The sequence below is a fragment of the Hymenobacter lutimineralis genome (assembly GCF_008271285.1).
GTDB classification, from domain to species: Bacteria; Bacteroidota; Bacteroidia; order Cytophagales; family Hymenobacteraceae; genus Hymenobacter; species Hymenobacter lutimineralis.
Map to the genome: position 1 here is coordinate 1 of NZ_VTHL01000017.1, position 57,205 is coordinate 57,205.

Genomic DNA, 57,205 nt, shown 5'->3' on the forward strand with positions numbered 1-57,205 from the left:
GGTGCCCCCACCCGTACCCGGACGACCCAAAGTGTGCGGTTCGACCAATTTCCATTCCCGTTCGCTTAATTCATGGCGGCGTAGCATGCCGCTAAGCTACGACCACTGTCCACACTCCCTAGGGTATCTAACCTGCGTGCTCGTTATTGTCGTCACTACCTACGCCCTGAACTGGTCTACGTTCAAGCAGGCAATGAAGCAGCAGTACCAGCAGGAGCTACAAAAGAAAAGCCGCAGCCCCAAGCCAACCGCAGCACCTCAGGTCCGGTAGCTGGGGTAGGCGGTGGATACCGCAGGCGCAAGCGTAGCGAACTTCGTGTCAGACGCATGTATCTGCTCAACCGGCAGGGGCGCCAGAGCCCAAAAAGCCCCGCCGCTGATATTCAGCGGCGGGGCTTTTTGGGAAAGTTAAGTGGCAATTATTGCCCCAGCACCATCGCGAAAATCAGCGGCGCGACGATGGTAGCGTCCGACTCGATGATGTACTTAGGCGTGTCCTGACCCAGCTTGCCCCAAGTGATTTTCTCGTTGGGCACAGCACCGGAGTAGGAGCCGTAGGACGTGGTAGAGTCCGAAATCTGGCAGAAGTAGCCCCACAGCGGCACCGAGGTGCGGCCAAGGTCCTGGTGCAGCATGGGCACCACGCAGATGGGGAAGTCGCCGGCAATGCCGCCGCCAATCTGGAAGAAGCCTACTTTGCTTTCCTCGGTAGCCTGCTGAGTGTACCAGTCGGCCAGGTAAATCATGTACTCGATGCCGGTGCGCACGGTGTGCACGTTCTGGATGTCGCCCGAGATGACGTGGCCGGCGAAGATGTTACCCAGCGTGGAGTCTTCCCAGCCGGGGCAGATGATGGGCAGGTTTTTTTCGGCCGCGGCCAGCATCCAGGAGTCCTTGGGGTCGATCTGGTAATACTGCTCCAACTCGCCCGACTTCAGAATCTGGTAGAAGAACTCGTGGGGGAAGTACCGCTCCCCGGCTTTGTCGGCCTGCTCCCAGAACTTAAGCACCGAGTGCTCCAGGCGGCGCATGGCTTCCTCTTCGGGAATACAGGTGTCCGTCACGCGGTTCATGTGGCGCTCCAGCAAGGCCTGCTCGTCGGCGGCGGTCAGGTCGCGGTAGTTCGGTACCCGCTCGTAGAAGTCGTGGGCTACCAGGTTGAAGATGTCCTCTTCCAGGTTGGCACCCGTGCAGCTGATGATTTGCACCTTGTCCTGGCGGATGAGTTCGGCCAGCTGGATGCCCATTTCGGCGGTGCTCATGGCGCCGGCCAGGGTAATCATCATCTTGCCGCCTTCGGCCAGGTGCTTGTTGTAGCCCTCGGCGGCATCAATCAAAGCAGCGGCGTTGAAGTGGCGGTAGTGGTGCTTGAGGAAGTTGGTTACGTTCATGGAATCGGGGGTTTCAGTAGTAGTGGTGGGTGTGCGGTGTACAATCAAATGACAGCCGGGAATCGTTCAATACGGGGTTGTTGAGGCGAAGATTCTGCAGCGCGTACCATGGCGGCTGGGTTGCGCACAATTAGCCGCCGGGTGAGGCCCTGGAGCTAGCTGGAGGGAAGTGAGTTGGCAGGGCCTAGTCGGGCCGCAGCGCTCTGCTTTAGGATGTATTCCAGCAGCTGCTCCGGGTTCAGGTCAACGCCGCTCAGGTTCACCGACACGGGCGTGAAGCCCAGGGCTTCGTTGGCGGCGGCCAGCTTGCGCTTCAGCGGCGGGAGGCGGCTCAGGTAGGCTTCTTCGTTGCGCAGGAGCAGGCAGATAAAGTACTCCTGGTTGATAGAGCGCACGTAGGCATCCGTGATGTCGGCCCAGGGAATGAGCCCCACACCTAGCGTACGGTCGAGGATACCCGTGTCGGTGATTTGCAGGCGGGGCCGCGTGTCGAGCAGTTGCCGGATGCCGATGACTACGCCGGTACCAAAGAACAGGATGGTGACCAGGCCCAGGGGCCAGTTGCCGGTTTTCACGATCAGCCAACTACCCATCACCACGAAGACGAGCCCGCCAAAGGTGAGCAGAGCGTACCGCTTGCGGGAGTTGTAGAAAATCAGATCCTCCGTCATCACCTCGGGGGCAGCTTACTCCGGCTGCTCAATCATCAGGTTGTGGTTGGTGTAGATACAGATGTCGGCGGCAATGTGGAGGGCTTCCTCCACCATCTGCCGGGCCGTGAGGTGGGGCGCGTGCTTCTTGAGGGCCAGGGCGGCGGCCTGCGCATACATGGCGCCCGAGCCGATGGCGGCTACGTCGGAGTCGGGCTCCAGCACGTCGCCGGAGCCGGCAATGATGAGCAGCTCGTCCTTGTCGCACACCACCATCATGGCTTCGAGCTTGCGCAGGTACTGGTCCTTGCGCCATTCTTTGGCCAGCTCAATGGCAGCCCGGCGCAGCTGCCCGCCGTAGCCGCCCAGCTTTTCCTCAAACTTATCGAGCAGCATAAAGGCATCGGCGGTGGAGCCGGCAAAGCCCGTCACCACCTTGCCCTCGTGGAGCTTGCGCACCTTGCGCACGTTGCTTTTGGCCACGTGCTTGTCCATGGTGGCCTGGCCGTCGGCGCCGAGGGCAATCTGCCCGTTGTGGCGCACACCGAGCACGGTAGTCGAGCGAATTCTCATGGCAACAATACGAAGAGGTAAAACAGTTTTTCGGCGGAAGAGGCGCAAAGCTACGGGAATCCGCTGGCAACGACCCAAACATGGTTATAAGAAGACCGTCATTCCGAGCATGTGGCTTGAAGCACCACATGTTCGGAATGACGTTTTGGTGTTGACTATTCAACCCTCTTACGTCTACTGCACCGCGTTGCGCGGATCGGGCTTGGCTTTGAGTTCGTAGTTGACGGGCGGCGTGGCGCCGGCTAGGTGCTCCACGAAGTAGTCCCAGCGGCGGCGCATCATGTAGTACGAGGCGGCACCGTAGCCGTGGCGGGCCTGCGGGAATACCACCAGGTCGTAGCTTTTGTTGGCTTTGGTGAGGGCATCCACCACCAGCCAGGTGTTGTAGGGCGGCACGTTGTCGTCCATCAGACCGTGAGCCAGCATCAGCTTGCCCTGGAGGTTTTTGGCGAAGGGGGCGTTGGCCTGGTTGTCGTAGTTGGTAGTGCCGTCGGGGTTGGTCTTGAGCAAACCGATGTAGCGCTCGGCCCAGTCGTCCTCGTAGTTGCGGTTTTCGTGGTTGCCGGATTCCGAAATGCCTACTTTAAAGAACTCGGGGTAGCGAAACATGGCTGCCGCCGTGGCGTAGCCGCCACCCGAGTGTCCCCAGATGCCAGCCCGCTCCAAGTCAATGTAGGGGTACTTCTGGGCCAGCTGGCGCATGCCGGACACCTGGTCAGACAGTGTGTTTTCGGCCATGTTGCCGTAGCAGGCATCGTGGTAGCTCTTGGAGCGCAGGGGGTTGCAGCTGCCTTCAATCACCACCACCACAAAGCCCAGCTCCGCCAGGGCCTGGTTGTCGTTGCGGGCCGAGCTGAACGACCAGCTGCCCACGCCCCCACCCTGCGGGCCGGGGTAGATGTAGTTGATGATGGGGTACTTCTTGCCGGGCTCCAGCGTGGTGGGCGTAAACATCAGCCCGTAGAGGTCGGTCTGCCCGTCGGCGGCTTTCACCGTGATGGGCGTGGGCGCTTTCCAGCCGGTAGCGGTAAGGCGGGAAACGTCGGTTTTCTCCAGGGTTGACAGCAGCTTGCCATCGATGGCACGTAGTACCGTCACGCCCGGCTTATCGGGCTGGGAATACGTGTCCACGAAGTAGCGGCCCGAGGGCGCGAAAGTTACCTGGTGGTTGCCGGGCTCGGGGGTGAGCAGCTTCAGGTTTTTGCCATCGAGCCCGACGCGGTAGAGGTACGTGAAGTAAGGGTTACCCGGCTCCCGGCCATCGGCCAGGAAGTACAGCTCGCGCCGCTTTTCATCTACCTGCACCAGCTGCGTAACCACGAAGTCGCCCTTGGTAATCTGCTGCTTGACCTTGCCGCTGGTGGCATCATACAAGTACAAGTGCCCCCAGTTGTCGCGCTCCGAGTACCAGATGACTTCTTTGCTCTTAGGCAGGTAGTGCCAGTTGATGGCGCCCTGCCCCGACTCGTACTGCGTGGCCACGGTTTCCGAAAACACGTCCCGCACCGCGCCGGTGGTGGCATCGGCAATGCGGAACTTTTCCTCCTTGTGGTCGCGGGAAGTCGAGACGAAGGCCAGCTCCCGGGTATCGGGGCTCCAGTCTACGTCGTCGAAGGTGCCGCTGCTGGCAATATCGTCGGAGAGGGAGCCGCGGTGCGGGTCGGGGGCCATCTGGAAGCGCACCACTTTCGGGCTGTTCACTTCAATCACCACCCGCTCGATAGTGGCAATGTCCTGGTCGCCGGGCAGGGGGTACTTCCACGCTTCCAGCTTCGGATGGCCCACGTTGGTAGTTACCAGGTACATGTCGCCCACGCGGCGCTGGTCCTGGCGGAAGGTGGCAATCTTGCGCGAGTCGGGCGACCAGCGCAGCACGGGCCGGTCGCTATGGGTCCAGCCGGCGTTGTCGGTGGCGTAGCCGTAGTCCTTGGCGCCATCGGTGGTAAGCTGGGTGAGCTGGTTGGTGCTAATGTTGCGCACCCACAGGTTGTCGTCCTTGATGAAAGCGGCCAGCTTGCCGTCGGGCGACTCAATTTCGTTGCCTTCATTGGCGTAAGGCGTGTTTGGAGCTGCATCGGGGCTCAGCTGGCCGCTGCCTACGCTGTATTTCCAGGTTTTGCCGTTGGCGGCGAAGGATATAGTCTTCGCATCGGACGAAAACGAGAGCGTGCGGAAAGGCAGCCGGTTGGCCTCGTACGTCTGGCCGCTGGCCTTCGACAGCGCCGCCGCCAGCCTGGCCTGGTCGAAAGCCGGCTGGCGGGTTTTACGGGCCGGATCTACCAGGATAAACTCGCTGCCCCGGGCCGTGAGCACGCGGTACCAGAACCGGTCGTTGTCCAGCCAGTTGAGCTGGCCGGCGCTGCCATCTACCAGCGCCTGGGTGTTGTAGCTCAGAAACCGCTCGGCCCGGGCATAAGCCTGGGAAGAGAGAGCGGGCCGCTGCTGGGCTGAGGCCGTCGAGACGCAAAAGGCGCCGACGGTAAGGGCCAGTAAATACTTGTGCATAGAAAGTAAAAAACGGGATTATCCGTCCGAAACAGACGGGGGCGGAAGGTAGCACCAATCCCCGAAATGCGCACCGCCGGCCCGTCATTCCCCAAATGCAACATACCGGACCAGCCCGGGCAACGCCCCGACCAATCCGGTATGGTCTATACATTAGGTTCAGCTTCGGCCTGTATCAGCCGTAAAAGCTAGAAACGGGCCTGCAGCTTGGCAAAGTAGAAACGGCCATTGGCGCCCATCTGCACCGGGTCCCAGGCCCCACCGGTTTCCGTGAGCTGGGGGTTGAACAGCGTGGGGTAGCGGTTGAACAGGTTGGTGCTGCCCACCGAGAACTGCAGGTGGTTGGTGAGGGCGTAGCTCAGCGTCAGATCGGTGGTCACCCGGGCGTCGTAGTTCATGTCATTTCCGTCCCAGTCAATGAGCTTCACCTTATCGAAGCGCACGAAGCGTAGCAGGGTGCTGAAGCGGCCCACCTGGTAGTCGAAGGTTAGGTTGATTTTGGATGGGGGCGCGGAGGCTTTCACAAAGGCCTGCTCGCGCTTGCCAAAGAACTCTTCGTCGCGTCCGGCCAGCTTGCCGGACGTACGCACCCGGTCAATGCGCAGGTTGTTTAAGTTGGCGGCCAGGCTGGAGTTCAGGCGGCTTTTGCCCAGCATCAGGCTATGACTCAGCACCACGTCGAGGCCCAGGGAGCGGGTATCAGCGGCGTTGGCAAAGAACTGAGCCTGGCCCACGTTCAGGGCCTGCAGGTCGGGGCCAATAACGGGGTCGTCGTCGCCGAACTGGCTGGTGAGCACCACGCGGTCCTTCACCTTGATGTAGTAGCCGTCCAGCGTCACGCTGAAGCCCGAGCCGAGGCGGCTAGTCAGGCCCACGTTGGCACTGTTGGAGGTTTCCTGCTTGAGGCTGGGAACACCCAGTTTTTGCGTCACGGCGCTGTTGTTGCGCGCCAGCAGCACTTCCACCGGATTGCCGTTAATGAAGTTGGTAAATGTGGAGTTGAAGTTGATCTGGGCCAGGGAAGGTGCCCGGAAACCGGAGTTGAACGTCCCGCGCAGCGTCAGAAACTCGGTTACGTTGTAGCGGGTGGCTACTTTGTAGTTGAGGGTGCTGCCAAAGTCGCTGTAGTTCTCAAAGCGCAGGGCACCCGCCAGCAGCCACTGCGGCGTCACGCTCAGCTCGGCATCGGCATATGCCCCGAAGTTGGTGCGGTCGGCCTCGATTTCGTCGCCGGGCTGAAAACCCGGGAAGCCCTGAGAGCCACCCGCCAGCTCCGAAGCGGGGTCATAGTTTTTATAGGAGCTTTCTTCCCCGGCAAAAAGCGAGTACCACTCCTTGCGCCATTCCAGCCCTGCGGCCAGGTTCAGCCCGTTCAGCACGCTGGTGTAGTTGCGCGTGGCGCTTAGGCCGACCACATCCTGGCGCAGTTGGAAGCCGCCCGCGTCGAACGAGGTGGGCGAGGCGGCGCCAAGGGTCGTGTTCAGCGTGTTGCGTACGCCGTAGTGAAAGCGGTTGGAGCCGTAGTTGTTGCTCAAATCCAACTCCCAGCCGCCCAGGTTCGTGCGCACCCCGGCCACTGCCGAGAAGTCATCGATGTCGCTGGTGATGATGGGGTCGAAGCCGTTGGGGTAGATGGCGGGTACGTTGCGGTCATCATCGGCGAAGCGCGTCCAGGCAAAAGCATCCCCCTTGCGCTTGTTATAGCCCCCGAACACGTAGGCGTGTGACTTATCACTAAGAGCAAATTTTGAGTTCAGGTACACCGACGCGTTGGAAACTTCCGGGTCGCCGTACTCGCGGCGGGCCAGGCCATCGGGGGCAGGCACGGCGGCCCGCTGGGTGTGCTCCCGCTTATTGTAATCGAGGGTGGCGTTGATAAAGCTGCCTTTTTCGCCGAAGCCCAGGCCGTAGTTCACGTTGGCGTTCAGGTTGCCCCCATCGAATTTCTCGTCGTCGCGGCGGTACTTGGCATCGTAGGCGCCGTAGTTTACGCTGGCCGTCAGTTCCTTCACCGAGCTTTTGAGCACAATGTTGATGACGCCGGCAATGGCATCGGAACCGTACTGAGCCGCGGCACCGTCGCGCAGAATCTCAATGCGCTCAATGCTGGCGGCGGGTATCACGTTCAGGTCGGTGCCGGTGTTGCCGCGGCCGCGCGAGCCGAACAGGTTCACGAGCGCCGACTGGTGCTGGCGCTTGCCATTCACCAGCACCAGCGTCTGGTCGGGGCCCAGGCCGCGCAGGGAAGCTGGGTCCACGTGGTCGGCCCCGTCGGAGCCAGTCTGGCGGTTGGAGTTGAAGGACGGCGCCACAAACTGCAGCAGTTGGTTCACGTCGAGCTGCCCGGTTTTGGTGGTCACCTCGCGCAGGTCAATCACATCCACCGGGGAAGGCGAATCGGTAACGGAACGGTTCTGGCTGCGCGAACCCACCACCTGCACGGCGCCCAGGCTAGTGGTCGACTCAGTTAGCTGCACGCTGAGCCCCGCGCCACCCGCCACTTCCTGCGGGGCGTAGCCGATGGAGCTGATTACCAAGCGCGGGGCACTGCTGCGGCTCTGAAGCGTGAAGCGTCCTTCGTTATCGGTGGCGGTACCGTTGTTGGTCCCCTTTTCCACGACGGTAGCGCCAATCACGGCGCGGCCGGCGGCATCCTGCACCCGGCCTGTTAAGGTTTGACTTTGGGCCCAGGCCGAGGCAGTGGTGAGGCACAAGGTCACGGCAAGTAAATTTTTCCGCATACACAAGATAGAAAAGTGAGTGACAGGAAGCAGCTGCAACTGCCTCTGCAACAAGTATAGGCCTTTTACAACCAATTAAAACTTTATTAAGACCCGGGCCCATGAAAAAGCCCCGGCCGAGCTAAGCTCAACCGGGGCTTTCAGGGCCAAACTGGCCAACTATTCTCAGATCAGCATGCGCATGGGGTCTTCCAACAGGCTTTTCAGCGTCTGTAGGAAGGCGGCCCCGGTAGCGCCGTCTACCACGCGGTGGTCGCAGCTCAGGGTCACCTTCATCACGTTGCCAATAGCCAGCTGCCCATCCTTCACCACGGCGGTTTGCTTGATGCCGCCCACAGCCAGGATGCAGGCATCCGGGGGGTTGATGATGGCCGTGAATTCCTCGATACCGAACATACCCAGGTTGGAGATGGTGAAGGTGCTTCCCTCCCACTCGCTCGGCTGCAGCTTCTTGGTCTTGGCTTTTTCGGCCAGGCTCTTCACTTCCGTGGCAATGGTCGACAGGCCTTTGCCGTCGGCGTTGCGCACTACAGGTACCAGCAGGCCTTCTTCCACGGCTACGGCCACGCCAATGTTGACGAGCTTGTTGACGCGGATTTTGTCGCCCAGCCAAGAGGAATTAACGGCGGGGTGCTGCTTGAGGGCCACGGCGGCAGCCTTAATGACCAGGTCGTTGAACGACAGCTTCACCGGCGACAGAGCGTTGAGCTGAGTGCGCACTTCCATGGCCCGGTCCATCAGGATTTCCATCGTCAGATAGAAATGCGGGGCCGTGAACAGGCTTTCCGAGAGACGACGGGCAATAACCTTGCGCATCTGCGACACGGGCGTGTCAGTATACGTGTCGGCGGCGGGGGCCACGGCCGGGGCCAGGCCACCAGTCGTAGCCGGGACGGGGGCAGCCTGCGGAGCTTCGGCAGCCGCCGGGGCAGCTTGTGGGGCGGGCTGAGCGGCAGCTGGAGCCGCAGCGGCCGGGGCGGTTTCCAGGTCGCGGGACACAATGCGGCCGTTTTCGCCGGAGCCTTTGATGGTAGCCAGGTCAATGCCTTTGTCTTTGGCAATGCTCTTCGCCAGCGGCGAGGCGAAGATGCGCCCACCAGCGGCCGGAGCAGCGGCAGCTTCCTCAGCGGCCGGAGCGGGGGCCGAGGTCGTGGCGGCGGCTGGAGCCGCTTCGGCTGCCACTGGGGCGGCGCTGCCACCACTCTGCCCGCCTAGCAGGGCCTGCACGTCGGCTCCTTCCTCGCCAATGATGGCCAGGATGCCATCTACGGGAATAGCTTCGCCCTCTTTGGGACCGATGTAAAGCAGGGTCCCATCTTCATAGTTGTCCAGCTCCATGGTCGCCTTGTCGGTTTCCACTTCCGCCAGCACGTCGCCGGATTTCACTTTGTCGCCGACTTTCTTCAGCCAGGCGGCAATAGTGCCTTCGGTCATCGTGTCGCTCATCTTCGGCATCCGAATAACGGTGGCCTTCTTGCCATTGGCAGCCGGCGCCGGCGCGGGTGCCGGGGCAGGTGTTGCCGCTGGGGCAGGCGCAGCAGCGGGTGCCGGGGCCGCAGGAGCGGGGGCGGCTTCCGCTTTCGGCGCTTCCGGGGCCGGAGCAGCGGGGGCCGGAGCAGCGCCGAGCAGGGCCGAAATATCTTCGCCTTCTTTGCCAACAATGGCCAGCAAGCCGTCTACGGGCACTGCTTCGCCCTGCTTGGGGCCAATATGCAAAAGGGTGCCGTCCTCATAGTTTTCCAGCTCCATGGTGGCCTTGTCGGTTTCAACTTCGGCCAGGATATCCCCGGATTTTACCTTATCCCCTACTTTCTTGAGCCACGAGGCAATGACCCCTTCGGTCATCGTATCGCTCATTTTGGGCATTTTTATGACTTCGGCCATCAGCGTCTTCAGTTGAGTTGAGGGTCAAAAATAGACCGGATTTTTGGGGGGCGCAAGCTATACCTATATCTCGTGGGCGGGCAGCCAGCGGCGAATTTTCGCCTTGGAATTTCCGCGGCCTGATTCTTCTAACGTAAGTTCCCGGCCCGCGGCCGTTGGGGCTACAGGCCCGGCTGCTGCAAGTGCCGCATATCCAGAAAGCTGCGCACTGTAAACAGGCTGCCGGTGTAGTGCAGCTTGTACAGGCACAGGTTGTGGTGCTCAAAAGAATCCATCTGACTGAGCGGATACCCCAGCAGCTGACATAGCAGCACGCGCATAGCACGCCCGTGCATGCACACCAGCACGGTTTCTTCCTCGGGGCGGGAAGTGAGCAGCTCAATAAAAGGGCGCTGCCGGGCGGCTACTTCGTCGGGGCTTTCGCCCCCGGCCATAGCCGTTGCCGTTTGGCCGGCGCGCCACTGCTGCAGCACGCTGTAGTATTCCTCGTCTTCCTCGGGCGTAATGCGGGTGCCCTCCCGGATGCCCCAGCTAATCTCGTTGATGCCCCCGTGCTGCTCATGCGGAAGGCCCAGATCCAGAAAACCCTGCACCGACTGGTGGGTGCGCTGCAGCTTCGACGTGTATACTTTATCGAAGGGAATGTGGCCGTAGGCGGCAAAAAACTGCGCAGCCTGCCGGCGACCGGCTTCGTTCAGGCTCGAATCTACCCCGCTGCCCTGCACGATGCCGCGCACGTTGAAATCGGTCTGCCCATGGCGAATGAGGTATATTTTTTTGACGCTCACTTTCCCGCTAGTTTTGCTGTTTCAGCCGTTAAAGTACGGCCTTTCCGGCTAGGGCGTCGTATCCAAACCCTACTTTTCTCCCTGCCTCAGCCCCCGGCGCCCACCAATGCAGCAAGCATTTTGCCGACTTATTGGTATTACATGTTCACGATAGTTTCGTAAGCCGCAGCCCATGCCTATGGGTTGCTGGCTTTTCATTTTCGTCTGTTCTATGACGCTCGAACAAATAAAGGATTGGGTAAGTAAGCGCCCTACGCTGGCCGATAACCTCGGCATTGAGCTGACTAATCTTACCCCCGAGTACCTGGAAGGCCGCATGCCCGTGGATGGCCGCACCCACCAGCCCATGGGCCTGCTGCACGGGGGCGCCTCGGTGGCCCTGGCCGAAACCCTGGGCAGCATTGGCGCCTTCAGCCGCCTGTCCGACCCTACCAAGCAAGCCTGCGTGGGCCTGGAAATCAATGCCAACCACCTGAAAGGCGTGCGCGATGGGCACGTGATTGGCCGCGCCGCGCCCCTGCACGTAGGCCGCAGCACCCAAGTCTGGGAAATCCGCATTACGCACGAGGAAACCGGGGCCTTGGTGTGCATCAGCCGCATTACGATGGCCGTCATCGACTTACCCGCTACGGCTCCCCGGGCATGAGCGGCCTGCAGCGGATTGCCTGGACGCCCGCGCTGCCCGTGGGCACCCGGCTACGGCATTTGGTAGCCCTGGCCCTGACGAGTGGCCGCCCCGTGGCGTTGTGGCGCCTGCCGGGGGCTGCGCATGCTCGTCTTTGCCTCAGCCTGAAGGTGGATGCCGCCTATGCGGGGCTGCCTCCGGCGCTGGAGCCTACGGCACCGGCGGGGTTTGCCTTTTTTCCCTTTCACGATTCCGACCACAATCCCCCGTTCTTTTTTCCCGCCGACCTGTTTTTTGACCTGGCCCAGCCAGACGAAATCCAGGTAAGTGCTGCCGCGGCTGCCCGCCTGCCCGAGCTGCGGCAGCGCTTTGCCAACTTACCAGCTACCCCCGATCTGCCCTGGCACGTAAGCCCTCAGCCAGCACCGGAGCCGGCTACGCGGGCCACCTACGAGGCCCTGGTGACGGCGGGTGTGGCCGCCATTGAAGCCGGTACCGTGCGCAAGGTGGTATCGAGCCGGGCCGTGCGCCAGCCTTTGCCAGCGGGATTTGATGTGCTGGCCGCCTTCGACGACTTGCAGACTCGCTATCCGAATGCCTTTGTGTCGCTGGTAAGCGCGCCGGGGGCCGGCACTTGGCTGGGGGCCACGCCCGAGGTGCTGGCAGAAATTGACGAAGACCGGGTGTTCCGGACCATGGCGCTGGCGGGCACTCAGCCCCTGCTGCCCGGCCTGATACCGGCCACGGCCAAGTGGGCGCAAAAGGATATTGAAGAGCATGCCCTGGTGGCCCGCTACATCGTCAACTGCTTTAAGCAGCTGCGCCTGCGCGAGTACGATGAGCGGGGCCCGCGCACAATAGTGGCCGGCCAGATGCTGCACCTGCGCACCGATTTCGCGGTGCACCTCACCCAGGTTCCTTTCCCTACGCTGGGCACGGATATGCTCCGCCTGCTGCACCCTACCCCGGCCGTGGGGGGGGTGCCCCGGCAGCCCGCCCTCGATTTTTTGCGCACCCACGAAGGCTACGACCGGGCCTACTACGCGGGCTTCCTGGGCCCCGTCAACCTGCCGGCCAGCGGCGTTACGCAGCTGTTCGTCAACCTACGCTGCCTACAGCTACGCCCCCAGGAGGCCATTCTGTACGCAGGCACCGGCCTTACCATCGACTCCGATCCGGCCCGCGAGTGGCAGGAAACTGAGCTGAAGCTCCGAACGGTGGGCGCCATTCTGCAGTAAACCCGTGCGTGATTTAGCAACTCGGTAAGTTGCCTTGCCATTTATCCTGGTGCTGTTGGCTCACCCGTAACCTCACTCCGTCATACTTCCTCTACCCGCTGATGCAAGCTGTTCATAATATCGCCGAAATCTGCGCGCGCCACGGCATCACCGACGTGGTCTTGTCGCCGGGTTCCCGGTGTGCCCCCCTCACCATTGCGTTTGCGCGTCACCCGGAAATTAAGGTCAGGACCGTGCCGGATGAACGGGCTGCCGCTTTCATTGGGCTTGGTCTGGCTCAGGCGCAAAAGCGGGCGGTGGCGCTGGTGTGTACCTCGGGCACCGCCGGCCTGAACTACGCGCCGGCGGTAGCAGAAGCCTATTTTCAGCAGATTCCGCTGGTGGTTTTCACCGCCGACCGCCCACCGGAATGGATTGATCAGCTCGATGGTCAAACCATCCGGCAGGCTGATTTGTACGGGGCCCACGCCAAAGGCTCGTTCCAGTTTCCCGCCGATACGTCCCATCCCGATGCCCTCTGGCACTCGGCCCGCCTTGTCTCGGAGGCCATCGGGTTGGCCGAGCAGTTTCCGGCGGGGCCAGTGCAGGTGAATGTGCCCCTGCGGGAGCCTTTCTACCCCAAGCCCGGCGAAGAGCTGCAGTTCACCGCCGTGAAGGTAGCGCGTGAGGTGCCCGGCCGGCCCCAACTGCCGGAGCCCGTGCTTCGGGAGCTGCAGGACGCCTTGCGAAGCACCACTCGGGTGCTGGTAGTGGCCGGCCAGCACCCGGCCGATACGGACCTGCTGCTGGCGCTGCGGCGGTTTGCCGCCGTCTGGCAGGTGCCCGTGGTGGGCGACGTTATTGCCAATCTGCACCTGCCCGCCGCCCCCGACTACGACCAGCGCCTGCGGCCCCTTGGGCGCCACGACGTATTTCTGGCCGTGCCGGAGCCGGGCCTGAAGGAAGCCCTGAAACCTGAGCTGCTCATCACCTTTGGCCAGTCGCTCATCTCCAAAGCCCTGAAGCTGTATTTGCGTAACGCCAAGCCTGCTCAGCACTGGCACATCCAGCCCAGCGGTGCGGTGGCCGACACGTTCCAGTCGCTGACCAAGGTACTGCGCGTGGAGCCCGTCGATTTCTTTACGGCCATGATGGCTGAAGAACCGGCGCCCACTGCCCCCACCGCCGGGGTGCCGGGTATGCTGGTGGCCCCGCCCGATGCTACCCGGGTGGCGCCGGCTCCGCACCCTGTGGGCCCGGCCCGGCTTACGTGGCCTGCGCCGGGCGGGCAGCTGACCGAAGCCGAGGCCCAGACCAAAGCAGCGTACCTGAAACCGTGGCTGGCGGCGGAAAACTGGGCCAGCCGGTTTCTGCCGGATTTCCTGGCCCAGCCCAACCCGCCCTTCAACGAATTCTTGGCCATCTACCAGGCACTGCAGGGTTTGCCCGATGGCACGGCCCTACACCTGGCCAACAGCATGGCCGTGCGCTACGCCAACATCTTGGGGCTGCCGGCCGGGCGCACGGTGGAGGTGTTTGCTAACCGGGGCACCAGCGGCATCGATGGGTGTACCAGCACGGCGGTGGGTGCGGCCCTGGCGCAGCCTCACCGGCCGGTGGTGCTGCTAACCGGCGACGTGGCTTTTTTCTACGACCGGAATGCTTTCTGGCACAACTACCCGGTGCCCAACCTGCGCGTCATCCTGCTGAACAACCACGCCGGGGGCATCTTCCGGCTGATTGACGGACCGCGCCAGCAACCGGAGCTGGAAGAATTTTTCGAGACGCGTCAACCGCTGACAGCTGCCAACACCGCCCGGGATTTTAACCTGCGCTACCTCACGGCCGACACCTTCACCAAACTTGAATCGGTTTTACCGGTTTTCTTTGCACCCGAACACGGCGCCACCCTGCTGGAAATTACCACCGACAGCAAGACCAACGCTGAGTTCTTTGAACAATACCGGGCCGCGGTCCGAACTTCTTTTTCCTAAACCACCCTGCGCCTTCTGCGAAAACTTCGGCGCCTTCTGCGGGCTCAATTCATACCAACGACCTAGCCCGAAGAGGATGCCAAAGAAAACGCCGGTGACGCCGAAACCAACGCATTTACCTATGACTTGGACTCCCATCAAGGAATTCCGCGAAATCCTCTTCACGCAGGCGGGCGGCATTGCCAAAATCAGCATCAACCGCCCGCAGGTGCATAACGCCTTCACGCCCCTCACGGTACAGGAGATGATTGAGGCCATGCACATCTGCCGCGACCGGACCGACATCGGGGTCATCATCCTTACGGGCGAGGGTGGCAAGGCCTTCTGCTCGGGCGGCGACCAGAGCGTGCGGGGCCACGGCGGCTACGTGGGCGAGGACACCGTGCCCCGCCTGAACGTGCTCGACCTGCAGAAGCTGATTCGCTCCATTCCCAAGCCCGTCATAGCCATGGTAGCCGGCTGGGCCATTGGCGGCGGCCACGTGCTCCACGTGGTCTGCGACCTGACCATTGCGGCCGACAATGCCCGCTTCGGCCAGACCGGCCCCAAAGTAGGCTCCTTCGACGGGGGCTTCGGCGCCTCGTACCTGGCGCGGGTGGTTGGCCAGAAAAAAGCCCGGGAAATCTGGTTTCTCTGCGACCAGTACGATGCCCAGGAAGCCCTCGATATGGGCCTGGTAAACAAGGTGGTGCCGCTCGATAAGCTGGAAGAAACGACGGTAGCCTGGTGCCACAAAATTCTGGAAAAGAGCCCCCTGGCTTTGCGCATGCTCAAATCTAGCTTTAATGCGGAACTGGACGGCCAGGCCGGCATTCAGGAGCTGGCGGGCAATGCCACCCTGCTGTACTACCTCTCGGAGGAAGCCAAAGAGGGCAAAAACGCCTTTATTGAGAAGCGCAAACCCGATTTCGATAAGTACCCGAAGTTTCCGTAAGCACGGCGGTACGCCCGCAAACTGTTAAAAGCGGCCCGCCCTTTGGTGCGGGCCGCTTTTTTAAGTGGCTTTCCCCAACGGTGCTTATCTTGCTTAACCTTCACCTGTTGCTTGCAATACCATGAAACTACTGCTACTCTTTGCGCTGATGGCCTTTGCCACCCTTGCCAATGCCCAGGCTCAAAAGGCGGCGTCGGCTACGGTGGCAGCAGCGCCCGACAAAGCCAAGCCTGTGCAGGTAGTAGAAGCCGCCTGCGGGCAATGCCGACTGGGCCTGCCAGGTAAAAGCTGCGACCTGGCTGTGCGCATCCAGGGCCAGGCCTATTTTGTGGATGGCACCGGTATCGACTCGCACGGCGACGCGCACGCGCAGGACGGGCTTTGCAACGCGGTGCGCCGGGCCGAGGTGCAGGGCGAGGTGGTAAATAACCGCTTTGTGGCTACGTATTTCAGACTGCTGCCGGAAGCTGGAAAAGGTCAGTAGCCTTGCCTAAGCCTTGCTATGGCAGGCTATTTCTGAAGGCCACGGCTCATTTCAGCTGAACAGGCCGCTGGCTGATAAGCTGCCGCAGCAGGGCCAAGATTCCCCCCATCCTCGACAGCATACCAAGTAAAATGCCGTTGCTGTGGCGGGATAAAGCTCCTATCCTGCGGTAGCCGCTCAGAATATCGACCCGTACGCCTCACAGCCAGCGCACCAGCCAAAGAAGTTGCGCAGCCGCTCGTGCTTGGCCTCCTTCTTCAGGCGTTTGCGCCGGGCTTTTTCCTCTGCTAACTGCCGCAGGCAGGCTACTTTCTGAGTTGGGGAAGCAAGCGGCAGAAAAAGAAACGTCTTAACCGCGGTGAAAGGAGCAACAACAGTGGGTTTCATGGCGCGCAAAGGCTAGTGACGTAGCTTAAGATACGGTTTTACTGGCCTGAATGCCAAGCAGCACCATATTTTCTGACCGGCTACCCCCGCCATTCGTATGCAAGTCTGGTTATAGTTGAAAACCTTTGCCGCTCACCTTGGCTCATTTCATGGCTGCTGACTCTTCCCTGCTTCCCGACTCGCTTTCCCTCAACGGCCGTACCTTCCACTACGCCGATATTCAGCAGTATCCGGCCCGGGCGCCCCAGGACCTGAATGGCTACGAAGCCCGCGTGCTGGACTTCTGCCGGCAGTGGCTGAATGGCGCCCAGGAGTTTGGCTTGCGTACCTCCGGCTCCACGGGCAAGCCCCAGCTCGTGACCATGAAGCGGCGGCAGCTGGAAGCTTCGGCCCGCCGCACCGGCGACTATTTCGCCCTGGGCCCGGGCGACCGGATGCTGGTGTGCCTGAACTGCGAGTTTGTGGGCGGGCTGATGATGCTGGTGCGTGGCTTCGAGCGGAACATGCACCTGACGATTGTGGAGCCCCACGCCGACCCTCTGGCCCTGGTGCCCGCCGCCGCTGATTTTGACTTTGCTTCTTTTGTGCCTTTGCAGCTGCGGGCCGTGCTGGATGCCGGCCACGCTCCGCGCCTCAACCGCCTGAAAGGCCTGCTGGTGGGCGGGGCCGCCGTGGAGCGTAGCCTCGAAAAAGACCTGCAGCAGCTGCGGGTGCCGGTGTACCTCACCTATGGCATGACGGAAACGGCCTCGCACATTGCCCTGCGGCGGCTAAACGGCCCCCAGCCCAGTTCCATCTACCAGGTGCTGCCGGGCATAACTGTGGGCCAAGATGCGCGCGGCTGCCTCACGGTGCGCGCCGATGTCACGCTGGATCAGCTTATCACCACCAACGACCGGGTGCAACTACTGGATGCGCACTCCTTTGAGTGGCTGGGCCGGGTTGATTTCGTGATTAACAGCGGTGGGGTAAAGGTGCAGGCCGAGAAAGTAGAGCAGGTATTGGAGGTGACGCTCACGGAGCTCAACCTGCCTCGCCGGGCCTTCGTGGCCGGCCGCCCCGACGCGCGCCTGGGCGAGCAGGTAACCGCATTTTTGGAAGGCAAACCCCTCACGCAAGCTCAGGAGCAACGAGTGCAGGCCCTCCTGGCTGAGCGCCTGGACAAGTACGAGCGGCCGCGGGCCTTTGTGTACGTGCCGCAGTTCCGAACCACGGCCTCCGGTAAGCTTGACCGCCTCACCACCGTCCGCTCCCTGGCCCCGGCGCCGCCAGCTGGCCGCTGAGGTTGTTTTCGGGGGGCGGATTGCGTTGCTTTGCGGTTAGCTAGTGGTCTGACTAGCCGATTGTTTCATTCCCTCCCCTATGTCCCGTTCGCTTTTTCCGGCTGCGGCCCTGCTGCTGGCCGCCCAGCTTAGCGGCTGCGCCAGCTCCACCCCGGCCACCGTAAGCTCTGCCACCCCACCCGCCGAAGCCACGGCCTCCACGATGGCTACCCCTGCCGCGGCTGCCCCGGCAGCCCCAGCCGCCGAGCCTTTTCAGGTAGTAAGCGAACAGTTTGCCGACCTGCGCATCCTGCGCTACGAAGTTCCCGGCTTTGAGGCCCTGGAACCCAAGCAGAAAGAGCTGCTGTACTACTTGTACGAGGCGGCCCTGAGTGGGCGCGACATCATCTACGACCAGAACTACAGCCAGAACCTGCGAGTGCGCCGCACCCTGGAGGCCCTCTGGGAGACCAACCAGGCCCGCCGCGCCGCTACCACCAATACCCAGCAGGTAGAGCAGGCCCAGCAGTTCAACACCTACGCCAAGCGCGTGTGGTTTTCCAACGGCATCCATCATCACTATTCCACCCGCAAGCTGCTGCCCGAGTTTACGCCGGCTTACTTCAAAGAGCTGGTGCTAAGTGCGCCGGAGCGCAGCCTGCCTTTACTACCCGGCGAAACGGTAGCGCAGTTTGTGGCCACCATGACGCCGGTGCTGTTCGACCCCAACGTAGCGGCCAAGCGCGTAAATCAGGAAGCGGGCAAAGATCTGCTCACAACTTCGGCCAACAACTACTACCAGGGCGTGACCCAGGCCGAAGCCGAAGCGTACTACGCCAAGAAAATCGATAAAAACGACCAGCGCCCTATTTCCTACGGCCTCAACTCGCGGTTGGTGAAAGATAAGCAGGGCAACATCGTGGAGCAGCCCTGGAAAGTGGGCGGCCTCTACGGTGAGTCCCTCACGCAGGTGGCGTTCTGGCTGAACAAGGCCCTGGACGTGGCCGAAACGCCCGAGCAGCGCGCCGCCCTCACCAAGCTCATTCAGTACTACAGCACCGGCGACCTGAAGCTCTGGGATGAATACAACATCGCCTGGGTCCACGACACGAACTCGGATACGGACGTGGTGAACGGCTTTATCGAGGTGTATGGCGACCCGCTGGGTTACCGTGCCGCCTACGAGTCGGTCGTGTCGTTCAAGGACGTGGAGGCTACCAAGCGCATCAAGACCATCGGCGACCAGGCACAGTGGTTCGAGAATCACTCCCCTATTAAAGCCGAGCACCGCAAGAAAAACGTGGTGGGCATCACGGCCAAGGTGATTACGACGGTAGTGGAATCGGGCGACGCGGCCCCCGCCACGCCCATCGGCATCAACCTGCCCAACGCCACCTGGATTCGCAAGGAGCACGGCTCGAAGTCGGTAAACCTGGGCAACATTGTGGAGGCCTACGACCGCGCTTCGGCCGGCGGCATGCTCGACGAGTTTGCCTTCGATGAAGCCGAGAAAAAGCGCGCCCGGCAGTACGGCGCCCTGGCCGGCAAGCTGCACACCGACATGCACGAGGTAATCGGGCACGCTTCGGGGCAGATCAACAAGGGTGTGGGTACCACCAAGGAAACGCTGAAAAACTACGCCTCCGCCATTGAAGAAGGCCGCGCCGACCTCGTCGCCCTCTACTACCTGATGGACGACAAGCTGGTGCAGCTGGGCGTGATGCCGAGCCTGGAAGTAGGCAAGGCAGAATACGACAGCTACATCCGTGGCGGCCTGATGACCCAGCTGGTGCGCCTGCAGCCCGGCGAAACCGTGGAGGAAGCCCACATGCGCAACCGCCAGATGGTAGCCAAATGGGTGTTTGAGAAAGGCAAGAAGGACAAGGTGATTGAGCAAGTCACGCGCGACGGCAAAACCTTCTTCCACATCAACGACTACCAGAAGCTGCGCAATCTGTTTGGGCAGCTGCTGCGCGAAACCCAGCGCATCACGAGCGAAGGCGACTTCAACGCAGCTAAAAACCTGATTGAAACCTACGGCGTGAAAGTAGATGCCGACTTGCACAAGCAGGTGCTGGCCCGCTATCAGAAGCTGGGCATTGCGCCCTACGCCGGCTTTATTCAGCCCAAGCTGGTGCCCGTGGAGCAGGAAGGCAAAATCATTGACGTAAAAGTGGAATATCCCACCGACTTTGCCCAGCAGATGCTGGAGTACGGCCGTAAGTATTCGTTCCTGCCGCATGTGAACTAGCGCGTTGCGCAGTAACTTGTTGAGGGGCCGGCTGGGGAAGGGAATGGGGCACGCAACGCCTACCTTTTCAGCCGGCTTCTTTTTTTCTCACCAGCCCCTTGCTCTCTTCCCATGAAACGTAATTTCCTCCTGATCTTTCTCCTGGCTCTTTGCTGCTGGGCTGGCCGCGCCCAAGCCCAAACCCTGGATGCCAAACGCTTCGAGTACTGCGAGCTGCTCACCACCGACAACCTGTTTGCGCCCGATGCCAAAGGCCGCGGGGGGGATATTTTCGTGGATTTCGGCTACGGATTCGAGAAGCTGGGCGGCGGGTCCCTGTCGCAGCGGGAAGCCGGCAAGCTGCAGGTATTTGCTACCCACGTAAGTGCCCTTACCTACATGGGCAAGCTGGGCTGGGAGGTCGTGCAGATGTACCAGCAGCCCAAGCCCAGTGCCAAAGACAATGCCCCCACCATCTTCGTGCTGCGCCGCCCGGCCCGGGGCAACTGAAGCTAATGTGATAATGTGGAGGAATGTGCTAATGTGCTCATGACGAGGCGAAGCGACGCAATCCGTTCTGTACAGCACCGACCCATTTTTCTACCAGAAAGCCCCTGACGTCCGTACGTACATCAGGGGCTTTTCACATCTCAGAGCTTGGTGCATTGCTTCTCCGTGCTTCCTCGCCACGATGCGTATCAATGGCACTTCAGCACATTTTCACATTCCTCCGCATCAGCACATTACCCACATTAATCTCAGAGTCCTTGCTGGGAAAACAGGCGCTGGCGGCCGCGCACAATCTTGTATAAGTCGCCGAGAAAAAGCTTCACGCGGCCGAAGAAGATAGGGCCGTTCAGCTCGCTTTCCAGCGCGTTATCTTGAAACAGCATCTGCCGGTAGCCCCCGCCCGCGCCCAGCCCTACCCATCGGAAAATGCGCACGTGCCCGGCCACCGAAGGCTCCAGGATGTAAATCAGCTGCTTGGGGGTGCGCTCCACCTGGCCATCGGGTTTTTCGTAGCGGGCGTAGTAGCGGCCTATACCCAGCTGGGTGGGGGTGCTCAGCTCCCAGCGCGGCGTGCCCACCACCACGTATTCGCCGTAGGCCGCTACGTAGCGAAAGCGCAGCTCGTCGCGGGTGCCGGGGGGCAGATAGGACGGCAGCGCCACGTCGGTCGGCACCCCGTCGGAGAGCAGGTAAATGCCCAGGCCGGTGCGCAGGCGCCCACGCCACTCTATTCCGGCTTTCAGGCCATTGATGCCTACAATACCGCCATTAAGCAAGGAATACCGCTGGTCGAACTGAAAGACAACGCGCCGGTGCGACTGGCGCACCCGGCTGGTATCGGGGGGAGTTTCGGCGGCCGCCGGTCCGGCTCCTCCTGCCCATAGTACCCAAAGCAAACTACTCCCAAGCAGCACTTTCATACGGAGCAAAGGTAAGCAGTAGTGCCTGAGGCATTGCAACGCCCCACCAACGCCTCGCCCGGGAGTTCTGCCGGTTTACCCCGGCCGGTTGCGGGTTCGCCCCGCTTGTGCTGGTAACCGGCCGGCTTACCTCCTAGCTTTATCTCATCATCTACGCAGCCCCCTGCCATGACTCTTACCCCAGAAATGCTGTTTTCGGCAGCCAACACCGCCGTGCTACCTGCCTGGTTGCTGCTCCTGGTTGCTCCCCAATGGGCAGTAACGCGCCGCCTCGTGCGCAGTGGTCTGTGGCCCCTGCTGCTCGCCGCTCTCTACGCCGCCCTGCTCATCGGGCACTATCTGGGGGCACACGCCACGGAAGGCAGCTTCAGCACCCTGAGCGGCGTGGCAGCGCTTTTTCAGGACCCTTGGGCCCTCACCGCAGGCTGGGTGCACTACCTCTGCTTTGATCTGTGCGTGGGCATCTGGGAAGTACAGGACGCTGAGCAACGCCAGCTGCCATGGTACGTGCGGGTGCCGTGTCTGCTGCTCACGTTTCTGGTCGGCCCCATTGGCTTTTTGCTGTACGCCGTTCTGCGCCGCGCTTTACCGACGGCTTTGCCCGCTGCTCAACCCTCCTAACTTCTTCTTGCTATGACAACGCCTGCCTTTCCGCTCAAGCTTTCTTCGTCCCACCTCCTCGCCTCTCCCGAAACCAACGGCATCCGGGGCTGGCTGCGCGTTCTGCATCGCGTAAACCCCGTGCTTTCCTGGACTGGCTGGTTGCAGCTGGCCCTGCTGGTGGTAGCCCTGCTGCTGCTGCCCTACGACACCCGCTTGGTTACGGGGGTGCCGGTGTGGCTGAAGCCGATTAAGTTCTGCTTGTCGGTGGCGGCTTTTGCGTGGACGCTGGCCTGGCTCCTGGCCGATTTGCCGGCCCTGGCCCAGCGCGCGGTGCGGCGCATCAGCTGGACGGTAGCCGGGTGTATGCTCATCGAAATTGCCTGCATCTTTACGCAAGCTGCCCGTGGCACCACCTCGCACTACAACGCCGCCACGCCCCTGGATGCGGGAATCTTCAGCCTGATGGGCGTGGCCATTATGGTAAATACAGTAGCCACCGCCGCTGCGGTGTACCTGGCCTGGCGGTACCGCCCGTATGGCCCGGCTGGCTATGTATGGGGCGTGCGCCTGGGCCTGCTGCTGTTCTTGGTAGGCAGCGTGGTGGGCGGAATGATGATCAGCCAGAACCAGCATACCGTGGGTGCCCCGGACGGCGGCCCGGGCCTGCCCGGCCTGGGCTGGAGCACCCGCGCCGGCGACCTGCGCATTGCGCACTTCCTGGGCATGCACGCCCTGCAGGTAGTACCCCTGCTGGGCTGGTGGCTCAGCCGCCGCCTCCCGCGCCGGGCCGCACTGCTCACTTGGCTGGGGGCATTGATTTATGCTGCTCTGGTCGCGCTGCTTTTCGCCCAGGCCCTGCAAGGCCAGCCGGTGGTGAAGTGGTAACTACCTGACGGATTACCTTGTCACGTGCCATTGAAGCGTAGCCGCCCTCTGAGCCCTGCTACAGCCTTTACCAGAAAGCCCCTGTCGTGCGCTGTACGACAGGGGCTTTCTATTTTAGAGGGCGTCGTACGATGCCCAGGACCGATTATTTCGCGCCGCGCACAACGACACGCACCTATTCCCTTATTTCCCCGCTTTACTACTTCAACTGGGAAAACTTGCGGCGGATGATGTCCTGCACAGGCAGGTTCTCAATCTTGCTTTCCAGCCAGGAAATGATATCCAGGTACAGGAAAGGCCGCCGCTCGAAGGGGTTTTCGGCAATGCGAATCAATTTGTCCTTCAGCTTAATGAAGGCCTCCTTCAACTGGGAAGGCGCCACGTCACCCAGGCCGCGCAGAAACTGGAAAATGGCTTCCTGCATCTGCTGCTGGTCGTTCATCTTGCCCAGGTAGCGGTACACCGACCGGATCTGGTACTCCAGGGACTCGTCGCGGCCGGCTTCGTAGTGGGCAATCAGGTTGAGGATGCGGGCAAAGCACTGAATATCCTCGCGCAGGCTGACTTCTTTAAGGTAAATAACCTTGTTCAGGTACTCAATGGCTTTGTCGGGCTGGCCGCTGCCGAAGTAGAGGCTGGCAATTTTGTAGTAGAACACCAGGCGCCGGTGGGAGTCCATCTGCAGGCGGAAGTTCTCGATGTTTTCAAGCAGGGACGGCACAATTTTCAGGCCTTCCGAGAACTCGCCCCGCATGAAGTACCCGTTGATGCGGTTGGTGTAGAGGTACAGGAACAGCAGCATCTCAATGTTGGGGCTGGTGCGCCGATCCGGGTCGGCGGCGTAGGCTTCCAGCTGCGCCAGCACTTGCTCAAACTTGCTATAGTACAGCATGTTGTGCGCCGTCACCAGCAGATTATGAATACCCTTGAGGTAGAGCATGGCCTGCTGCTCGCGCATCAGCTCGTTGTGCTCAAACAGGTCTACCCACTTCTGGGCATAGCGGAAGCACTGCCGGAAGTTCTGCGTGATGGTGTAGTACCACACGTGGGCCTGGTAGAAGTACAGCTGCTCAAAGAAGCCGGCCTGGCGGGGGGCCAGCGTCGGCAGCCCTTCCCGGAAGTAGGCCGTAATCTTCTCGTAATCCTGCTGGTTGCGCGTGTGCCCGATCTTGAGGTAGCGGCCATACATGCGCAACGCCAGGTTCGACAGCTCATGTTCCCGGGAAATATGGGCCACGGCTTCCGACGACTCATCGGAAAGCTCCCGGGCCCGACCACGCAGGCTCCGCGTGATGTACTGGCCCTCAATCAGCTTCTCAAAATCCAGCACCAGCAGCACAATGTGCGGCATTTCGGCCTGGCGGGCGGCGGTTTTCACTTTCTCCAGCATGCGCAGGCTCTGCTGGTACAGGCCCCGGTTGTAGAGGACGCGGGCGTAGTCCAGCTGCTCGTGGAGCTGAATATCGAGGTTGTGGCCCGCGTGGTACATGCGCAGGCTGGCCAGCAGCTGGCGGTACAAATTGGCCTTCAGGTTGGCTACTTGCACTTTTTTGATAGCCGGTACCTGGGCCAGCACCCGCTCCTCATCGTAGCGTTCCTGCCCGTCCAGGGCATCAAACAGCTGCAGGAACTTCAAGCCTTCGGCCGAGCCCTGACGGTTGGCAAACAAACGGAAATGACGCTTCTCGGTGCGGGTCAGGGACTTGATGAGCTGAAAAACCGGGTCCGTATTTTCGTTGGGCATTGTATTTACAAAAAAATCAACTTGTTGTTTTCCAGCCGCTTACCAAACAAAGCGCAAATAGTAGAAATAGTAGGTGACCGGAGAGAAAGTTTTAATTACCTGCTGTGACTGATGTACTTGCTTACATCCTAACAACGCAAAGATGACATGTCGGAGCACTTTTCCACTTCTTGGTCGGCACAATTTATTTCGCTGGTAGCGGCGGGCTGGCGCCCTTGCATGATGCCGGCCACATTGCTTAAACCCGGCTCGACGGGGTTTTACTCCGTCGAGCGAATAGAATCCCGCCAAGTACCCCGTCCGTCCTCCACCGTCGTCTTTCCTTTTCGCCTCACATGACCCTGCTTTTTTCCTCCGTCGGACTAGTCATTACGCTGCCGCTGCCAGGCTGAAAGGAACCGCGTTACCCGCCACGCCCGCAGCCTTTCGCAGCCTAGTGCTCTGAAAGGCTTTTTTATTCTTACTCCTCATTTTCTGCCCGCCTCCCGCATGTACTTCACCTCTGACACCGTTGCCTTCCTGGATGGCGAGTTTGTGCCGGCCGAGCAGGCCACGTGCGGCGTCTATGCCCAGTCGTTGCACTACGGCTATGCCGTGTTCGAAGGCATTCGGGCTTATCAGACGCCAGCCGGTACGCGCATTTTCAAGGCTGAGGAGCACTATGAGCGGCTACACTATTCCTGTAAAGCCGTGGGGCTGCCGCTGGCGTACTCGGTAGATGAGCTCACCCGCATCAGCTACGAAGTGCTGGAGCGCAACAACCTCACCGACGCCTACATTCGGCCCCTGGTGTATGCCGCCACGCCCAACATGAGTTTGAAAGCCGCGGCCTCCGGCAACCTGCTGATTGCGGTATGGGAATGGGGTAAGTACCTCGGCGACCAACTGCTGCGGCTCACCATTTCGCCCTACGAGCGGCCCAACCCCAAAGCCGTGCCCATTGAGGCCAAAGTCTCGGGTCACTACGTCAACTCCATCATCGCCAGCACCGAGGCCAAGGGCCGGGGCTACGACGAAGCCCTGCTGCTGGACATGCACGGCTACGTGGCCGAAGGCCCCGGCGCCAACTTCTTTTTCGAGCGCAACGGCGAGCTGTACACCGCACCTCAGGGTAGCATTCTGCGCGGCATCACCCGCAACACCATCATCGACCTGGCCCGCGAGGCCTGCATCACGGTGCACGAGCAGTTCTTCCGGCCCGAGGAGCTGCGTACCGCTTCCGCCGCCTTCATGACGGGTACCGCCGCCGAGGTTATTGGCGTGGCTTCAGTCGATGACGTGACCTTCTCCACCCCTTTCCAACAAACCATCGGTGGCCTGCTGGCCCGCCACTACCAGGCCCTGGTCACCGGGCAGCCCGTCAGAACTGAGAGCTTAGAAGTGAGAACCTAGACTTGTGGAACTACTCTCCGGCTTCTTCTCCTCATAGCCTACTCTAACCTCTTGGCTCTAAGCTCTGACCTCTAAGCTCTCAACTACATGACTCTGAATAAATACAGCCGCATCTACACCCAGGACGACAGCCTGCCGGCCTCCCAGGCCATGCTCATCGGCTCGGGGCTGTCGGATGAGGACTTGCGCAAGCCGTTCGTGGGCATTTGCTCCACAGGCTTCGAAGGCAACACCTGCAACATGCACCTCAATGGCCTGGCCGACCAGGTGAAGGCCGGCGTGCAGCAGCAGGGCCTGGTGGGGCTGCGCTTCAACACCATCGGCGTATCGGACGGCATCACCAACGGTACGGCCGGTATGCGCTACTCCCTGGTCTCGCGCGAAATCATTGCCGATTCCATTGAGGCCATGGCCGGGGCCCACAACTACGATGCCCTGGCCTGCGTGATGGGCTGCGACAAGAACATGCCTGGCGCCCTCATTGCCATGGCCCGCCTCAACCGGCCTTCGCTGATGGTGTACGGCGGCACCATCAAGGGCGGCACCTTCAAAGGGCAGCAGCTCAACATTGTTTCGTGTTTTGAGGCTTACGGCAAAAAACTGCAGGGGCAGATATCGGACGAGGATTACAAAGGCATTATCCACAACGCCTGCCCGGGTCCGGGGGCGTGTGGAGGCATGTACACGGCAAATACGATGGCGGCCGCTATTGAAACGCTGGGCATGAGTGTTCCGTTTTCCTCGTCCTCCCCGGCCGTAAGCGCCGAAAAGCAGCAGGAGTGCCACGACGCCGGCGGCTACCTGCGCCGCCTGCTGGAGCTGGACCTCAAGCCCCGCGACATTCTGGTGCGCGAGGCCTTCGAAAACGCCCTGGTGATGACCACCGTGCTGGGCGGTTCCACCAACGCCGTGCTTCACCTCATTGCTATTGCCCACGCCGCCGGCGTGCACCTGACGATGGAGGACTTCCAGGCCGTGAGCAACCGCGTGCCCGTGCTGGCCGACCTGAAACCCAGCGGCAAGTACCTGATGGAGGATTTATCGGCGCTGGGCGGGGTGCCGGCCGTGATGAAGACCATGCTCAATGCGGGCCTGCTCCACGGCGACCTGCTGACGGTGACGGGCCGGACGCTGGCCGAAAACCTGGCCGACGTGCAGCCCCTGGGTGCCGAGCAGGACTTGCTGCGCCCCTTGGATAACCCTATCAAAGCCGACGGCCACATTCAGATTCTGTACGGCAACCTGGCCACCAAAGGCGCGGTAGCCAAAATCACCGGCAAGGAAGGCCTGCGGTTTGAAGGCCCGGCCGTGGTGTTCAACTCCGAAGAAGAACTCAACGAAGGCATTACGCAGGGCAAGATTCAGCCCGGCCACGTCGTCGTGATTCGCTACGTGGGGCCCAAGGGCGGGCCCGGTATGCCCGAAATGCTCAAGCCCACCTCCGCCATCATCGGCGCGGGCCTGGGCGACAAGGTAGCCCTGATTACTGACGGGCGCTTTTCGGGCGGCACGCACGGCTTCGTTATCGGCCACGTGTGCCCGGAGGCCTACGACGGCGGCACCATTGCCCTGGTGGAAGACGGCGACTGGATTGTGCTGGATGCCGGCACCAACACCATTGATGTGCAGGTAGACGCGGCCCAGCTGGCCGTGCGCCGCCAGCAGTGGCAGCGGCCCCGGCCCAGCGTGCAACAGGGCGTGCTGCTGAAGTATATCCGCACCGTGAGCGACGCGAGCCGCGGCTGCATCACCGATTACGAGGAAGACCATGTACACGCAAGAGCAACCCCAGCCCGTGCCGACCTCGCCTGAGGCGGCCGTAGCCGCGGCAACGCCAGCTACCCGCACGCTTTCCGGCGCTGAGGCTACGCTGCACGCCCTGCTGGCCGAAGGCGTAGACACCATTTTCGGGTATCCGGGCGGCGCCATCATCCCGATCTACGATGCCCTCTACGACTTTAAGGAGCAGCTGAACCACGTGCTGGTGCGCCACGAGCAGGGCGGCATTCACGCGGCCCAGGGCTACGCGCGGTCTTCGGGCAAGGTGGGCGTGGTCTTCGCCACCAGCGGCCCCGGTGCCACCAACCTCGTCACCGGCCTAGCCGATGCCCTCATTGACAGCACCCCGCTGGTGTGCATTACGGGGCAGGTATTCGCGCACTTGCTGGGCACCGATGCCTTCCAGGAAACCGACATCATCAACATCACCACACCCATTACCAAGTGGAACCACCAGGTGACGGACGCCAGTGAAATCCCCGAGGTGCTGGCTAAGGCCTTCTACATTGCCCGCAGCGGCCGCCCCGGTCCGGTCCTTATCGACATCACCAAGAACGCCCAGATTCAGAAGGCCGACTTCGCGCCCTACCAGCCTTGTACCCACATCCGCAGCTACCGCCCCAAGCCCATTGTGCGGCCTGAGTACGTAGCGCAGGCGGCCGAGCTCATCAACCAGGCCAAGCGGCCCCTGGTGCTTTGGGGGCAGGGCGTACTGCTGGGCCAGGCGGAGCAGGAGTTCCGGCAGTTCATTGAGAAAAGCGGCATTCCGGCGGCTTGGACGATTCTGGGTGCTGGCGCCCTACCCACCGGCCACCCGCTCAACGTGGGCATGCTGGGCATGCACGGCAACTACGGCCCCAACGTGCTGACCAACGAGTGCGACGTGCTCATTGCCATTGGCATGCGCTTCGACGACCGGGTAACGGGCCGCCTCGACAAGTACGCCCGCCAGGCCCAGGTGATTCATCTCGACATCGACCCCACGGAAATCGACAAGAACGTGGCGGCTACCGTGCCGGTATGGGGCGACTGCAAGGAAACCCTGCCCTTGCTTACGCAGCTGGTGCAGGCCCGCACTTACCCCGAGTGGCGGCAGCGCTTCACGGAGCACAATGCCGAGGAAATTGCGGCCGTCATTCAGGACGAGCTGTTTCCGACCTCCGACGAGCTGACCATGGGCGAAGTGATTCAGCAGCTGAACGAGCTGACCCAGGGTGAGGCCATCATTGTGACGGATGTAGGCCAGCACCAGATGGTGGCCTGCCGGTACGCCAAGCTCAACCACACCCGCAGCAACATCACCAGCGGGGGCCTGGGCACTATGGGTTTTGCGCTGCCCGCCGCCATCGGGGCCAAGTATGGGGCGCCAGAGCGCACGGTAGTAGCCGTCATCGGCGACGGGGGCATCCAGATGACGATTCAGGAGCTGGGCACCATCATGCAGACGGGCGTGAACGTGAAGATTCTGCTGCTCAACAACCAGTTTCTGGGCATGGTGCGCCAGTGGCAGGAGCTGTTTCACGAGCGGCGCTACTCCTTCGTGGACATTGCCAGCCCCGACTACGTGACCGTGGCCCAGGGCTACAGCATTGCCGGCCGCCGCGTGGACGCCCGCCCCGAGCTGCAAAACGCCCTGCGCGAGATGCTGGAGCACCCCGGCTCCTTCCTGCTGGAGGTAATGGTGACCCGCGAAAACAACATCTTCCCCATGGTACCGCAGGGCTGCGGCGTGGGCGAAATACGGCTTAAGTAAATGTCGTTGCGAGCCGGTGGCGCATCAAGACACCGGCTCGCAACGACAACACAAGTTCCCCCTTATGCACCAGCAACCAATCGACCGGCGCGAGTACAACATCACGGCGTATACCGAGAACCAGGTGGGGCTGCTGAACCGCATTGCCATCATCTTCTCGCGGCGCAAAATCAACATCGAAAGCCTCAACACCTCCCCTTCCGAAATCGAAGGCATTCACCGCTTCAACATTGTGGTTGTGGAGACGGAGGAAGTGGTGCGCAAGATTGCCCGCCAGATTGAAAAGCAGGTGGAAGTGCTCAAGGTCTACTTCAACCCCAACGAAGACGTCATCTGGCAGGAAATGGCCCTCTACAAAGTGCCCACCGACGTCATTGCCGAGCGGGCCCTGGTGGAGCGGCTGCTGCGGGAGCACGGCGCCCGGGCCGTGGTCATTCGCAAGGACTACACGGTGTTTGAAACCACCGGCCACCGCGAAGAAACCGACAAGCTGCTGGCGGTACTCCAGCCCTACGGCCTCATCGAGTTTGTGCGCTCGGCCCGCATTGCCATCATCAAGGGCAGTGAAGGCTTCCACCACAAGCTGCGCGAGTTTGAGCGCATCGAGCCCGGCCATGAGGTCAGCGAAAACGACTACCTCAACAGCCGCGACAAGGTGTTTTCGATGTAGCACCAACGTCGCCAACAACCAACGAATCAATCACAATAAACCTTCAACCACTCAACCTCCAACCATCATGGCAACCATCAACTTCGGCGGCGTAGACGAGCACGTAGTTACCCGCGACGAATTTCCTTTGGAAAAAGCCCGCACGATTCTCAAGGATGAAACCATTGCCGTGATTGGCTACGGCGTGCAGGGCCCCGGCCAGGCGCTGAACCTGCGCGACAACGGCTTCAACGTCATCATCGGGCAGCGCCGCGACTCCGCCTCCTGGAGCAAGGCCGAAGCCGATGGCTGGGTGGAAGGTGAAACCTTGTTCGACATCGAAGAAGCAGCGGAGCGCGGTACCATCATTGCCAACCTGCTCTCCGACGCTGGCCAGATTGCGGTGTGGCCTACCCTGAAAGCCAAGCTCACGGCCGGAAAAACGCTGTACTTCTCCCACGGCTTCGGCATCACCTTCAACGACCAGACCGGCATCATCCCGCCCGCCGACGTGGACGTGGTGCTGGTAGCACCTAAGGGCAGCGGCACCAGCCTGCGTCGCCTGTTTGTGGCCGGCGGTGGGCTGAACTCCTCGTTTGCCGTGTACCAGGATGCCACCGGCCACGCCTACGAAAAGGCTATTGCTTTGGGCATCGGGGTGGGCTCGGGCTACCTGTTCGAAACCGACTTCAAGCGCGAAGTGTACTCCGACCTCACCGGCGAGCGGGGCGTGCTGATGGGCGCTCTGGCTGGCATCATCGAGGCTCAGTACCAGGTGCTGCGCCAGCGCGGCCACTCCCCTTCCGAAGCCTTCAACGAAACCGTGGAAGAACTCACCCAGAGCCTGGTGCCGCTGGTGGGCGAAAACGGCATGGATTGGATGTTCAGCAACTGCTCCGTAACGGCACAGCGCGGCGCCCTCGACTGGAAAGGCAAGTTCCGCGAGGCTACCCTACCCGTGCTCAACGAGCTGTACGACAGCGTAGCCTCGGGCCAGGAGGCCGCCCGCACCATCCAGCGTGGCTCCACGCCCGGCTACCGCCAGGAGCTGGAAGCCGAGCTGAAGGAAGTGCGCGACTCGGAGCTGTGGCAGACCGGAGCGACCGTGCGTGAGCTACGCTCCAAGGCTACCGAGAAAGTAGAAGAGTTGAGCTAAACTGAAAACAAACCAAGGAAGGCTGGCCGCAACGCCAGCCTTCCATTTTTCGCCGGCCCTATGCACTGGAATGCTGATACCTATACCCAAAAGCACGCTTTCGTCTCTCAATACGGCACCGGCCTGGTGGAAGTACTAGCCCCGCAGCCGGGCGAATGGGTGCTGGACCTGGGCTGCGGGGCCGGGGAGCTGGCGCAGGAAATAGCCAGCCGGGGCGCTAACGTGGTGGGCCTGGATGCCTCAGCCGACATGCTGATCAAGGCCCGCCAGCAGTTTCCGGCGCTAGACTTCCAACTGGCCGATGCCGCTTCGTTTCAGCTGCCGGAACGCTTCGACGCCGTGTTCTCCAATGCGGCGCTGCACTGGGTTCCGGCGGCGGCGGCCGTGGTGCGGCAGGTGTATCAGCACCTGAAGCCAGGTGGGCGCTTCGTAGCGGAGCTTGGCGGAAAGGGCAACGTAGGGCACATTGTGGAAGCCCTGCTCCGCCAGTTGCACCAGCACGGCTACCCCCAGGCCCGCGCCGACTGGTGGTACTTCCCCTCGGTAGCCGAGTACGCTACCCTGCTCGAACAGCAAGGCTTCCGGGTACGCCTGGCCCAGCACTACGACCGGGAAACGCCGCTTGCCGACCCCAAAACCGGCCTTCGGGACTGGATTGAACAGTTTGGGGACAATTTCTTTCGCGGTGTTCAGGATGAAGATCGGGCGGCCATCCTTACGGCTACCGAAGCTGAGCTGCGCCCCGTCCTATTCCGGGACGGCCAATGGCGGGCCGATTACAAGCGCCTGCGCATCGTGGCGGAGAAGCCCTAGACTTACCTGAAAAGCCGCCGGACTCTGGCGCAAAATGAGCCTATATGGAACAAGAAACCCTCACCGCCAGCCCCGTTGTGCAACTGGCCAACGTAGAGCGCGCCGCCCGCACCCTGGATGGCGTCATCTACAAAACCCTGCTGCAGCACAATCTGGGCCTTTCGGATGCTTACGGGGCCCAGGTGTACCTCAAGCGCGAAGACCTACAGGTGGTGCGCTCCTACAAAATCCGGGGGGCCTATAATAAGATTGCCGGGCTGAGTCGGGAACAGGTGACCCGCGACGTGGTCTGCGCTTCGGCCGGCAACCACGCCCAGGGCGTGGCCTATGCCTGCCAGCTGCTCGGAATTCGCGGCCACATCTTCATGCCCGCCCAAACGCCAGCCCAGAAGGTGAGCAAAGTGCGCCTGTTTGGCAAAGACCAAGTGGAAGTGGTACTGGTAGGGGCCACCTTCGACGACACGTACCAAGCCGCCAAGAACTTCTGCGACCAGCGCGGCAGCACCTTCGTGCACCCGTTCGACGACCTGGCCATAGTAGAAGGCCAGGCCACCGTGGGCCTGGAAATCCTGCGCGACGCTCCCGCTTCCATCGACTTTCTGTTTATGCCCATCGGCGGCGGGGGGCTAGCTTCGGGCGTAAGCAGCGTGTTCCGGCAGCTGAGCCCCCACACCCGCCTGATTGGCGTGCAGCCGCTGGGGGCCCCTTCCATGCAGCAGGCCATTGCCAACGGGCAGCGCCAAGCCCTGGAATCTATTGAGAGCTTCGTGGATGGCGCAGCCGTGAAGTGCCCCGGCGAGCTGACATTTCAGCTGTGCCAGGAGCTGCTGGATGAGGTGGCCCTGGTGCCCGAAGGCCAGGTGTGCGAGGACCTGCTGAAGATGTACAACGAGGAAGGCATTGTGCTGGAGCCCGCGGGTACGCTCAGCGTTTCGGCCCTGCACCAGTACGCCGACCAGATTCGGGGCAAAACGGTGGTGTGCGTGCTCAGCGGCTCCAACAACGACATCACCCGCATGGAGGAAATAAAGGAGCGGGCCATGCGCCACCAGGGCCGCAAGCATTACTTCCTGGTTACGTTCAACCAGAAGCCCGGGGCCCTGCGCCGCTTCGTCAACCACGTGCTCCGGGAAGGCGACGACATCATCCAGTTCCAGTACATTAAAAAGAATAACAAAGAAAAAGGGCCCGTTTTCATCGGTCTGGAAGTGCAGAACCCGCACGAGGTAGCGGGCATTCAGCAGCGCATGGCCGACGAAGGCTTCGGCTACGAGTACCTGAACGGCAAGCAGGACTTCCTGAGCCTGCTGGTGTAAAGCAAGTAGCTGCACTGATTTAAGATAAAATAGCAGCCTCACATACTCTGAACGAGGGCCGCTTGCTTATTTCAGGATTTGGCCGTTGTAGTTTAATTTATTTTCCTTATTTGATTATCAACAAGTTACAAACGCAACGTCAACTTTTAGAAATAGTAGGCGTGCTGATTAACCGTTTTCATAGCCCCCTGAAGTCCGTGTACTTGCGAGTAGCCTTTTCGCCGAAAGACCTTACCCTATGGCTACTCAGAAAATCCACATCTTCGATACGACCCTGCGCGACGGGGAGCAAGTGCCGGGCTGCAAGCTCAACCGGGACGAGAAACTGCTCATTGCCCGGCAGCTGGAGCTACTCGGCGTCGACGTGATTGAGGCGGGCTTTCCGGTTTCCAGCCCCGGCGACTTTGCCGCCGTGGCGGCCATTGCGGCCCAAACGCGCTACGCCACCGTCTGCGGCCTCTCGCGGGCCGTGGAACACGACATCGTGACGGCGGCAGAAGCCCTGAAATCAGCCAAATACCCGCGCATTCATACCGGCATCGGCACTTCCGAGTCCCACATCAAGTTCAAGCTCTGCACCACGCCCGACAAGATTATTGAGCGGGCTGTGGCAGCCGTGAAGCTGGCTAAGAGCTTTGTGGAAGACGTGGAGTTTTACGCCGAAGATGCCGGCCGCACCGACAACGAATTCCTGGCCCGCGTGTGTGAGGCCGTAATTCGGGCCGGCGCCACCGTGCTCAACATTCCTGATACCACCGGCTATTGCCTGCCCAGCGAGTACGGCGCCAAGATTAAGTACTTGACCGACAACGTGCGCGGCATCGAGCACGTGCGCCTTTCCACCCACTGCCACAACGATTTGGGCATGGCCACGGCCAACTCCATTTCGGGTGTGCTCAACGGTGCCCAGCAAGTGGAATGCACCATCAACGGAGTGGGTGAGCGGGCCGGCAATACCGCTTTGGAAGAAGCGGTGATGGTGCTCCGCCAGCACCCCTACCTCAACTTCGAAACCGGCATCAACACCAAGCTGCTCGCCGAAACCTCGGCCATGGTCTCGCACCTCATGAGCATGCCCGTGCAGCCCAACAAGGCTATTGTAGGGGCCAATGCGTTTTCGCACTCCAGCGGCATTCACCAGGATGGCGTGATTAAACACCGCGAGACCTACGAAATCATTGACCCGCGCGAGGTGGGCATGCCCGACTCGGCCATTGTGCTCACCGCCCGCTCCGGCCGCGCGGCCCTCGCCTACCGCCTCCAGAAAATCGGCTACGACTTCGACCGCACGGCCCTCAACAAAGCCTACGCCTCGTTTGTGGCCCTCGCCGACCGCCAGAAGGAAGTCGTGGACGAGGATTTGCACGTGATGGTCGAGCAGGAGAACCTCGTTACCGTCGGCTAACCCAACGCTGGACCGTCATGCCAACACACCCGGGCACGACGGTTTTTCTTTTTTTTCCGCTGAGCCCGAACGACGGATGCCCCAGGCTTCCGTTATCCCACCCTTCTCATGGCTAAGACCTTATTCGATAAAATCTGGGACGCCCACGTGGTGCGCGAAGTAGCCGGTGGCCTCACCGTGTTCTACATCGACCGGCACCTGATTCACGAAGTCACCAGCCCGCAGGCATTTGACGAGCTGACGGCCCGCGGCCTCACCCTGCGCCGCCCCGGCCAGATTGTGGCCACCGCCGACCACAACGTACCCACGCGCCACCAGGACCAGCCCATTCAGGACCCCTTGTCCCGCTCCCAGGTGGATAAGCTCACCGAGAACTGCGCCAAGTTTGGCGTGGAGCTCTACGGCCTCGGCCACCAGTACCAGGGCATTGTCCACGTCATCGGGCCGGAACTGGGCATCACCCAACCGGGCCTGACGATGGTGTGCGGCGACTCGCACACCTCCACGCACGGCGCGTTTGGCACCATTGCCTTCGGCATTGGCACCAGCCAGGTCACGCAGGTAATGGCTTCCCAGTGCCTGCTGCTCGACAAGCCCAAGCGCATGCGCATCACCCTGGATGGGGAGCTGCGCCCCGGCGTGTCGGCCAAGGACTTGATTCTGCACGTTATTTCCCAGCTGGGTACCGGCGGGGCCACCGGCTACTTTGTGGAGTACGCCGGCAGCGCCATCCGCGCCCTGAGCATGGAAGGCCGCATGACGGTGTGCAACATGAGCATTGAAATGGGGGCGCGTGGCGGCCTCATTGCCCCCGATGCCACCACCTTCCGCTACCTCGAAGGCCGCCGCTTTGCGCCCCAGGGTGAGAACTGGGACCGGGCCGTGGCCTACTGGCGGACGCTGTACTCCGACGACGACGCCCAGTTTGACGCCGAGCTGCAGTTCGACGCCGCGGCCATTCAGCCGATGATAACCTACGGCACCAACCCCGGCATGGGCATTCCGCTCAGTGCCAGCATTCCGGTGCTGACTGACGCGGGCGAAGCCGCCAGCTTCGACAAGTCGCTGCGGTACATGGGCTTTCAGGCGGGTGAGTCCTTGCTGGGCAAGGAAATCAACTACGTGTTCATCGGCAGCTGTACCAACTCCCGCATCGAGGATTTGCGCACAGTGGCGGCCTACGTGAAGGGCAAGCGCAAAGCCGCCCACGTGGAGGCCATCATCGTGCCCGGCTCCAAGCAGGTGGAGCTGCAGGCCATAGCCGAGGGCATTGACCAGGTGCTGGCCGAGGCAGGCTTTGAGCTGCGCGAACCGGGCTGCAGCGCCTGCCTGGCCATGAACGACGACAAGATTCCGGCCGGGGCCTACTGCGTGTCGACCTCCAACCGCAACTTCGAAGGCCGCCAGGGGCCCGGCGCCCGCACCCTGCTGGCCTCCCCGCTGGTGGCGGCTATTACCGCCGTGGAAGGTCGTTTGGTTGACATCACGCAGTACTTGAACTAACCCACCGCCCACCCCATGGAAAAGTTTCAGACCCTGCAATCCGGCGTGGTGCCGCTGCCCATCGAAAACGTGGATACGGACCAGATTATCCCGGCCCGCTTCCTGAAAGCAACGACCCGGGAAGGCTTCGGGGCCAACCTGTTTGCCGACTGGCGCTACGCCGCCAATGGCCAGCCCAAAGCCGATTTTGTGCTCAACGACCCGCGCTACCAGGGCCACCAGATTCTGCTGGCCGGCAAAAACTTCGGGTGCGGCTCCAGCCGGGAACACGCCGCCTGGGCGCTCTACGACGCCGGTTTTCGAGTGGTCATCAGCAGCTACTTCGCCGATATTTTCCGGGGCAATGCCCTGAACACGGGTCTGCTGCCCCTGCAGGTTTCGGATGAAGTGCTGCAGGCCCTGTTTGCCGCCGTGGCCGCCAACCCGCAACTGCCGCTTACGGTGGACCTGAGCGCCCAAACCCTCACGGTGCCCGGCCGCACGGAAGCCATTCCCTTCGAACTGGATGCCTACAAAAAAGAGTGCCTGCTGAACGGGTACGACGACATTGATTTTCTCATTAGCCAGGAGGCGGCCATTACGGCCTACGAACAACAACGGTCATGGATAGCGTAAGCAAACGAATTGTGGTGTTGCCCGGCGACGGTATCGGGCCGGAAGTGTGTAGCGAAGCGGTGCGCGTGCTGCGGGCCGTGGGTGACCGGTTCGGCCACGAGTTTACCTTCGACTACCAGCTGATGGGCGCCTGCGCCATCGACGCGGTGGGCACGCCGCTGCCGGACGTTACCCTGGAAGCCTGCCGCCGCGCCGACGCCGTCCTGCTCGGCGCCATCGGCGACCCGAAGTACGACAACGACCCCACCGCCAAAGTGCGCCCCGAGCAAGGTCTGCTGGGACTGCGCAAGTCGCTGGGGCTGTACGCCAACATTCGGCCCATCACGGCCTATGACCAGCTGCTGGAACACTCCCCGCTGAAAGCCGAGCGGATTCAGGGCACCGACATCCTCATTTTCCGGGAGCTGACCGGCGGTATCTACTTCGGGGAGAAAGGCCGCAGCGAGGACCGCGCCAGCGCCTACGACCACTGCACCTACCACCGCGACGAAATCCTGCGCATTGCGCACCTGGCCTTCAAAGCCGCCGAAACGCGCCGCCACAAGCTTACGCTGGTGGATAAGGCCAACGTGCTGGAAACCTCCCGCCTGTGGCGCGAAACGGTGCAGAGCATTGCGCCTCAGTACCCGAGCGTGGCCCTGGATTACCTGTTCGTGGACAACGCGGCCATGCAGATCATTCTGAACCCGCGCCAGTTCGACGTGATGCTGACGGAAAACATGTTCGGCGACATCATTTCCGACGAGGCTTCCGTCATTGCCGGGTCACTGGGCTTGCTGCCCTCCGCTTCCATCGGCGACGGTTCGGCCCTGTTTGAGCCCATCCACGGTTCTTATCCGCAGGCCAAGGGCAAGGGCATTGCCAACCCTATTGCTACCATTCTTTCGGCGGCCATGCTGCTGGACCACTTCAACCTGCCGGAAGAAGCCGACTGCGTGCGCGACGCCGTGCAGCACGCTCTCGATGAAGGTGTGGTAACGCCGGAGCTGAACCCAGCTGTGGTGCACACCACCGAGCAGGTGGGCAGTTTCATTGCCTACGCGGTACTGGACATTGCCGACTGTGAGTTGCACCGCAACAACATCCGGCTGGGCATGAGCACGATTATCTAAGTTGTGAGAGGGCGATTTAGTGCGTTACTAATTCGCCGCTTAAAAAGTACCTCAGGGGTGGGGTTAAAGCCCGAGTATCTGGTCGCCGGACCGGATGCTTGGGCTTTTTAGCGTTTGAGGGGCAGCAATCGGCCCCGGCGGTTTTGGCGGTTCACCGGGTGCGGGCGACGCTTCACCCGGTTTAGCCTCGGGCCGCGCAAGCAAAGTGCGGATGTTTGAAGCATCAAATCTGGCTTCTCAACCCGCACACTTCGTCTTATGAAAACGCTTCGCCCCAACTTCGCCTTCCTGATTCGCACCCTCTGCGGCCTGCTGCTCACCCTCGTGCTCCTGCAAACAGCCACCGCAGGCGGCCTCCCGAATGGCACGCCGGCATTTCAGACCTCGGATGGGGTGAAGCTCTTCGTAAAAGTAGCCGGCCAGGGGCTGCCCTGCCTGTTTGTGCACGGCGGCCCGGGCGCGGGCAGCCAGGCGGTGGAAGTGCTGGCCGGCGCACCGCTGGAAAAGCAGCTGCAGATGATTTACCTCGACCAGCGCGGCAGTGGCCGCTCGGCCAGCGACCCACAGAAAAACTACTCCCTGGAGCGCCAGGTGCAGGACATGGAAGAGCTGCGCCAGCAGTTGAAGCTGGAAAAATGGACGCTGATGGCTCACTCCTTCGGCGGTATCCTGGCCACGACCTACGCGCAGAAATACCCCGGCCGCGTGCACAGCCTGATTCTGGTCAACGCAATTCTGAATTTGCCGGCTTCGATGGAAAGCACCACGGCCTATGGCTACACCCTGCTGCCCGCCGCTACCCGCCCGCCGCTGGATGCCGCCGCGCCCCTCCCCCAGCGCTACTTCATGGTGACGGGGCTGCTCCAGCGCCAGGGCCTCTACAACCAGCTTCAATACGCCTCCGACTCCTCGGCCGCCCGGGTGAGCCGCACGATGAAAGGCCAGCCCGCCAACCACGATTTTGCCGCCAACATGTTCCAGAACCCCGGCAACTACCTGCTCGATTACACGCCCGCCACGGCCAGCCTTGCTATGCCGGTCCTGGTTCTCACCGGCCAGCAGGACTACGTAACCGGCCCTGAGCATTACAAGAGCTTCCGCTTCCCTCAGCAGCAAGTAGTGGTTTTGCCTGGGAAACACGTGCCCTTCCTCGATAACCCGCAGGAATTCAACCAGGCCGTGCAGCGCTTCGTGCGCCAGTTGCCCCGCAAAAGCTAAATCGAGGGCTGCGAATTTTTTCATTAAACGTCATGCTGAGCTTGTCGAAGCATCTCTACCTCTGGCTAACATAATCGTGAGAGCGAAGCGGTAGAGATGCTTCGACAAGCTCAGCATGACGTTCTGGAAATCATTTTCACTAGCCTATCAAAACAGTTCAGCCATCTGTTTGCGCCGCGAAAAAGCTACTTTTACCTTCCATGAACGACCGAAAGTTTTTGCTCTGGGGCATTCCCATTCTCGCGCTGCTGGTGCTGATTCCCCGGGGCGTGCTGTACATTCGGTCGGTGCCGGTTTTTTTCCTGAACTGGGGCATTTCGATGCTGTTCACCTGTGCCTTCTGGTTTACGGGAAGGGCGCTATGGCGGGCCTTGTTTCGGCGCTTTCCGCGGGTAGACCAGACCCGCAAGCGGCTCTGGCGGCTGGCCGTCATCAATACGGCTATTGCGGCGGCTGTCACGTTCATCCTCGACAGCGTGGCGGCCTGGGCCCAGGGCGGGCAGTTGGATAGCGCCACGTTCTGGCGGGAGTTTGGGCTGAATATGGTGCCTACCGTGGTCATTCAGCTGATTTATGAGAGTATGAACTTCTTTCAGCAGTGGGAAGAAAACGTGCGCCGGGCCGAGCAGCTCCAGAGTGCCGGCGTGCAAAGCCAACTCGAAGCCTTGCAAAGCCAACTCGACCCCCACTTCCTGTTCAACTCCCTCAACACCTTGTCGGCCCTCATTGAGCCCGACAACGAGCCGGCCCAGGACTTTGTGGAGCAGCTTTCCGACGTGTACCGCTACGTACTGCTGGCCCGCGACCGAACGACCGTGCCACTGAGTGAGGAGCTAGCCTTTGTGGATACCTACCTGGCCTTGCATAAGGCCCGCTTCCGCGACAACCTACACGTGACGATGGATGTGCCGCCTACCGCGCTGGCGCAGCACGTAGCTCCTTTGAGCGTGCAGCTGCTGGTGGAAAATGCCCTGAAGCATAACGTTGCTTCGCGGGAACATCCGCTGCAGCTCCGCCTCGCAGCCGACCCCGTAGCCGGCCTCTTCACCGTCGAAAACACCCTACGGCCGCGCACGGCGGGCCTGGCACCCGGCACGGGCACAGGCTTGCGCAACGTGCGTCACCGCTACGAGCTGCTCCACGCCCCGCACCCGGTGGACGTCACTTCCGAGGCAGGCATCTTCCGGGTGCGGCTGCCGCTATTAAGGTAGTAGCTTCCGCTGCTGGCTTAGCTGGCTAAGACCGCAGCATTCACCATTTCACTAGCGTACTATTTTATCGCCCCATGACCGTTTTGCTGCTCGAAGATGAGTACCCGGCCACCGAGCGGCTGCAGCGCCTGCTCCGCCAGGCTGCCCCCGAGGCGCAGGTGGCCGCCGTACTCGACAGCGTATCCGGCGCCGTGCAGTGGCTGGAAAGCAACCCCGCCCCCGACCTGATTCTCTCCGATATTCAGCTGGCCGATGGGCTGAGCCTGGAAATCTTCGACCAGCTCCTGGTGCGCAGCCCGGTTATCTTCACCACCGCCTACGACGCCTATGCCATTCGCGCTTTCAAAGCCAACAGCGTGGATTACCTGCTGAAACCCGTAAAGCTAGTCGAGCTTACAGCCGCCCTCACCAAGCTGCGCGACTGGCGCCTGGCCCTGCGCGAGTCAGCCGCTGCCGGAGCCCCTGAAAAGGCTGACGAGGCCTCCGCGCACCGCCTGGAGCGCCTGGCCGATTCTCTTCCGCGGCCCGACCGGCAGTTTAAAACTCGTTTTCTGGTGCGCAGCGGCGAGCAGCTATTGCCCCTACCCATATCCCAGGTGGCTTGGTTTCAGAGCCGCCACGAAACCACCACCCTCACCGCCACCGACGGGCGACGCTTCGTGGTGGATTATACCTTGGAGCAGTTGGAAAGCCTGCTCGACCCCAGCCAGTTCTTCCGCCTCAACCGGCAGTTCATTGCTCAGCTGCCGGCCGTGCAGCGCCTGCACCCGCACTTCAATGGCAAGCTGCTGCTGGACTTGCAGCCCGCTCCCACCGACGAAGTATTGGTAAGCCGGGAAAAAGCGGCGGCGGTGAAAAGCTGGCTGGAAGGGTAATCAGGCCAGACGAGCTTTTCCCCCTACCAAAGGAAAGGCCGCCCGGATGCCCCGGGTGCTAGCCAAGTCCCGAGTACTTCGCCGTCAGAAGCAGTGAGAGTCACCGCCGTCGGTTTTTGATGAATGTCTCTCTTGTTTTGGGGCAGCTACAACTCCCAAGCCAGGAGCAAGCCGGCAATTGTACCCAGAAGTGTACCGGCCAGCAGTTCAGAGGCCGTGTGGCGGCGTAGTACCAATCGGGAGGCAGCTACCAGCCCAGCGGCTACCAGCGCAAGCCAGCCCCAGCCAGGGTACAAGGTGAGCACTACGCAAGCCAGGAAGAAAGAAATGGCGGCGTGCAACGACACCTTCAGCCAAAAGTTGAGCGCAAAGCATACCAGTAGCAGTGCCCACACGGCAAGCAGCCCGTACCGAAAGGCCCCGCCCTGCTGCTGCCAGAATAGCCCTGCGGTGGCAGCACCCAGCAAGACCAGCAATACCGGATAAAAGCTGTGACGCTGCGTCCTTTGCGACACGTCGAAATTGGTGTAGCCACCGCGCCGCGTCTGCCACAGATTCCACACGCTGATGGGCCCTACTACCAGCAGCGCCACGCTACCTATTATCCAGGCCGAGCCAGACCCCGGCACGTGGTGTCGGGCTACAAGCACCGCAAATACCATGGTAGTAACGAGGGGATGGCCCAGAAAGGAAACGACTGCCGAAACCCGGTAAAGCAGCAAAAAGGAAACACCCATACGAAAAGGACTTACCACCCGCTACCGATCCAGCCAGGCCTTAAACGCCCCAACTTTCTCCCGGCTCACCAGCACGGTGTCGTTGTCGGGGGCAGCGGGCTTGAGGACGGTTTGCAGGCGGGAGTTGGTGTAGTGAATGATGTCGTGGATGGCCTCGGCGTGGGCAAGGTAGGCGCGGTTGAGGCGGAAGAACTCGGTGGGGTCAAGCATGCCTTCCAGTTGCTCCAAGGTGTAATCTACCACAAAGCGCCGGCCTTCCCGGGTGTGCAGCAAGGTCACTTTTTCCAGACTGGCGAAGTAGGCAATCTGCTCCACGGGAATGGCTTTCAGGTGCTCCCCTACCCGCACCACAAAGCGCGACTTGTACTCCTTGGCGGGCTGGGCCTGGCGCAGCACCTGGGCCAGCAGCGCGGCATCAAAAGCCGGGGCAGCAGCTTCACGCTGGCGGCGCAGCTTGTCCAGGGCGGCCGTCAGCTCCTCCGGGTCGATGGGCTTGAGCAGGTAGTCCACGCTGTTCACCTTGAAGGCGCGCAGGGCGTACTTGTCGTAGGCCGTGGTGAAGATAACCGGGCTCTGCACGTCCAGCCGCTCAAACAGCTCGAAGCTCAGTCCATCGGCCAGGTGGATATCCAGAAACAGCACATCGGGCGCAGGGCGCAGGGCGCGCAGCAGGGCCTCAGCCTCCGCTACCGACTCGGCCGTGCCAACCACCTCTACCGGCTGCGGCTGCTTGCGCAGCAGCTCCGTGAGGCGGCGGGCAGCCAGGGGTTCATCTTCAATAATGAGGGCGCGCACGGGTGTGTTCATAAGCGAAAGTAACGCGACGGAGGAATGCCAGCCTAAAAAAACTACTGCAGCTCCAGCAGCGGCAGCGTCACGCGGAACTCGGTTTCGGTTTGGGCTACCTGCACGGGCTGCTGGGTGAGGAAGGCGTAGCGCGCCGCCAGGTTCTGCAGCCCCAGGCCCGTGGATTCGCCCTCGGCCAGGCGGCGCGGGCGGCGCTGATTGCGCACCGTAAGCGTGCGGGAAGCCACGTCCAGCGTCACCTGAATTTGCAGCGGGTCGCGCTGGGAGGTGGCGTTGTGCTTGAGGGCATTTTCCAGCAGCAGCTGCACGGCCAGCGGGGGCACCAGCAGGGTTTCCGCCGTAGCGGCGGGCAAGCTTGGCATCTCCACCTGCACGCCTTCCCCCAGGCGGGTGCGCTGCAGAAACAGGTAGGCCTCTACGAAGCGCAGTTCCTCGGCCAGCGGCACCACTTCCTGCTCCTGGGCATCAAGCACGTAGCGGTATACCTGGCTGAGCTGGCGGATAAAGCGCGTGGCGCGGGCCGGGTCATTTTCCTCCACCAACGAGGTCAGCGCGTTCAGGGAGTTGAACAGAAAGTGTGGGTCGAGCTGGCGGCGCAGGGAGTCGGCCTGGGCCTGGGCATTTTCCTTTTGCAGCCGCTCCGTCTGGATGGCCGCCTCGCGCCAGCCCAGCAGAAACGAGCGGCTGTGCATGAACAGCGACACCACCACCGTAATCAGCAGGGGAATAATAAACTGCCGGATGGAGAGGTCGGAGAGTGGACGGTGGTGGTAAAAAACCAGAAAGCCACCCGACACCAGCAAAATGACCAGCAACGACATCACCAGGGAAAAGGCCAGCGTGATGAGAAACCGCCGGATGGGCTGGGCCGTCCAGTCGACGCGGCGGTTAAGCCACTCGCTGGGGTAGCCGTTGGCCAGCCACAGCCCCACGGTGTAGCTGAAGTTGTAGCTGAACGTCACCAGGAAATCCTCGCTCCACACGGCGCAGCCCCGGCAAAACAGGAAGCTTAGCCCCAGCGAGGCAGTAGTCATCAGGCCCAGCCCCCAGGCCAGCTTGCGGTGCGGGTAGTGCCGGCCCAAGTTGGCCACCTCGGCGGCAGTAATGGGCGCCGGCGCGTTGGGGGGCGCTAGGGCCGGTTTCGATAGCAAGGCAGAATCAGCCATAAGTACAAGCCCGCGGGCCAGAAGAAAGCAGGGGCAAAAGATACGCACAAAGGGGTAAGCCGGGGGTATGGCGGCTTCTTAAGCCCGTTGTGCCAGCAGTGCGTCCCTCCTGCGGGAAGGTTGTCGTGGCATCAGCCCGTCCTGCTGGTCTTGTCGAAGCAGGACAGGCTTGAATGCCTCCTTACTTCGCGGCCGTGGCTTCGTAGTTTTTCAGGCGGCCGAGCACCTGCCGCTCGCCCCAGTTGGGGGCCACGGCGGAAGCGGGCTTGAAGGCGGCAAAGCGCACTTTGGCTTGCTCGTAGATAGGCTTGGCCACCTCGGCCCCGCCCCCAAACATGCTGGGCGTGTAGTACACGTTGTTGGCCTGCACCAGGTAGATGCGCGGGTTGGCGGGGTTCAGCTTTTTGGCCTGCGCCAGCGTCTCATTCACCATGCCCGAATATTTCATGGAGCGCATCATTGGGGCCACGCCCAGGCGGGCCTGGTAGAGGTAGGCCTGCAGCACCAGCAGCTCCGATTCGTCGCCGCCCAGCTTGCGGGCCTGGGTGAGGGCGGTTTCGGCCTGGTCGAGGTACTTATCCTTAGTGTCGCCGTCTTCCTTGCTCACAAAGCAGGTGATAACGCGGGTGTAGGCCTGGTAGTAGCGCGGCAGCCAGTCCTGGGGCTTCACCGAGGCGGCCCGCTCCAGTTTGGCGTCGGCCTGCTTGAGCTGGGCCGGGTCGCCGGTGCTCATCAGCTCCTGCACGGTGGCAGCCAGCAGCTGCGTGTAGGCATCGGTGGGCTGGGCGCTGGGCGCAGCCGGCGCAGCAGTAGCGGCGGGAGTCTGGGCCTGGGCGGCGAAGGAGGCGGCAACGAGGGCGAGGGCGAACAGGGTCTTTTTCATAACTCAGAAGGGCTGGAAAGTGGGTGAAAGCGTTGTTGTGTGGTTGAGTGATTCAAAGGTGCGGCACGGCCGGCCCCGCTGAAACTTGCCGTTACCGAAGCGTCGGATTTTCGGGATGAAGCGTCGGGAAGGGAGTTTCTAGTTGCTGGTTTCTGGTTGTTAGAAAAACAACGTCATACAGAGCGTAGCGAAGCATCTCGCTAGTGTGGTAACCCAATGAAGCGGTACAGATGCTACGGCCTTGCAGGAACCAGGCAAAGCGTGACAGTTACCACCACAACGTCAGCACGCGAGATGCTTCGCTACGCTCTGCATGACGTTGTTTTTCCTGGCAACTGGCAACTGAGCTACTCCGGGGCGGTATTCAGGTCTACCGGCTTCTTGTTGATGGAGATGAACAGGCCCACAAACAGCATGCGCGGGGCCGAGGGCGTGACGGCAGTGCGGGCATAGGTGCCCTCGGGGCTGGCCTGGGTGGCGTAGCGGTAGCCGTACACATTCTCGCGGCCCAGCACGTTGCTCACGCTCACGTAGAGGATGGTGAACTGCCCCCGGATGCGGGTGAGGTAGCTGGCGTTGAAGCTCAGATCCTGGTAGCTGGGCAGGCGGCCCTGGTTGTAGCCTTCCTGGGCAGGGTTGTGGTAGCGGCGCGGGCTGCCGTAGCTGGCCGTGAAGCCCACCTGGGTGTGCGCCTTGGCAATCCAGTACTTGCCCACGAGGCTCAGGTTGTGGCGCGCGGCAAAGGTGGGCACGGCCAGCATGGGGTCCTGCCGGGCCTGGCGGCGCGTGTCGAGCAAGCCGTAGCTCACCCAGTAATCGGTGTTTTTGAGGGTTTTTCGGTCGCGCCAGTACAGGTCGAGGCCGCGGGCGTAGCCGGTGCCGGCGCTGCGGTAGGCGGCGGGGTTGTGGGGCTGCTGCGCGTCGAATACGGTGAGGTTTTGATACGCCTTGTCGTAGGCTTCAAGGCGCAGGGTGCGGTTGTCGCGGGCATACTGGTAGGTGACGAGGGCGTGGCGGGCCTGCTCGAAGCGCAAGTTATGGCTTACACGCAGCAGGTCGTTGGCGGGCGTCTGGTAAAACAAGCCGTAGGCCCCCGAAACCGAGCTATTCTCACTGGTTTGCCAGGCCAGGGCCAGGCGCGGGGCGGCGTTCCAGCGGCCCAGCACCGCCGAGTACTCGGCCCGGCCACCCACGCGGGCTCCCACCCGGTCGGCCAGGCTGATGTCGGCCTCGGCAAAGGCGGCCCCGCGGCGCTCGGTAAAGGAACCATCCTGCCAGATGGGGGCATCGGCGGCGGCCTGGTAGGTGCGGCGGTACTGCTGGCCCAGGGCTTCAGCACCCAGCTTCAGGCTCCAGTTGGCCCCGGCCGAGTCGTTGGTGAGCACCAAGCGGCCCACCAGACTTTGCTCCATTTCGCGCAGACGCATGTCGTCGGGGCGCACCTGGTTGTCGTCGCGGGTGAGGGCGGCGCCGGTGCTCAAACTCCAGCCCCGGCGCAGGGGGCTGCGGAAGGTGGCATTGAGGTAGCCGTTGCCGTTGCGCAGGGCCACGGTTTGGTCGGCGGTGAAGGCCTGGTTGGGCTGGCGCAAAGCCAGCTGCTGCTGCTGCCACACGCCGTACACTTTCAGCATGCCGGCCTCGCCGGTGCGGTGGCGCAAGCTCAGCGAGGAGCCCAGGCTCTGCGGGGCTTTCACCCACCCGAAGCTTTGCGGCACCAGTCCGTAGTAAGGCTGCAGGTTCATATAGTCGGCCGTAACGGCCACCGAGGTACGCTCCCAGCGCTGCACTCGACTCAGGCTCCCCCCCACCGACATCAAGCTCACACCCGTCTGCGTTTCCGGGGCCAGATCAGTTGTATTCAGCAGCACCACGGCGCTGAGCGCCTGCCCGTACTCGGCCGAGTAGCCCCCGGTGCTGAACACGGTGCCCTTAAACAGGAAGGGCGAAAACCGCCCCCGGGCCGGTACGCTGGGCACCGAGCCGCCGTAGGGGTTCTGCACGGGCAGCCCATCGAGGTAGGTTTTCGTTTCGCCGGCGGCCCCGCCCCGCACGAACAGCTTGCCCTCGTCGCCCACCCGGGTGGTGCCGGGCAGGGCATTCAGGGCCCCGGCCACGTCGCCGAGGGCCCCGGCCGTCGTCACAATATCAAGGGGCTTGAGCACGGCGCTGCGCTTTTCGTCGCTGGCCTCGAAGGAGCCGGCCGTGATGACCACGCCGCCCAGCTGGTGCCGGTCGGCTTTCAGCTGCAGGGGCAGCGGCAGTTCCCCGCCCGCCAGTTGCACGGGCACCGCCTGGGCCAGGTAGCCCAGCAAACTGAGCTGCAGCGTTTGGGCGCCGGTTTGGGTGGTTTCGAAGCGAAAAGCGCCGACCGAGTCGGTGCTGGCCCCGTCGAAGGAGCCGCGCAGAAATACGTTTACGCCGGGCAAGGGCTGGCCGTGGTCGTCGCGCACGGTGCCGCGCAGGGTGGTGGTTTGGGCTAGCCCAAGCAGCGGGGCGAGCAGAAGCAGAACGAGAACAAGTGGTTTCATAGCCAGCAGCGGTGAGGTGATGGCTCAAAAGTGGCCCACCGCCACCGCGCCGGAAATTTGCTGTTACCGAAGCGTCAGAATCAGGGGATGAAGTGTTGGTGGTTGCTGGTTTCTAGTTGCTGGTTGTTCGTTGTCAGGCAGAACGTCATGCAGAGCGGAGCGAAGCATCTCGCGTGCTGACGTTGTGCTGGTAACTATCACGCTTCGCTTGGCGCCCACAAGACCATAGCATCTGGACCGCTTCGTTGGAGTACTGCTGCAACATCAGCACGCGAGATACTTCGCTGCGCTCTGCATGACGTTCTGCTATTCTCTATTCCTGGCAACCAGCAACCAGCAACAACTAATCAGCAACCTCCCCTAGCATCACCCCAAAATCTCCATCCACCTGCTCCCAGCCCTGGGCGGGCAGATAGGTGCGCGACACGAATCCGTCCAGGTACAGGGCCTGACGGCAGCCCTGGCGCTGGAAGTAGCGGGCGAAGTCGTAGAAGTTGATTTCCTCTTTCGATAGTACCAGCAGCACGCGCCCGTCGGGCAGCAGCCCCACGCCGTTGCGAATCTGGCGGTTCTGGGAGCCGGGCCGAAACGCCGGGTGCAGCTGCCCGTCCACCACCAGCATGGGCCCCGACTGGGTGGCATATTGCACCTGCGGCCCCACCCGAAACGCGGCGGTGGGCACAATACCAGCCTGCCCGGCGCGGGTGAGGTAAAACACGCCGTTGGGCTGAAGATAAAAGTTGCCGGTGCCGCGGGTGGTCTCCAAGGGGGTGCGCTGCCGGCCGTCTTCGATGAACAGCCCCAGGGGCACCGGGCCGGTGCGGTACATGCCCCCGTTGCAGGCAAACACCAGGCGCTGCCCCCGGCCACTGAGCCAGTCGCGCAAGCGGCCGAGGCTGCGCAGGGGCTGACCTTGCTCATCCCGCCAGTACAGGCGCAGCGTCTGCCGCCGCGGGTTCACCGTGTAGCTGATGAACTGGCTGGCGTCAGTAGAGTCGGGCGGGGTGCAGGCGGGGAGGGCGGCGCTCAGGGCAAGTAGCACCCCGCCAAGCCAAAGCACGCAGGCCGTTTTGCGGCCGACTGTCTTAGTGGGGTGCATGCTGTTGGGCCGCATACTCCGCTACTTCTGCCGCCTGCGCTGCTTTTTTCTGAATAGCAGCAATGGTGCGCATTATGTAGAGCGCTACCAGGTTGACGCTAAGCCGGGTTTCCTCTCCACTGCTATTGAAATTTACCTGATAGCTTGAGACAGACGCTGATATAATGCTCTTGGTTTCTGCCGTAAAATCAGCCCCTAGTAAGACGCTCACGCCGGCAACATATTCCAGCCCAAAGCCCACCACGCTAAAACTAATCACCTGCAGGGCCTGATTGAGCATGGAAAGTTGAAGTCCTTTCTCCGTGTGGCCTTTCAGCAGCTGCTGACCGCAGTAGATAGAGTAGCTGTGTAAGCCAAATCCTACGGCCAGTGCCAGGAGCGAGCCGCCCGTGAGGTAGCCACTCAGCACCATCAGCCAGAACATCAGACCAATCCCTAGCACCCCACCAATAATCTGATAGTACGCCAGCCATTTCAGGGTATGCTCGGCTTTTCGATAAACGGACATTGGGGCCTATTCTTCGTGTAGTTTCTGGTAGTGTCGGCTGCGTTGGCTTTGCTTGAGCCGTCCAAACTACGCCAATTCCGCACCCTCCACCAAACTACGCCTCCCGACTACTACGCCAAACCACCGATAGACTTCCGACCCTCTCGGATGGTCCTCGGAGGACCATCCGAGAGCTTCCAAAGCCCACCCGAGGTCCTCGCCGGACCATCGTTGGTCCTCCAAAGCCCACCCGACGTCCCCGGAGGACCACCTGAGGTCCAGAGAGGACCAACGGAGAGCTTCGGAAGCACAACTGCCCCACCCGGCAGACCGGACGGGGCAGTGCCAGGGCCGCGGCGGTGGCTTAGGCCCCGGCTTTCTTGTCGGCGGGCTTAGGCTGCTTGGCAAAGCGCACCTTCAGGTCTTCGTAAGCGGCCTGGGCGCCGGGGGCATTGGCCTTGGCGGCGCTCTGGATGTTGCGGTAGATGCTAAGCGCATCCAGGTAGGCTTCGCCCCCGGTCTGCATCATGGTGCTTTCCAGGTCGGTGACGAGCTGCTGCAGGGGGCGCAGCAGCGTGCCCAGGTCGGCGGTGGCCTTGATGTCCTCCTGCAGATCGGGGAAGCGCACGAAGGCGGGCACAAAGGCGGGCGTACTCTGGCCGTACTCCTCTACTTTGGTGAGGAAGGCCACCGACCGGTCGCCCATTTTCACCACGTCCTGGCGCTCCTCGGGCGTGAGGGGATAGAGGTAGGGCGTGAGCACCGATTTGAGGGTGCCGATGGCCGTTTCCAGCTTGGCCATATCGGCGGCGGGAATGCTAACGGAAATGCGGGGTAACATAGCATAAGGGGGTTGGAGGTGAGAAAATAACCAGCCCCGTTACGGTGTGAAGAACAGGGATAAGCAGATAATATAGCGCGGAAGAAATATGAGCAGATTGCGGGAGTTACGCAAGCCCCTGGCTAAACCCCAGGCGGTGGAAGGAGGTTAGAGAGCTGTGACGATAACTGAATAAACTAACCCGTCATGCTCTATCTGGCGTCCGCTTGCCGAAGCATCTCTACCGCTTCGTTGGATTACTATGGCGACATCAGCACACGAGATTCCTCGACTTTGCTCGGAATGACGTTCTTTTAAGTGTCCTTCTCTCCTCCTCCCCTATGCCTCCTACGCATCCCGGCCGCCGCATCTTTCAGATTATTGATGGCAACAAGAAAGCCGTGGGCGACGGCTTTGACGTGACCAGCCCCATGCCCGGGCCGCGCATTCGCCAGCTCAGCCCCTACCTGCTCATCGACCACACCGGCCCCATGCCGGTGGCGCCCACCGAGGCCCCGCTGGGCACCCCGCCTCACCCCCACCGCGGCTTCGAAACGGTGACGGTGGTGTACGAGGGCGCCCTGGCTCACCGCGACACGGCCGGGCACAGCGGCACCCTGGGCCCCGGCGACGTGCAGTGGATGACGGCCGGGGCGGGCCTCTTGCACGAGGAGCGCCACGAGTGGGAGTTTGCCCGCCGGGGCGGTACCCTGGAGCTGCTGCAGCTGTGGGTGAACGTGCCCAGGAAAGACAAGCTGGCCCCGCCCCGCTACCAGAACATCCGGGCCGCCGCCATTCCCGAAGTGCCCGCCTCTGAGGGCCGGGGCCGCATCCGGGTGGTGGCCGGGGCCTACGAAGGCGTTACGGGGCCCGCCGAGACGTTTTCGCCCATCACCCTGCTGGATGTGCACCTGCCCGCCGGTACCGAAACGACCATCCGCCTGCCGGCCGAGTACAACGTGGGGTTCTACGTGGTGCGCGGGCAGATCCAGCTGGCCGATGGGCGTACGGCCGGCAGCAAGCAGCTGGTGGTTTTCGGCTGGAACTCCCCCGAGGTGCCCTTCACCGCTACGGAAGACACGGTGCTGCTGGTGCTGGCCGGCGCGCCCATTGAGGAGCCCCTGGCTACCTACGGTCCCTTCGTAATGAACACCAACCAGGAGCTGGTACAGGCCATTGCCGACTTCGAAAGCGGCGGCATGGGGCAGTTCCCGGAGGAGGAGTAGCACCGGCACCCCCGTTCCCGTACCTTCGCCCCTCCTGTTTTCCTGCCCATGACGCTGACCTGGACCCATAAGCCCTTCCCTGCCCTCACCCTCCCCGAACTCTACGCCCTGCTGCAACTGCGCTCCGAAGTGTTTGTCGTAGAGCAAACCTGCGCGTTCCAGGACATTGATGGGCAAGACCAGGCCGCCTGGCACTTGCTGGGCTATACCGAGGGCGGGGAGTTGGCCGCCTACGCCCGCCTGTTCGGGCCGGGCATCAGCTACCCCGAGGCCAGCATCGGGCGGGTGGTAGTCAGCCCGAGGTTCCGGCGCTACGGCCTGGGCCGGCAACTGCTGCAGGAAGCCCTGGCCACCGTGGCCGCGCAGTTTGGGCCGCAGCCTATCCAGATCGGGGCCCAGCAGTATCTGCAGCAGTTCTACGAAGACTTCGGCTTTCGGCAGGTGGGCGAGGGCTACCTGGAAGACGGCATTCCGCACCTGCACATGGTGCGGCCCTAGCTCCCGGCGGCGCCGGCCTGTAGCCCGACAAATGTCGGTGGGGCCGTTTTTTTCTCCTTGTTTGCCCGTAGTTTTGTTTTCCGGCCGCCCCGCCCCGAGGCTTGGCTCTGCCCTGCTTCCTGCTTATGCCTACGCCCAACTTCCCGGTTGATTACCAGCAGCTGTTTCACGCCCTGCCCGACAACTTCCTGCTGATTGCCCCCGACGCCGACGCCACCATCCTCGACAACACCGACCGCCACGTGGCGGTGTCGAAGAAAAGTCGGGCGGAGGTAGTGGGCCTGCCGTTTTTTGAGGCGTGGCCGGCTACCGATGAAGCCTCGGCCAACATCATCCGCGAATCGCACGAGCACGTGCGCCAGCACCGGGAGCCGCACACCATGCCCCTGATCCGCTACGACCTGCAGCGGCCCGAAAGCCAGGGCGGCGGGCTGGAAGAGCTATATTGGGAAGCCACCCACTACCCCATCCTGGATGAGCAAGGGCAGCTGCGGTTTATTCTGCAGCGCACACAGGACGTAACGGAAAAGTACCGGGCGCAGCAGGCCGCGGAGAAAGTGCGGCGGGAGCTGGCTGAGCAGCAGGAGCGCCTGCGCTTCGTGCTGGAATCTATGCCCATTCTGGTATGGACGGCCCGGCCCGATGGCACCCGGGACTACTTCAACGCGCGCTGGCTGCAGTTTACGGGCAAAGAGCTGGGGGCCGAGCTGGACGGCCAGTGGCTGCAGGGAGTACACCCCGACGACCGGGCGCGCGTGACGCAGCGCTGGCAGGAATGCGTGCAAAGCGGCCAGCCCTACCAGGTGGAGTACCGCCTGCGCCGCCACGACGGCCAGTACCGCTGGGTGCTGATGCGCGGACTGCCCCGCCTCGATGCCCAGGGTCAGATTACCATGTGGGTGGGCGGCGGCACCGACATTCAGGACCAGAAGCAAATGGTGCAGGAGCTGCTGGATACCAACGAGCAGCAGGCCCTCCTCTCCGAACAGGCTTACCAGGCCTATCAGCTGGCCGAGCAGCAGCGCGAAACGTTCTACAACCTGTTTATGCAGACGCCCGCGCTTATCTGCATTCTGCGCGGGCCTCAGCACCGGTTCGAGTTCGTGAACCCGCCTTACCAGGCGCTGTTCCCCCACCGCCAGCTGGTCGGTCTTAAGGTCGCAGAAGCCCTGCCCGAAGTAGTGGAGCAAGGATTCATTGCCCTCCTCGACGGGGTATATACTACGGGGGAAACCTTCGTGGGAAACGAGGTGGAAATTATGCTGGACCGCGACGGCAGCGGCCGCCTGCAGCGCAGCTACCTTAACTTCACCTATCAACTATTCGAGGAAAACCACGAGAAGGCCGGTATTACGGTGTTTGCCTACGACGTAACGGCCCTGGTGGAAGCCCGTCGGGCGCTGGAAGGCCCGGCCCCCGCTGCGCAGTAGCCCGATGCCCGACCACCGTCCCACTTCCGGATTCTTCGGTATTTCGCCCCTACCTCTATGGACTTAACCAGTCTGGATTTTCAACAGGCCCGCATTAAGCAGGTGCTGTTTAAGTCGCGGCTGCGCTCGGTCCTGTATGGGGTGCGCGAAGCCGAGCCCACGCTTTTCTCCCTCCGCGACAACCCGCTGGCCCAGTGGCTCGACGCCACTATCAAGCCCACCTACGGCCTGTTGCCCGAAACCCGGGAGCTGGAGCGCGCCATCAGCCAGATGCTGGAGGTAGGGCAGGCCCTGGTGCGCCAGTACCAGCGCGGGCAGCTGGAGGAAGCCCGCGCCGGCCTTGAGCAGATTGACGACTTTGCCCTGCGCATCGAGCAGATTCTGCAAAAGCTGGAGCAGCAGGTACTCCGCCCTCACTAGCGTATCGCTGCGGCCCGCCGCGAAGCCTGGTGGCTAGCTGGGGTAGACAGGGCATTAGGGCGTTTGGTGCTAATTTCGACCCCACTCGCTCTCGTTGCTTATGCCTGATTTCTCTTTTTCCCTTCGTGCGCTGGCGGGCAGCCTCCTGCTGGCCCTACCCGCCGCGGCGCAGTCGTACCAGCCTGCCCCCGCCGTTACTACCGCCCTGGAGCAGGTAGAGCCGGCCGCTATCAAAGCCCATATTCAGTTTCTGGCCGATGACCGGCTGCAGGGCCGCCAGCCCGGCATGCCCGGCTACCAGCTGGCCGTCGACTACGTTACCCAGCAGCTGAAATCCTTCGGCGTGAAGCCCGCCGGCGACAAAGGCTCGTTTGTGCAGCGGGTGCGCCTGCGCCGGGCCGTGGTGCAGGCCGGCAATACGCTTAGCCTCCAGACAAGCGGGCAAGGAAATACGCCGCTTACCGCTGGCCAGGACTACGTTTTTTACCCCAACCCCGCCGCGCCCAGTGTGCAGGTGGAGGCCCCCCTGGCCTTTGCCGGCTACGGCATTACGGCCCCCGCCCTGCAGTACGACGACTATGCCGGCCTCGATGTGAAAGGCAAGCTGGTGGTGGTGCTGCGCGGCGCGCCCCGCTCCTTCCCCTCCACCGTAGCCGCCGCCAGCCAGGACCTGCTGCTAATCATGCAAAACGCGGCCGAGCACGGGGCGGTGGGCGTGGTGGTGGCTACTACCAACCCGAAAGCCAAAGTGTCTAACCTGCAGCGGGGCGCCTACAGCGTGTTGGATGCGCAAAGCCAGGTGGCGGCCTCCCGCACTTTCTTACCCGGCGGGGCCTTGCAGCTCGTGGCCAGCGTCAGCGCCGATGTGCTGCAAAACCTGCTGCGCACCGCGGCTACCGATACCAGCCAGGTGCTGGCCGCTTTGCGCCAAAGCCGGCCGGCGCCCGTGGCCCTGCCCGTGCGAATGCAAGCCCGCTTCGCCACCACCTACCGGGATTTCGACTCCTACAACGTGGTTGGCCAGATTCGAGGAAGTGATAAGCGCCTGCGCCGGGAGTATGTGGTGCACTCCGCCCACCTCGACCACCTGGGCGTGGCCGCCCCCGTCCAGGGCGACTCCATCTATAATGGCGCCCACGACAATGCCTCGGGGGTAGCCTCGGTGCTGGAAATTGCCCGCACCTATTCGCGGCTCAAGCAAAAACCCAAGCGCAGCATTCTGCTGGTGCTGCAAACCGGGGAGGAGCTCGGGCTTCTGGGCTCGGCCTACTTTGCTTCCCACCCCACCGTGCCCAAAGCCAGCATTGTGGCCGACGTGAACACCGATATGCCCACCATCATTGCCCCGCTGCTGTCGGTGGTGCCGCTGGGGGCTCAGCACTCGTCGCTGGCCGGGCCCGTGGCGCAGGCGGCCGGGGCGCTGGGCCTCACCGTGGAGGCCGACCCCGAGCCCGAACAAAACCGCTTTATCCGCTCCGATCAATACAGCTTCGTGATGCAGGGCATCCCGGCCCTGCACATCAAATATGGCAACCGCACCGCCGACGGGCGCAACAACCTGAGCGAACTGGTGCAGAAGTGGCGCGCGGTTACCTACCACAAACCCCAGGACGACATCAACGGCCTGTTCGACTTCGAGGCGGGCAAAAAGTACGTGCAGCTCAATTTTCTGATCGGGTACCTGGTAGCCAATGACGCGCAGCGGCCCACCTGGAATGCCAACGACTTTTTTGGGCAGCGCTTTGGCCCCAAGTAAAAGTCTGGTTTAGCACCACGGCCACTGTGCGCAAGGTCTATTCGTCTCTGGGAAAGAGCTGCTGCTTTCTTGTCTGGAAAAGCGGTTTTCCGCGCAGAGGCTCTTTTTAACAGCTTTGATTTTTTCTATTCCCGGGTAGCGGTGAGCCGGCATTGAAATGTCTGATTTTCCCACCGATTCGTGGTCGGGTTGTGCGGTGATTTGTGCAGCTTTGGCATAAGGCTTCTCCGGCCTTTCGCTACGCTGTATGACTACCAACTTCTGCCAGGCCCTGTATGAAAATCTGCTCCGGAACCCGGAGCAGGTGTACCTGGTATGGCCCCAGCCCGCTGGCCCGCCGCGGCGCTATACGGGGCAGGAGCTGCTGCAGGCAGTAGCTGGCTTTCGGCAGCAGTTGGCAGCGCGGGGCGTGCGCAGTGGTGCAGCCGTGCTGGTAGCTGTACCGGTGAGCCTCGAGCTGGTAGCCGCCCTGCTAGGGGTCATGGCGCATGGTGCCATTCCCGTGCTGCCGCCCGCCGCCGTCTCGCCCTGGCAGCTAGTGAAGCTGCTACGCCACCATCAGATCCGGACGGCCGCGGTTAGTGAGGCGGCAGCGCGTCGTTATGGCTGGCTGCTGCGGCTAGTGGGCGTGCGGGCACTACGCCCTTCTTCCGTCACAGCTAGTCTGACTTTCCTGGAGCAGCCCGTGACCGTACCGGCCGACCAAGCTGCGCTGGTGTCTCACTCCTCCGGCTCTACGGGGCAGGCCAAGGCCATCCGGCGCAGCCACTGCGTGCTCACAGCCCAGCACACGGTGCTGAAAGCGGTGTTTCCGCCCTGGCTGGGGCAACGGGATTTCCCCCTCTTTCCCAACGTGCTGCTGCACAACCTGGCCGTGGGCGCCGTGAGCATCCTGCCGGATATTCCCTGGGGGCAGCTAAGCCAGTTCCGGCCGGAGAAAGTGGTGCAGCAGTTGCAGGACGAGCAGGTTGAGACGCTTACGGGCAACGTATTCTACTTTAGAAGCCTGGGGCGCTTGCTGAGTCAGCAGCGCCAGGCGCTTCCCCACGTGAAAGCGGTGGGCATTGGCGGCTCCCCCGTGCCGGAATGGCTGCTGCAGTCCCTAAAAATCTGCTTTCCTCATGCCACCATCTACGGCATTTATGGCTCTTCAGAAGCCGAGCCCATTGCCGTGCGCGCGGCCGAAGACGCTCCCGCCAGCCCGCGGGCGGGTTACTACGTGGGCCCCGTGGTAGCGGGCCTCGACTGCCAGCTACGGCCCTGCGGGCAGTTGCTGCTGCCGGAGGGGCGCACCGTTGAAGCAGGCGAAATCCTGGTGCGCGGGGCCCACGTGGCGGCGGCAGGCTGGCTGGCCACCGGCGACTTTGGGTACTTCGATGAGCAGAACCATCTTTGGCTGACGGGCCGGCAAGGCAACGCGGAGGTGGTGCGGGGCGTGCAGCACTACCAGGTAGAGCACGTGTTGCAGCACCTGCCGGGAGTAGAGCAGGTGGCGGCCAAGCCCTACGGCCAGGGGTTTGCCGTGTACGTGCAGGGCGCGGCCACCGAAGCCGCCGTGCGCGCCGCCCTGGAAGCGGAGTTTCCGCCGGGGCTGTGCGCGCACGTTCATTTCCGGGCGCACTTGCCTATGGATAACCGTCATTTGTCGAAAGTTCGTTACGCCGCCTTACGCTAAACCTATGCACTCCGAGTTTCACCACGTCGCCCTCGACCAGATTCGCTATTCGGTGGTCTGGGAAAGCCACGCTACCCTGGAGGCAGCCCTGCAGCTGCAGCCCACCGATGAGGTGCTGGTTATTACCTCGGCGGGCTGCAATGCCCTGAACGCCCTCCTGAGCGAAGTGCGCCGCGTAACGGCCATCGACCTGAACCCGGTGCAAAATGCCCTGCTGGAGTTCAAGGTTTACCTGATCCGCCACTTCCCCCACGCAGTACTGCGCGCCCTCCTGGGACTGGACGGTCCCACGGCCGTAGCCCGCACCTGGGCCTACATAGCCCCGCAGCTACCCACCGACTTACGCCGCTACTGGGATGCCCAGTTAGCCCAGCACCCCCAGGGGCTGCTTTCGGCGGGCAAGCTGGAAATGTACCTGCATGGCTTTCTGCCTACCCTGCCGGCAAGCCTGCAGCAGCATGTGCGGGCTTTGCTCCGCTGCGCCACCGTGGAAGCCCAACGCGCCTACTTCGCCGCCCATTTGCACGGCACCGCGTTCCAAAGCCAGTT

General features: G+C 62.1%; 50 protein-coding genes (1 of these 50 cut by a window edge). 32 read left to right on the top strand and 18 right to left on the bottom strand.

The annotated features are described in order from the left end of the window. Positions 1–85: 85 nt before the first annotated feature. On the top strand, positions 86–271 hold the full coding sequence (locus tag FY528_RS15000) for a hypothetical protein (protein ID WP_149071850.1): 186 nt from the start codon (positions 86–88) through the stop codon (positions 269–271). 148 nt (positions 272–419) lie between these two features. Here the strand turns inward: FY528_RS15000 and FY528_RS15005 are convergent, their stop codons facing one another. The 7 genes from FY528_RS15005 to FY528_RS15035 form a co-directional block, all read right to left on the bottom strand. Then, the gene (locus FY528_RS15005; protein WP_149071851.1) at positions 420–1,391 is read right to left on the bottom strand and encodes a deoxyhypusine synthase family protein; all 972 of its coding nucleotides are present in this window, start codon (positions 1,389–1,391) and stop codon (positions 420–422) included. Between the two features lie 155 nt (positions 1,392–1,546). After that, positions 1,547–2,062 (bottom strand): STM3941 family protein, encoded by a 516-nt coding sequence (locus tag FY528_RS15010; RefSeq protein WP_149071852.1) that lies wholly within the window; start codon positions 2,060–2,062, stop codon positions 1,547–1,549. Between the two features lie 15 nt (positions 2,063–2,077). Beyond that, the gene (gene hslV / locus FY528_RS15015) at positions 2,078–2,614 is read right to left on the bottom strand and encodes an ATP-dependent protease subunit HslV (RefSeq protein WP_149071853.1); all 537 of its coding nucleotides are present in this window, start codon (positions 2,612–2,614) and stop codon (positions 2,078–2,080) included. Between the two features lie 174 nt (positions 2,615–2,788). Continuing rightward, the gene (locus FY528_RS15020; protein WP_149071854.1) at positions 2,789–5,119 is read right to left on the bottom strand and encodes a S9 family peptidase; all 2,331 of its coding nucleotides are present in this window, start codon (positions 5,117–5,119) and stop codon (positions 2,789–2,791) included. A 188-nt stretch (positions 5,120–5,307) separates the two neighbouring features. Then, positions 5,308–7,860, bottom strand: a complete 2,553-nt coding sequence (locus FY528_RS15025) for a TonB-dependent receptor (RefSeq protein WP_149071855.1) — start codon at positions 7,858–7,860, stop codon at positions 5,308–5,310. 165 nt (positions 7,861–8,025) lie between these two features. After that, a complete protein-coding gene (locus FY528_RS15030; protein ID WP_149071856.1) occupies positions 8,026–9,744 on the bottom strand; it encodes a pyruvate dehydrogenase complex dihydrolipoamide acetyltransferase in 1,719 nt (572 codons plus the stop codon). Positions 9,745–9,905: 161 nt separating this feature from the next. Beyond that, positions 9,906–10,532 (bottom strand): histidine phosphatase family protein, encoded by a 627-nt coding sequence (locus FY528_RS15035; RefSeq protein WP_149071857.1) that lies wholly within the window; start codon positions 10,530–10,532, stop codon positions 9,906–9,908. Between the two features lie 211 nt (positions 10,533–10,743). Between FY528_RS15035 and FY528_RS15040 the strand changes: the two genes are divergently transcribed. From FY528_RS15040 to FY528_RS15060, 5 genes are all read left to right on the top strand, one after another. Continuing rightward, positions 10,744–11,178 carry a hotdog fold thioesterase gene (locus FY528_RS15040; protein WP_149071858.1) on the top strand — a complete coding sequence of 145 codons (435 nt, stop codon included), beginning with the start codon at positions 10,744–10,746 and terminating at the stop codon, positions 11,176–11,178. Continuing rightward, on the top strand, positions 11,118–12,395 hold the full coding sequence (locus tag FY528_RS15045; RefSeq protein WP_262384013.1) for a chorismate-binding protein: 1,278 nt from the start codon (positions 11,118–11,120) through the stop codon (positions 12,393–12,395). Before FY528_RS15040 ends, FY528_RS15045 begins: the two co-directional genes overlap by 61 nt. A gap of 101 nt (positions 12,396–12,496) precedes the next feature. Beyond that, complete coding sequence (menD, locus tag FY528_RS15050) at positions 12,497–14,368, top strand: 2-succinyl-5-enolpyruvyl-6-hydroxy-3-cyclohexene-1-carboxylic-acid synthase (protein ID WP_149071859.1); 1,872 nt, start codon at positions 12,497–12,499, stop codon at positions 14,366–14,368. A 121-nt stretch (positions 14,369–14,489) separates the two neighbouring features. Next, positions 14,490–15,302 carry a 1,4-dihydroxy-2-naphthoyl-CoA synthase gene (menB, locus tag FY528_RS15055; RefSeq protein ID WP_149071860.1) on the top strand — a complete coding sequence of 271 codons (813 nt, stop codon included), beginning with the start codon at positions 14,490–14,492 and terminating at the stop codon, positions 15,300–15,302. A gap of 121 nt (positions 15,303–15,423) precedes the next feature. Next, on the top strand, positions 15,424–15,786 hold the full coding sequence (locus FY528_RS15060; protein WP_149071861.1) for a DUF6370 family protein: 363 nt from the start codon (positions 15,424–15,426) through the stop codon (positions 15,784–15,786). 177 nt (positions 15,787–15,963) lie between these two features. On the opposite strand, the gene FY528_RS15065 is transcribed toward FY528_RS15060, so the two are convergent. Continuing rightward, entirely contained in the window at positions 15,964–16,173 is a 210-nt protein-coding gene (locus tag FY528_RS15065) for a hypothetical protein (RefSeq protein ID WP_149071862.1), read from the bottom strand. A 149-nt stretch (positions 16,174–16,322) separates the two neighbouring features. On the opposite strand from FY528_RS15065, the gene FY528_RS15070 reads away from it, so the two are divergent. From FY528_RS15070 to FY528_RS15080, 3 genes are all read left to right on the top strand, one after another. Next, positions 16,323–17,456: an AMP-binding protein gene (locus FY528_RS15070; protein WP_149071863.1), complete on the top strand. Its 1,134-nt coding sequence runs from the start codon at positions 16,323–16,325 to the stop codon at positions 17,454–17,456. Between the two features lie 79 nt (positions 17,457–17,535). Next, positions 17,536–19,686 (top strand): dipeptidyl-peptidase 3 family protein, encoded by a 2,151-nt coding sequence (locus FY528_RS15075; protein WP_262384014.1) that lies wholly within the window; start codon positions 17,536–17,538, stop codon positions 19,684–19,686. A gap of 111 nt (positions 19,687–19,797) precedes the next feature. After that, positions 19,798–20,175 (top strand): hypothetical protein, encoded by a 378-nt coding sequence (locus FY528_RS15080; RefSeq protein WP_149071864.1) that lies wholly within the window; start codon positions 19,798–19,800, stop codon positions 20,173–20,175. A gap of 248 nt (positions 20,176–20,423) precedes the next feature. On the opposite strand, the gene FY528_RS15085 is transcribed toward FY528_RS15080, so the two are convergent. Continuing rightward, positions 20,424–21,095, bottom strand: coding sequence for a hypothetical protein (locus FY528_RS15085; RefSeq protein ID WP_149071865.1), 672 nt, complete (start codon positions 21,093–21,095; stop codon positions 20,424–20,426). A 168-nt stretch (positions 21,096–21,263) separates the two neighbouring features. Here FY528_RS15085 and FY528_RS15090 point away from each other — a divergent pair, with 168 nt between their 5' ends. Together FY528_RS15090 and FY528_RS15095 are read left to right on the top strand one after the other, a co-directional pair. Next, complete coding sequence (locus FY528_RS15090; RefSeq protein ID WP_222931825.1) at positions 21,264–21,716, top strand: ABA4-like family protein; 453 nt, start codon at positions 21,264–21,266, stop codon at positions 21,714–21,716. 12 nt (positions 21,717–21,728) lie between these two features. Further along, on the top strand, positions 21,729–22,583 hold the full coding sequence (locus FY528_RS15095) for a hypothetical protein (RefSeq protein WP_149071866.1): 855 nt from the start codon (positions 21,729–21,731) through the stop codon (positions 22,581–22,583). 199 nt (positions 22,584–22,782) lie between these two features. Here the strand turns inward: FY528_RS15095 and FY528_RS15100 are convergent, their stop codons facing one another. After that, positions 22,783–24,327: a tetratricopeptide repeat protein gene (locus tag FY528_RS15100; RefSeq protein WP_149071867.1), complete on the bottom strand. Its 1,545-nt coding sequence runs from the start codon at positions 24,325–24,327 to the stop codon at positions 22,783–22,785. A 489-nt stretch (positions 24,328–24,816) separates the two neighbouring features. Between FY528_RS15100 and FY528_RS15105 the strand changes: the two genes are divergently transcribed. From FY528_RS15105 to FY528_RS15170, 14 genes are all read left to right on the top strand, one after another. Beyond that, the gene (locus tag FY528_RS15105; protein WP_149071868.1) at positions 24,817–25,719 is read left to right on the top strand and encodes a branched-chain amino acid transaminase; all 903 of its coding nucleotides are present in this window, start codon (positions 24,817–24,819) and stop codon (positions 25,717–25,719) included. 87 nt (positions 25,720–25,806) lie between these two features. Then, a complete protein-coding gene (gene ilvD, locus FY528_RS15110) occupies positions 25,807–27,531 on the top strand; it encodes a dihydroxy-acid dehydratase (protein WP_149071869.1) in 1,725 nt (574 codons plus the stop codon). Continuing rightward, on the top strand, positions 27,488–29,251 hold the full coding sequence (gene ilvB / locus FY528_RS15115; RefSeq protein WP_149071870.1) for a biosynthetic-type acetolactate synthase large subunit: 1,764 nt from the start codon (positions 27,488–27,490) through the stop codon (positions 29,249–29,251). The genes ilvD and ilvB overlap by 44 nt, the downstream gene beginning before the upstream one ends. A 64-nt stretch (positions 29,252–29,315) precedes the next feature. Further along, positions 29,316–29,921 (top strand): acetolactate synthase small subunit, encoded by a 606-nt coding sequence (gene ilvN / locus FY528_RS15120; protein WP_149071871.1) that lies wholly within the window; start codon positions 29,316–29,318, stop codon positions 29,919–29,921. 67 nt (positions 29,922–29,988) lie between these two features. Further along, positions 29,989–31,056, top strand: a complete 1,068-nt coding sequence (ilvC, locus tag FY528_RS15125; RefSeq protein ID WP_149071872.1) for a ketol-acid reductoisomerase — start codon at positions 29,989–29,991, stop codon at positions 31,054–31,056. A gap of 60 nt (positions 31,057–31,116) precedes the next feature. Continuing rightward, a complete protein-coding gene (locus tag FY528_RS15130; RefSeq protein WP_149071873.1) occupies positions 31,117–31,869 on the top strand; it encodes a class I SAM-dependent methyltransferase in 753 nt (250 codons plus the stop codon). Between the two features lie 44 nt (positions 31,870–31,913). Beyond that, positions 31,914–33,185: a threonine ammonia-lyase IlvA gene (gene ilvA, locus FY528_RS15135; RefSeq protein WP_149071874.1), complete on the top strand. Its 1,272-nt coding sequence runs from the start codon at positions 31,914–31,916 to the stop codon at positions 33,183–33,185. 238 nt (positions 33,186–33,423) lie between these two features. Beyond that, entirely contained in the window at positions 33,424–34,590 is a 1,167-nt protein-coding gene (locus FY528_RS15140; protein WP_149071875.1) for a 2-isopropylmalate synthase, read from the top strand. Between the two features lie 108 nt (positions 34,591–34,698). Beyond that, entirely contained in the window at positions 34,699–36,093 is a 1,395-nt protein-coding gene (gene leuC, locus FY528_RS15145; protein ID WP_149071876.1) for a 3-isopropylmalate dehydratase large subunit, read from the top strand. Positions 36,094–36,108: 15 nt separating this feature from the next. Further along, complete coding sequence (gene leuD / locus FY528_RS15150; RefSeq protein WP_149071877.1) at positions 36,109–36,708, top strand: 3-isopropylmalate dehydratase small subunit; 600 nt, start codon at positions 36,109–36,111, stop codon at positions 36,706–36,708. After that, on the top strand, positions 36,696–37,820 hold the full coding sequence (gene leuB, locus FY528_RS15155; RefSeq protein ID WP_149071878.1) for a 3-isopropylmalate dehydrogenase: 1,125 nt from the start codon (positions 36,696–36,698) through the stop codon (positions 37,818–37,820). Before leuD ends, leuB begins: the two co-directional genes overlap by 13 nt. 258 nt (positions 37,821–38,078) lie before the next feature. Then, positions 38,079–39,038 (top strand): alpha/beta fold hydrolase, encoded by a 960-nt coding sequence (locus FY528_RS15160; RefSeq protein WP_149071879.1) that lies wholly within the window; start codon positions 38,079–38,081, stop codon positions 39,036–39,038. A gap of 200 nt (positions 39,039–39,238) precedes the next feature. Further along, on the top strand, positions 39,239–40,249 hold the full coding sequence (locus FY528_RS15165; protein ID WP_149071880.1) for a sensor histidine kinase: 1,011 nt from the start codon (positions 39,239–39,241) through the stop codon (positions 40,247–40,249). Between the two features lie 74 nt (positions 40,250–40,323). Then, positions 40,324–41,124: a LytR/AlgR family response regulator transcription factor gene (locus FY528_RS15170; protein ID WP_149071881.1), complete on the top strand. Its 801-nt coding sequence runs from the start codon at positions 40,324–40,326 to the stop codon at positions 41,122–41,124. 146 nt (positions 41,125–41,270) lie between these two features. On the opposite strand, the gene FY528_RS15175 is transcribed toward FY528_RS15170, so the two are convergent. From FY528_RS15175 to FY528_RS15210, 8 genes are all read right to left on the bottom strand, one after another. Further along, a complete protein-coding gene (locus tag FY528_RS15175) occupies positions 41,271–41,861 on the bottom strand; it encodes a phosphatase PAP2 family protein (protein ID WP_149071882.1) in 591 nt (196 codons plus the stop codon). A 21-nt stretch (positions 41,862–41,882) separates the two neighbouring features. After that, complete coding sequence (locus tag FY528_RS15180) at positions 41,883–42,668, bottom strand: LytR/AlgR family response regulator transcription factor (RefSeq protein ID WP_262384015.1); 786 nt, start codon at positions 42,666–42,668, stop codon at positions 41,883–41,885. Positions 42,669–42,709: 41 nt separating this feature from the next. Continuing rightward, the gene (locus tag FY528_RS15185) at positions 42,710–43,834 is read right to left on the bottom strand and encodes a sensor histidine kinase (protein WP_149071883.1); all 1,125 of its coding nucleotides are present in this window, start codon (positions 43,832–43,834) and stop codon (positions 42,710–42,712) included. A 181-nt stretch (positions 43,835–44,015) separates the two neighbouring features. After that, entirely contained in the window at positions 44,016–44,717 is a 702-nt protein-coding gene (locus FY528_RS15190; RefSeq protein ID WP_149071884.1) for a hypothetical protein, read from the bottom strand. 347 nt (positions 44,718–45,064) lie between these two features. Then, positions 45,065–47,245: a TonB-dependent receptor gene (locus FY528_RS15195; protein WP_149071885.1), complete on the bottom strand. Its 2,181-nt coding sequence runs from the start codon at positions 47,243–47,245 to the stop codon at positions 45,065–45,067. A 343-nt stretch (positions 47,246–47,588) separates the two neighbouring features. Continuing rightward, on the bottom strand, positions 47,589–48,344 hold the full coding sequence (locus FY528_RS15200) for a phosphodiester glycosidase family protein (protein WP_149071886.1): 756 nt from the start codon (positions 48,342–48,344) through the stop codon (positions 47,589–47,591). Continuing rightward, positions 48,331–48,852, bottom strand: coding sequence for a hypothetical protein (locus FY528_RS15205; RefSeq protein WP_149071887.1), 522 nt, complete (start codon positions 48,850–48,852; stop codon positions 48,331–48,333). Before FY528_RS15205 ends, FY528_RS15200 begins: the two co-directional genes overlap by 14 nt. Before the next feature lie 343 nt (positions 48,853–49,195). Continuing rightward, positions 49,196–49,672, bottom strand: coding sequence for a hypothetical protein (locus FY528_RS15210; protein ID WP_149071888.1), 477 nt, complete (start codon positions 49,670–49,672; stop codon positions 49,196–49,198). 320 nt (positions 49,673–49,992) lie between these two features. On the opposite strand from FY528_RS15210, the gene FY528_RS15215 reads away from it, so the two are divergent. The 7 genes from FY528_RS15215 to FY528_RS15245 form a co-directional block, all read left to right on the top strand. After that, positions 49,993–50,877 carry a pirin family protein gene (locus FY528_RS15215; protein WP_149071889.1) on the top strand — a complete coding sequence of 295 codons (885 nt, stop codon included), beginning with the start codon at positions 49,993–49,995 and terminating at the stop codon, positions 50,875–50,877. Positions 50,878–50,925: 48 nt separating this feature from the next. Next, complete coding sequence (locus tag FY528_RS15220; protein WP_187632139.1) at positions 50,926–51,375, top strand: GNAT family N-acetyltransferase; 450 nt, start codon at positions 50,926–50,928, stop codon at positions 51,373–51,375. Between the two features lie 125 nt (positions 51,376–51,500). Next, a complete protein-coding gene (locus tag FY528_RS15225) occupies positions 51,501–52,805 on the top strand; it encodes a PAS domain-containing protein (RefSeq protein ID WP_149071891.1) in 1,305 nt (434 codons plus the stop codon). Positions 52,806–52,862: 57 nt separating this feature from the next. Continuing rightward, a complete protein-coding gene (locus tag FY528_RS15230; RefSeq protein WP_149071892.1) occupies positions 52,863–53,225 on the top strand; it encodes a hypothetical protein in 363 nt (120 codons plus the stop codon). Positions 53,226–53,325: 100 nt separating this feature from the next. Further along, complete coding sequence (locus tag FY528_RS15235) at positions 53,326–54,981, top strand: M28 family peptidase (protein WP_149071893.1); 1,656 nt, start codon at positions 53,326–53,328, stop codon at positions 54,979–54,981. Between the two features lie 247 nt (positions 54,982–55,228). Beyond that, positions 55,229–56,656: an AMP-binding protein gene (locus FY528_RS15240; RefSeq protein WP_149071894.1), complete on the top strand. Its 1,428-nt coding sequence runs from the start codon at positions 55,229–55,231 to the stop codon at positions 56,654–56,656. A 4-nt stretch (positions 56,657–56,660) separates the two neighbouring features. Continuing rightward, on the top strand, positions 56,661–57,205 hold the beginning of the coding sequence (locus FY528_RS15245) for a DUF3419 family protein (protein ID WP_149071895.1). It continues 598 nt past the right edge of the window; only the first 545 of its 1,143 coding nucleotides appear in the window; it begins with the start codon at positions 56,661–56,663; its stop codon lies beyond the right edge, outside the window.

What these genes read in the sequence shown, in the direction of transcription:
- FY528_RS15000 (WP_149071850.1), top strand. Translation starts at nt 86, where the DNA reads ATGCCGCTAAGCTACGACCACTGTCCACACTCCCTAGGGTATCTAACC.
- FY528_RS15005 (WP_149071851.1), bottom strand. Translation starts at nt 1,391, where the DNA reads ATGAACGTAACCAACTTCCTCAAGCACCACTACCGCCACTTCAACGCC.
- FY528_RS15010 (WP_149071852.1), bottom strand. Translation starts at nt 2,062, where the DNA reads ATGACGGAGGATCTGATTTTCTACAACTCCCGCAAGCGGTACGCTCTG.
- hslV (WP_149071853.1), bottom strand. Translation starts at nt 2,614, where the DNA reads ATGAGAATTCGCTCGACTACCGTGCTCGGTGTGCGCCACAACGGGCAG.
- FY528_RS15020 (WP_149071854.1), bottom strand. Translation starts at nt 5,119, where the DNA reads ATGCACAAGTATTTACTGGCCCTTACCGTCGGCGCCTTTTGCGTCTCG.
- FY528_RS15025 (WP_149071855.1), bottom strand. Translation starts at nt 7,860, where the DNA reads ATGCGGAAAAATTTACTTGCCGTGACCTTGTGCCTCACCACTGCCTCG.
- FY528_RS15030 (WP_149071856.1), bottom strand. Translation starts at nt 9,744, where the DNA reads ATGGCCGAAGTCATAAAAATGCCCAAAATGAGCGATACGATGACCGAA.
- FY528_RS15040 (WP_149071858.1), top strand. Translation starts at nt 10,744, where the DNA reads ATGACGCTCGAACAAATAAAGGATTGGGTAAGTAAGCGCCCTACGCTG.
- menD (WP_149071859.1), top strand. Translation starts at nt 12,497, where the DNA reads ATGCAAGCTGTTCATAATATCGCCGAAATCTGCGCGCGCCACGGCATC.
- menB (WP_149071860.1), top strand. Translation starts at nt 14,490, where the DNA reads ATGACTTGGACTCCCATCAAGGAATTCCGCGAAATCCTCTTCACGCAG.
- FY528_RS15060 (WP_149071861.1), top strand. Translation starts at nt 15,424, where the DNA reads ATGAAACTACTGCTACTCTTTGCGCTGATGGCCTTTGCCACCCTTGCC.
- FY528_RS15065 (WP_149071862.1), bottom strand. Translation starts at nt 16,173, where the DNA reads ATGAAACCCACTGTTGTTGCTCCTTTCACCGCGGTTAAGACGTTTCTT.
- FY528_RS15070 (WP_149071863.1), top strand. Translation starts at nt 16,323, where the DNA reads ATGGCTGCTGACTCTTCCCTGCTTCCCGACTCGCTTTCCCTCAACGGC.
- FY528_RS15075 (WP_262384014.1), top strand. Translation starts at nt 17,536, where the DNA reads ATGTCCCGTTCGCTTTTTCCGGCTGCGGCCCTGCTGCTGGCCGCCCAG.
- FY528_RS15080 (WP_149071864.1), top strand. Translation starts at nt 19,798, where the DNA reads ATGAAACGTAATTTCCTCCTGATCTTTCTCCTGGCTCTTTGCTGCTGG.
- FY528_RS15085 (WP_149071865.1), bottom strand. Translation starts at nt 21,095, where the DNA reads ATGAAAGTGCTGCTTGGGAGTAGTTTGCTTTGGGTACTATGGGCAGGA.
- FY528_RS15090 (WP_222931825.1), top strand. Translation starts at nt 21,264, where the DNA reads ATGACTCTTACCCCAGAAATGCTGTTTTCGGCAGCCAACACCGCCGTG.
- FY528_RS15095 (WP_149071866.1), top strand. Translation starts at nt 21,729, where the DNA reads ATGACAACGCCTGCCTTTCCGCTCAAGCTTTCTTCGTCCCACCTCCTC.
- FY528_RS15100 (WP_149071867.1), bottom strand. Translation starts at nt 24,327, where the DNA reads ATGCCCAACGAAAATACGGACCCGGTTTTTCAGCTCATCAAGTCCCTG.
- FY528_RS15105 (WP_149071868.1), top strand. Translation starts at nt 24,817, where the DNA reads ATGTACTTCACCTCTGACACCGTTGCCTTCCTGGATGGCGAGTTTGTG.
- ilvD (WP_149071869.1), top strand. Translation starts at nt 25,807, where the DNA reads ATGACTCTGAATAAATACAGCCGCATCTACACCCAGGACGACAGCCTG.
- ilvB (WP_149071870.1), top strand. Translation starts at nt 27,488, where the DNA reads ATGTACACGCAAGAGCAACCCCAGCCCGTGCCGACCTCGCCTGAGGCG.
- ilvN (WP_149071871.1), top strand. Translation starts at nt 29,316, where the DNA reads ATGCACCAGCAACCAATCGACCGGCGCGAGTACAACATCACGGCGTAT.
- ilvC (WP_149071872.1), top strand. Translation starts at nt 29,989, where the DNA reads ATGGCAACCATCAACTTCGGCGGCGTAGACGAGCACGTAGTTACCCGC.
- FY528_RS15130 (WP_149071873.1), top strand. Translation starts at nt 31,117, where the DNA reads ATGCACTGGAATGCTGATACCTATACCCAAAAGCACGCTTTCGTCTCT.
- ilvA (WP_149071874.1), top strand. Translation starts at nt 31,914, where the DNA reads ATGGAACAAGAAACCCTCACCGCCAGCCCCGTTGTGCAACTGGCCAAC.
- FY528_RS15140 (WP_149071875.1), top strand. Translation starts at nt 33,424, where the DNA reads ATGGCTACTCAGAAAATCCACATCTTCGATACGACCCTGCGCGACGGG.
- leuC (WP_149071876.1), top strand. Translation starts at nt 34,699, where the DNA reads ATGGCTAAGACCTTATTCGATAAAATCTGGGACGCCCACGTGGTGCGC.
- leuD (WP_149071877.1), top strand. Translation starts at nt 36,109, where the DNA reads ATGGAAAAGTTTCAGACCCTGCAATCCGGCGTGGTGCCGCTGCCCATC.
- leuB (WP_149071878.1), top strand. Translation starts at nt 36,696, where the DNA reads ATGGATAGCGTAAGCAAACGAATTGTGGTGTTGCCCGGCGACGGTATC.
- FY528_RS15160 (WP_149071879.1), top strand. Translation starts at nt 38,079, where the DNA reads ATGAAAACGCTTCGCCCCAACTTCGCCTTCCTGATTCGCACCCTCTGC.
- FY528_RS15165 (WP_149071880.1), top strand. Translation starts at nt 39,239, where the DNA reads ATGAACGACCGAAAGTTTTTGCTCTGGGGCATTCCCATTCTCGCGCTG.
- FY528_RS15170 (WP_149071881.1), top strand. Translation starts at nt 40,324, where the DNA reads ATGACCGTTTTGCTGCTCGAAGATGAGTACCCGGCCACCGAGCGGCTG.
- FY528_RS15175 (WP_149071882.1), bottom strand. Translation starts at nt 41,861, where the DNA reads ATGGGTGTTTCCTTTTTGCTGCTTTACCGGGTTTCGGCAGTCGTTTCC.
- FY528_RS15180 (WP_262384015.1), bottom strand. Translation starts at nt 42,668, where the DNA reads ATGAACACACCCGTGCGCGCCCTCATTATTGAAGATGAACCCCTGGCT.
- FY528_RS15185 (WP_149071883.1), bottom strand. Translation starts at nt 43,834, where the DNA reads ATGGCTGATTCTGCCTTGCTATCGAAACCGGCCCTAGCGCCCCCCAAC.
- FY528_RS15190 (WP_149071884.1), bottom strand. Translation starts at nt 44,717, where the DNA reads ATGAAAAAGACCCTGTTCGCCCTCGCCCTCGTTGCCGCCTCCTTCGCC.
- FY528_RS15195 (WP_149071885.1), bottom strand. Translation starts at nt 47,245, where the DNA reads ATGAAACCACTTGTTCTCGTTCTGCTTCTGCTCGCCCCGCTGCTTGGG.
- FY528_RS15200 (WP_149071886.1), bottom strand. Translation starts at nt 48,344, where the DNA reads ATGCACCCCACTAAGACAGTCGGCCGCAAAACGGCCTGCGTGCTTTGG.
- FY528_RS15205 (WP_149071887.1), bottom strand. Translation starts at nt 48,852, where the DNA reads ATGTCCGTTTATCGAAAAGCCGAGCATACCCTGAAATGGCTGGCGTAC.
- FY528_RS15210 (WP_149071888.1), bottom strand. Translation starts at nt 49,672, where the DNA reads ATGTTACCCCGCATTTCCGTTAGCATTCCCGCCGCCGATATGGCCAAG.
- FY528_RS15215 (WP_149071889.1), top strand. Translation starts at nt 49,993, where the DNA reads ATGCCTCCTACGCATCCCGGCCGCCGCATCTTTCAGATTATTGATGGC.
- FY528_RS15220 (WP_187632139.1), top strand. Translation starts at nt 50,926, where the DNA reads ATGACGCTGACCTGGACCCATAAGCCCTTCCCTGCCCTCACCCTCCCC.
- FY528_RS15225 (WP_149071891.1), top strand. Translation starts at nt 51,501, where the DNA reads ATGCCTACGCCCAACTTCCCGGTTGATTACCAGCAGCTGTTTCACGCC.
- FY528_RS15230 (WP_149071892.1), top strand. Translation starts at nt 52,863, where the DNA reads ATGGACTTAACCAGTCTGGATTTTCAACAGGCCCGCATTAAGCAGGTG.
- FY528_RS15235 (WP_149071893.1), top strand. Translation starts at nt 53,326, where the DNA reads ATGCCTGATTTCTCTTTTTCCCTTCGTGCGCTGGCGGGCAGCCTCCTG.
- FY528_RS15240 (WP_149071894.1), top strand. Translation starts at nt 55,229, where the DNA reads ATGACTACCAACTTCTGCCAGGCCCTGTATGAAAATCTGCTCCGGAAC.